The 57,671-nt window shown below is 64.7% G+C and carries 49 protein-coding genes (1 of these 49 only partly in view); 20 read left to right on the top strand and 29 right to left on the bottom strand.

The features are described 5' to 3' along the window. Positions 1-2,758: the 5' portion of an acetyl-CoA carboxylase family protein gene (locus GOPIP_RS16815; RefSeq protein WP_006370941.1), read on the bottom strand. Its footprint begins 512 nt before the window's first position; the window shows 2,758 of its 3,270 coding nt (coding positions 1-2,758); its start codon is at positions 2,756-2,758; its stop codon lies beyond the left edge, outside the window. A gap of 253 nt (positions 2,759-3,011) precedes the next feature. Between GOPIP_RS16815 and GOPIP_RS16810 the strand changes: the two genes are divergently transcribed. The 4 genes from GOPIP_RS16810 to GOPIP_RS16795 all read left to right on the top strand — a co-directional run bounded on the left by GOPIP_RS16810 (position 3,012) and on the right by GOPIP_RS16795 (position 6,556). Next, positions 3,012-4,115: a ferredoxin reductase gene (locus tag GOPIP_RS16810; protein WP_006370940.1), complete on the top strand. Its 1,104-nt coding sequence runs from the start codon at positions 3,012-3,014 to the stop codon at positions 4,113-4,115. Positions 4,116-4,120: 5 nt separating this feature from the next. Further along, complete coding sequence (locus tag GOPIP_RS16805; RefSeq protein ID WP_006370939.1) at positions 4,121-5,323, top strand: fatty acid desaturase family protein; 1,203 nt, start codon at positions 4,121-4,123, stop codon at positions 5,321-5,323. Between the two features lie 119 nt (positions 5,324-5,442). Continuing rightward, the gene (locus GOPIP_RS16800; RefSeq protein WP_006370938.1) at positions 5,443-5,901 is read left to right on the top strand and encodes a hypothetical protein; all 459 of its coding nucleotides are present in this window, start codon (positions 5,443-5,445) and stop codon (positions 5,899-5,901) included. 145 nt (positions 5,902-6,046) lie between these two features. Then, a complete protein-coding gene (locus GOPIP_RS16795) occupies positions 6,047-6,556 on the top strand; it encodes a DUF4395 domain-containing protein (protein WP_006370937.1) in 510 nt (169 codons plus the stop codon). 136 nt (positions 6,557-6,692) lie between these two features. Here GOPIP_RS16795 and GOPIP_RS16790 read toward each other — a convergent pair whose 3' ends face one another. From GOPIP_RS16790 to GOPIP_RS16770, 5 genes are all read right to left on the bottom strand, one after another. Continuing rightward, complete coding sequence (locus GOPIP_RS16790; RefSeq protein ID WP_006370936.1) at positions 6,693-7,640, bottom strand: Ppx/GppA phosphatase family protein; 948 nt, start codon at positions 7,638-7,640, stop codon at positions 6,693-6,695. After that, positions 7,637-8,161: a DUF501 domain-containing protein gene (locus tag GOPIP_RS16785; RefSeq protein ID WP_006370935.1), complete on the bottom strand. Its 525-nt coding sequence runs from the start codon at positions 8,159-8,161 to the stop codon at positions 7,637-7,639. The genes GOPIP_RS16790 and GOPIP_RS16785 overlap by 4 nt, the downstream gene beginning before the upstream one ends. 46 nt (positions 8,162-8,207) lie before the next feature. Beyond that, positions 8,208-8,906 (bottom strand): FtsB family cell division protein, encoded by a 699-nt coding sequence (locus tag GOPIP_RS16780; RefSeq protein ID WP_006370934.1) that lies wholly within the window; start codon positions 8,904-8,906, stop codon positions 8,208-8,210. A 13-nt stretch (positions 8,907-8,919) separates the two neighbouring features. Next, on the bottom strand, positions 8,920-10,203 hold the full coding sequence (gene eno / locus GOPIP_RS16775) for a phosphopyruvate hydratase (RefSeq protein ID WP_006370933.1): 1,284 nt from the start codon (positions 10,201-10,203) through the stop codon (positions 8,920-8,922). Between the two features lie 210 nt (positions 10,204-10,413). After that, positions 10,414-11,103 (bottom strand): lytic transglycosylase domain-containing protein, encoded by a 690-nt coding sequence (locus tag GOPIP_RS16770; protein ID WP_231387039.1) that lies wholly within the window; start codon positions 11,101-11,103, stop codon positions 10,414-10,416. A 483-nt stretch (positions 11,104-11,586) separates the two neighbouring features. On the opposite strand from GOPIP_RS16770, the gene efeU reads away from it, so the two are divergent. The 4 genes from efeU (at position 11,587) to GOPIP_RS16750 (ending at position 17,387) form a co-directional block, all read left to right on the top strand. Next, entirely contained in the window at positions 11,587-13,332 is a 1,746-nt protein-coding gene (efeU, locus tag GOPIP_RS16765; protein WP_006370931.1) for an iron uptake transporter permease EfeU, read from the top strand. Continuing rightward, positions 13,329-14,519, top strand: a complete 1,191-nt coding sequence (gene efeO, locus GOPIP_RS16760; RefSeq protein WP_006370930.1) for an iron uptake system protein EfeO — start codon at positions 13,329-13,331, stop codon at positions 14,517-14,519. The genes efeU and efeO overlap by 4 nt, the downstream gene beginning before the upstream one ends. A 43-nt stretch (positions 14,520-14,562) precedes the next feature. Further along, positions 14,563-15,858 carry an iron uptake transporter deferrochelatase/peroxidase subunit gene (gene efeB, locus GOPIP_RS16755; RefSeq protein WP_006370929.1) on the top strand — a complete coding sequence of 432 codons (1,296 nt, stop codon included), beginning with the start codon at positions 14,563-14,565 and terminating at the stop codon, positions 15,856-15,858. 104 nt (positions 15,859-15,962) lie between these two features. Further along, a complete protein-coding gene (locus tag GOPIP_RS16750) occupies positions 15,963-17,387 on the top strand; it encodes a serine hydrolase domain-containing protein (protein ID WP_006370928.1) in 1,425 nt (474 codons plus the stop codon). Between the two features lie 18 nt (positions 17,388-17,405). Here the strand turns inward: GOPIP_RS16750 and cysC are convergent, their stop codons facing one another. From cysC to GOPIP_RS16700, 10 genes are all read right to left on the bottom strand, one after another. Continuing rightward, positions 17,406-19,295 (bottom strand): adenylyl-sulfate kinase, encoded by a 1,890-nt coding sequence (gene cysC, locus GOPIP_RS16745; protein ID WP_006370927.1) that lies wholly within the window; start codon positions 19,293-19,295, stop codon positions 17,406-17,408. Beyond that, entirely contained in the window at positions 19,295-20,260 is a 966-nt protein-coding gene (gene cysD, locus GOPIP_RS16740) for a sulfate adenylyltransferase subunit CysD (protein WP_006370926.1), read from the bottom strand. The genes cysC and cysD overlap by 1 nt, the downstream gene beginning before the upstream one ends. Continuing rightward, positions 20,257-21,057, bottom strand: a complete 801-nt coding sequence (gene stf0 / locus GOPIP_RS16735) for a trehalose 2-sulfotransferase (RefSeq protein WP_006370925.1) — start codon at positions 21,055-21,057, stop codon at positions 20,257-20,259. Before stf0 ends, cysD begins: the two co-directional genes overlap by 4 nt. A 94-nt stretch (positions 21,058-21,151) precedes the next feature. After that, on the bottom strand, positions 21,152-22,678 hold the full coding sequence (locus GOPIP_RS16730; RefSeq protein WP_006370924.1) for a sulfatase family protein: 1,527 nt from the start codon (positions 22,676-22,678) through the stop codon (positions 21,152-21,154). A 42-nt stretch (positions 22,679-22,720) separates the two neighbouring features. Continuing rightward, positions 22,721-23,794, bottom strand: coding sequence for a quercetin 2,3-dioxygenase (locus GOPIP_RS16725; protein ID WP_006370923.1), 1,074 nt, complete (start codon positions 23,792-23,794; stop codon positions 22,721-22,723). Further along, entirely contained in the window at positions 23,791-24,792 is a 1,002-nt protein-coding gene (locus tag GOPIP_RS16720) for an alpha/beta hydrolase (protein WP_006370922.1), read from the bottom strand. The genes GOPIP_RS16725 and GOPIP_RS16720 overlap by 4 nt, the downstream gene beginning before the upstream one ends. Before the next feature lie 69 nt (positions 24,793-24,861). Further along, complete coding sequence (locus GOPIP_RS16715; protein ID WP_006370921.1) at positions 24,862-25,749, bottom strand: LysR family transcriptional regulator; 888 nt, start codon at positions 25,747-25,749, stop codon at positions 24,862-24,864. 25 nt (positions 25,750-25,774) lie between these two features. Beyond that, a complete protein-coding gene (locus GOPIP_RS16710) occupies positions 25,775-27,019 on the bottom strand; it encodes an MFS transporter (RefSeq protein ID WP_006370920.1) in 1,245 nt (414 codons plus the stop codon). An 8-nt stretch (positions 27,020-27,027) separates the two neighbouring features. Then, positions 27,028-27,666 (bottom strand): GntR family transcriptional regulator, encoded by a 639-nt coding sequence (locus GOPIP_RS16705; RefSeq protein WP_006370919.1) that lies wholly within the window; start codon positions 27,664-27,666, stop codon positions 27,028-27,030. Between the two features lie 102 nt (positions 27,667-27,768). Continuing rightward, on the bottom strand, positions 27,769-28,536 hold the full coding sequence (locus tag GOPIP_RS16700) for an IclR family transcriptional regulator (RefSeq protein ID WP_035728242.1): 768 nt from the start codon (positions 28,534-28,536) through the stop codon (positions 27,769-27,771). 188 nt (positions 28,537-28,724) lie between these two features. Between GOPIP_RS16700 and GOPIP_RS16695 the strand changes: the two genes are divergently transcribed. Next, complete coding sequence (locus tag GOPIP_RS16695; protein ID WP_006370917.1) at positions 28,725-29,489, top strand: CoA transferase subunit A; 765 nt, start codon at positions 28,725-28,727, stop codon at positions 29,487-29,489. Beyond that, on the top strand, positions 29,486-30,145 hold the full coding sequence (locus tag GOPIP_RS16690) for a 3-oxoacid CoA-transferase subunit B (protein WP_006370916.1): 660 nt from the start codon (positions 29,486-29,488) through the stop codon (positions 30,143-30,145). Before GOPIP_RS16695 ends, GOPIP_RS16690 begins: the two co-directional genes overlap by 4 nt. A gap of 55 nt (positions 30,146-30,200) precedes the next feature. Here GOPIP_RS16690 and GOPIP_RS16685 read toward each other — a convergent pair whose 3' ends face one another. Then, a complete protein-coding gene (locus GOPIP_RS16685; protein ID WP_138944134.1) occupies positions 30,201-30,896 on the bottom strand; it encodes a TetR/AcrR family transcriptional regulator in 696 nt (231 codons plus the stop codon). 385 nt (positions 30,897-31,281) lie between these two features. Here GOPIP_RS16685 and GOPIP_RS16680 point away from each other — a divergent pair, with 385 nt between their 5' ends. After that, positions 31,282-31,887: a TetR/AcrR family transcriptional regulator gene (locus GOPIP_RS16680; protein WP_035728240.1), complete on the top strand. Its 606-nt coding sequence runs from the start codon at positions 31,282-31,284 to the stop codon at positions 31,885-31,887. Between the two features lie 47 nt (positions 31,888-31,934). Here GOPIP_RS16680 and GOPIP_RS16675 read toward each other — a convergent pair whose 3' ends face one another. The 7 genes from GOPIP_RS16675 to GOPIP_RS16645 all read right to left on the bottom strand — a co-directional run bounded on the left by GOPIP_RS16675 (position 31,935) and on the right by GOPIP_RS16645 (position 41,604). Continuing rightward, positions 31,935-33,470 (bottom strand): class I adenylate-forming enzyme family protein, encoded by a 1,536-nt coding sequence (locus tag GOPIP_RS16675; RefSeq protein ID WP_006370913.1) that lies wholly within the window; start codon positions 33,468-33,470, stop codon positions 31,935-31,937. Positions 33,471-33,533: 63 nt separating this feature from the next. Continuing rightward, on the bottom strand, positions 33,534-34,313 hold the full coding sequence (locus tag GOPIP_RS16670; RefSeq protein WP_006370912.1) for an enoyl-CoA hydratase-related protein: 780 nt from the start codon (positions 34,311-34,313) through the stop codon (positions 33,534-33,536). A 106-nt stretch (positions 34,314-34,419) separates the two neighbouring features. Beyond that, complete coding sequence (locus GOPIP_RS16665) at positions 34,420-35,376, bottom strand: NADPH:quinone oxidoreductase family protein (RefSeq protein WP_035728238.1); 957 nt, start codon at positions 35,374-35,376, stop codon at positions 34,420-34,422. 78 nt (positions 35,377-35,454) lie between these two features. Beyond that, positions 35,455-36,495: a beta-keto acid cleavage family enzyme gene (locus GOPIP_RS16660; RefSeq protein WP_006370910.1), complete on the bottom strand. Its 1,041-nt coding sequence runs from the start codon at positions 36,493-36,495 to the stop codon at positions 35,455-35,457. A gap of 75 nt (positions 36,496-36,570) precedes the next feature. Further along, positions 36,571-37,719 (bottom strand): saccharopine dehydrogenase NADP-binding domain-containing protein, encoded by a 1,149-nt coding sequence (locus tag GOPIP_RS16655; protein WP_006370909.1) that lies wholly within the window; start codon positions 37,717-37,719, stop codon positions 36,571-36,573. Positions 37,720-37,766: 47 nt separating this feature from the next. Then, positions 37,767-39,524: a hydantoinase B/oxoprolinase family protein gene (locus tag GOPIP_RS16650; protein ID WP_006370907.1), complete on the bottom strand. Its 1,758-nt coding sequence runs from the start codon at positions 39,522-39,524 to the stop codon at positions 37,767-37,769. Position 39,525: 1 nt separating this feature from the next. Then, complete coding sequence (locus tag GOPIP_RS16645) at positions 39,526-41,604, bottom strand: hydantoinase/oxoprolinase family protein (RefSeq protein WP_006370906.1); 2,079 nt, start codon at positions 41,602-41,604, stop codon at positions 39,526-39,528. Between the two features lie 439 nt (positions 41,605-42,043). Here GOPIP_RS16645 and GOPIP_RS16640 point away from each other — a divergent pair, with 439 nt between their 5' ends. The 8 genes from GOPIP_RS16640 to GOPIP_RS16605 all read left to right on the top strand — a co-directional run bounded on the left by GOPIP_RS16640 (position 42,044) and on the right by GOPIP_RS16605 (position 50,787). Then, complete coding sequence (locus tag GOPIP_RS16640) at positions 42,044-43,456, top strand: FAD-dependent oxidoreductase (RefSeq protein ID WP_081482518.1); 1,413 nt, start codon at positions 42,044-42,046, stop codon at positions 43,454-43,456. Next, the gene (locus GOPIP_RS16635) at positions 43,457-43,903 is read left to right on the top strand and encodes a flavodoxin domain-containing protein (protein ID WP_006370903.1); all 447 of its coding nucleotides are present in this window, start codon (positions 43,457-43,459) and stop codon (positions 43,901-43,903) included. A gap of 48 nt (positions 43,904-43,951) precedes the next feature. After that, on the top strand, positions 43,952-45,160 hold the full coding sequence (locus tag GOPIP_RS16630) for a cytochrome P450 (protein WP_006370902.1): 1,209 nt from the start codon (positions 43,952-43,954) through the stop codon (positions 45,158-45,160). A gap of 230 nt (positions 45,161-45,390) precedes the next feature. Continuing rightward, complete coding sequence (locus tag GOPIP_RS16625) at positions 45,391-46,848, top strand: APC family permease (RefSeq protein ID WP_081482517.1); 1,458 nt, start codon at positions 45,391-45,393, stop codon at positions 46,846-46,848. Between the two features lie 124 nt (positions 46,849-46,972). After that, entirely contained in the window at positions 46,973-47,377 is a 405-nt protein-coding gene (locus tag GOPIP_RS16620) for a nuclear transport factor 2 family protein (protein ID WP_006370900.1), read from the top strand. 2 nt (positions 47,378-47,379) lie between these two features. After that, positions 47,380-48,984 (top strand): purine-cytosine permease family protein, encoded by a 1,605-nt coding sequence (locus GOPIP_RS16615; protein ID WP_006370899.1) that lies wholly within the window; start codon positions 47,380-47,382, stop codon positions 48,982-48,984. A gap of 55 nt (positions 48,985-49,039) precedes the next feature. Beyond that, the gene (locus GOPIP_RS16610) at positions 49,040-49,816 is read left to right on the top strand and encodes an SDR family NAD(P)-dependent oxidoreductase (RefSeq protein ID WP_006370898.1); all 777 of its coding nucleotides are present in this window, start codon (positions 49,040-49,042) and stop codon (positions 49,814-49,816) included. A 35-nt stretch (positions 49,817-49,851) separates the two neighbouring features. Further along, positions 49,852-50,787, top strand: a complete 936-nt coding sequence (locus GOPIP_RS16605; RefSeq protein WP_006370897.1) for an alpha/beta hydrolase — start codon at positions 49,852-49,854, stop codon at positions 50,785-50,787. 21 nt (positions 50,788-50,808) lie between these two features. Here the strand turns inward: GOPIP_RS16605 and GOPIP_RS16600 are convergent, their stop codons facing one another. The 5 genes from GOPIP_RS16600 to GOPIP_RS16580 all read right to left on the bottom strand — a co-directional run bounded on the left by GOPIP_RS16600 (position 50,809) and on the right by GOPIP_RS16580 (position 56,049). Beyond that, positions 50,809-51,123 carry a hypothetical protein gene (locus GOPIP_RS16600; RefSeq protein ID WP_006370896.1) on the bottom strand — a complete coding sequence of 105 codons (315 nt, stop codon included), beginning with the start codon at positions 51,121-51,123 and terminating at the stop codon, positions 50,809-50,811. 34 nt (positions 51,124-51,157) lie between these two features. Continuing rightward, on the bottom strand, positions 51,158-52,240 hold the full coding sequence (locus tag GOPIP_RS16595; RefSeq protein WP_050955276.1) for a cytochrome P450: 1,083 nt from the start codon (positions 52,238-52,240) through the stop codon (positions 51,158-51,160). A gap of 158 nt (positions 52,241-52,398) precedes the next feature. Next, positions 52,399-53,223, bottom strand: coding sequence for an SDR family NAD(P)-dependent oxidoreductase (locus tag GOPIP_RS16590; RefSeq protein ID WP_006370894.1), 825 nt, complete (start codon positions 53,221-53,223; stop codon positions 52,399-52,401). 68 nt (positions 53,224-53,291) lie between these two features. Continuing rightward, on the bottom strand, positions 53,292-54,776 hold the full coding sequence (locus GOPIP_RS16585; RefSeq protein ID WP_006370893.1) for an APC family permease: 1,485 nt from the start codon (positions 54,774-54,776) through the stop codon (positions 53,292-53,294). 535 nt (positions 54,777-55,311) lie between these two features. Further along, positions 55,312-56,049 (bottom strand): glucose 1-dehydrogenase, encoded by a 738-nt coding sequence (locus GOPIP_RS16580; protein WP_006370892.1) that lies wholly within the window; start codon positions 56,047-56,049, stop codon positions 55,312-55,314. Between the two features lie 203 nt (positions 56,050-56,252). On the opposite strand from GOPIP_RS16580, the gene GOPIP_RS16575 reads away from it, so the two are divergent. After that, a complete protein-coding gene (locus GOPIP_RS16575) occupies positions 56,253-57,527 on the top strand; it encodes an MFS transporter (RefSeq protein ID WP_081482516.1) in 1,275 nt (424 codons plus the stop codon). The last annotated feature ends 144 nt before the right edge of the window (positions 57,528-57,671 follow it).

The following is a 57,671-nucleotide window of genomic DNA, read 5'->3' as shown; positions in this document are numbered from 1 at the left end:
CCCCGAGGTGCCGGCTGGAATTGGCCAACAGGCCGTAGGCCACACCCTCGACCCGGATCAACGCGGTGACGATGCCGCGGCCGTAGACGGGTCGCAGCTCCAGCACCGATCCGACGTCGGCGATCGACTCGATGGCGGCGTGGATGTCGTAGGCGCGCAAGCGGTTCTCCGGGACGACGTGTCGCGCCGATCGCGGATCGGGTGCTTCCCACCGGTCGTCATCGCCCTGGAAGTAGGACAGGTAGTGCCGTGCGGTGGCCACGGCGTCGGCTTCGTCGCGCGCGAGCACGTCGATGACGCCGTTGCGGGTCTGCACGTCGACCGGTCCGATCTCCTCCGGAGCGAACACCCCGAGACCGCCGCCTTCGATCATCGCCGGTCCACCCATGCCGATGTTGGCGTCGGGAGTGGCAATGAGGACGTCGCATGCGCCGGCGAGTGCGGCGTTGCCGGCGAAGCAGCGGCCGGAGACGACGGCCACTGTCGGCACCACCCCGCGCAGGCCCGCCATCGACCGGAAGGTGTCGAGTTCGAGTCCTGCGGCGCCGAGGGCGTCGGTGTCGCCGGGACGCCCGCCGCCACCCTCGGCGAAGAGTACGAGCGGAATCCGCTTGCGCCGGGCCACCTCCAGCAGTCGGTCGGTCTTCACATGGTTGCGCATGCCCTGCGTGCCCGCGAGGACCGTGTAGTCGTAGGAGATGACGACGGCCTCCGCCGCGGAAGCACCGAACCGGTCGGCGCCGATCGTCGCGACCCCACCCACGAGGCCGTCGGCCGGGGTGTTGGCGATGAGGTCCGCTTCGCTGCGGCGGGTGCGTTGGGCCGCGAGGGCCAGCGCACCGTATTCGGTGAAGGTGTCGGGATCGATGAGGTCGGCGATGTTCTCCCGGGCGGTGCGGCGCGAGCGCCGGTGTCGCTTGGCAACGGCGTCGGGACGCCCCTCGTCGAGCGTGACGGCGTGGCGAGCGATCACCTCGGCCAGATCGGGACGGATGTGGTCGGGGTCCACGACGGTCGCGTTCGCCTCGGCGTCGTCGTGGTCGGCGTCGGCGACCACCAGCAAAGGCGTTCCGGCGCTGATGGATTGGCCCTCGTCGACGAGACTGCGTCGAATCTCGACCGGGTGGGGATCGGCGACGACGTGCTCCATCTTCATCGCCTCGAGGATCACCAGCGTCTCGCCGCCGGCCGCCGTGGTGTCGGCGGCGGGAGTGGAGACGACAACGCCCGCCATCGGGGCGGTGATCACCCGCTCGTCGGTACCGATGCTGATGTCGGCGCGGGCGGTAATGTCGCCCGCCGACGTCACCTCCGCACGCTCACCGGCGAACCGGTCTGCGGCCGAGCTCAATTCGGCCAGATTCTGTTCGACGAAGTCCGTGGTCAGTGCGGCCGTCCCGAATTCCTTGGCCGCCAGTACGGCCCGGAGCAGATCGATGGTGGTCTCGACGCCGCCGATGGCGAAGTCACGTAATGCCGTGTCGAGTTTGCGGGCGGTGACGGCGACGTCGTCGGAGCGGGTGTGGGCGATCACCTTGGCCAGCAAGGAATCGAACCGCGGACTCAGCGTCAGGCCCGGCCGGCCGTGCGTATCGACGCGGATTCCAGGACCGGTCGGCGCCGAAAAGACCTGCAGCGTCCCAGAATCCGGAGTCGTGGCGCCGTCGGCGCCGATCCTCTCGGCGTTGACCCGTGCCTGGATCGCCAGCCCGCGCGGCCGAGCCGCAGTACCGTTCACACCGTCGGCCGTGGCGAGAATACCGGCCGGCAGATCGAGTTCCTCGTACGTGGCGCCGGCGGCGATGTGGAGTGCGGTGGCCACCAGATCGACGTCGGTGACCTCCTCGGTCACCGTGTGCTCGACCTGGATGCGGGGATTGACCTCGAGGAAGACGAATCTTGCGGCAGTGACCAAGAATTCGACGGTCGCCAGGCCACGGAAGTCGTGGGCGGCGCACAGCACGACCGCGGCACGGTGGATGCCGCGCCGGATCGCGTCTTCGAGGTCTGGCGCCGGTGCGATCTCCACCAGTTTCTGCCGTCGGCGTTGCACGCTGCAGTCCCGGTCGCCGAGCGCGAGTGCCCGCACCGTGCCGTCCGCGGCGGGAGCGGCGACGACCTGGACCTCGATGTGGCGTGCACCCGTGAGCAGTTCCTCGGCGAACAACGCGGCAGTGCCGAAGCCCATCTGAGCTTCGGCGGTGCATGCGCGAAACGCAGCGGGGAGATCGGCCGGGATGGTGACCGGGCGCATGCCCCGTCCCCCTCCGCCGGCGACGGCTTTGAGCATGATCCCGGCGGAATGGGCCCGCAGGAACTCGTCAGCTTGGTGTTCGTCGATTCCGGAGGCGGTCGCATCGAGCACCGGAATCGACGCCGATACCGCCGCGTCCCGGGCGGCGGCCTTGTCTCCGAACGTGCGCAGTACGTGCGAATCCGGGCCGACGAATCGGAGCCCGGCGGTACGGCACGCATCGGCGAAATCGGCATCCTCACTGAGGAATCCGTAACCGGGGTGAACCATCGTCGCACCGGCCGAGGACGCGGCCGACACCAGTTCCGCGGCATCGAGATAGGCGGCGGGACCGGTACCGGGAAGCGCGACGGCCGTGGTGGCCGCTCTGACATGCGGAGCGTCCGCGTCGTCGACGGAGTACACGGCGACCGTGCGGAGGCCGAGCTCCGATGCCGTTCGGAGGATCCGCAGCGCGATCTCGCCACGGTTGGCCACGAACAGCGTTGTCGGCGCCTGGCTCACGTCAGTGTTCCTTCCTCCGGGTGTGTTCCTTCCTCCGGGTGTGTCCGACGCTACACCGATACCTGAACCTGACCTCACCCTCATCACCGCCTCGGCCGCTTCTGCGACCACTGTGTCGTCGATCACATCGGGTCGCGGGCTGCGACGCGATCACGAACCGCGCCGACCCCTTGACGGATCGGGCCGGAAACGTGCCACACTGTTCGGAGTACAGATGTTCACTCACCGGAGTGAGACGAACGGAGCCAGCCCCATGAGCATCCGCCTTCCCGAAATGTTCTCCTCGATCATCGAGGCGACCATGTCCCCTCATCCGGTCGACCGCTATCTCGAACTGGTCGACCCGATGCTGACCTGGCGTGACCTACGCGCCCGAGTGATCCGCGTCGAGCGGCCGACCGCCCGAACGGTCCGGCTCACCCTGGCGCCGACGCGCCAGTGGCAGGGACACGAAGCAGGTCAATTCATCCAGCTCAGCGTCGTTGTCGATGGCGTGCGCCAGACCCGTTGCTTCTCTCCCGCCAACGCTGCCGCGGGACCCGAGGGCGCCGTCGAGCTGACCATCACCGCACACGACGACGGCCTGGTCTCGCGGTATCTGCGCAAGACCGCCGCGGTCGGCGACGTCTACGGCCTCTCGCAGGCTGCGGGCGACTTCGTCCTACCCGCCGAGGGGGTACGTGCGCCGGTGTTCATCAGCGGCGGTAGCGGCATTACACCTGCACTCTCAATGCTGCGTACGCTCGTTGCGAACGGCTATGACGAGCCGATCACCTTTGTCCACTACGCCCGGACACCGTCGGACCTCGCCTACCGCGCCGAGCTGACCGCATTGGCCTCGGTCCATCCTCACCTGGACCTGCGACTGCACTACACCCGCGGTACCGACGAGGCCGGGATGGACGCGGGCGTCATCGGACATTTCACCGGCGAGCACCTCGAGGGCATCGCCGACCACGACGATGCGGACGTCTTCGTCTGCGGGCCGGCGACCCTCATGGACGCGGTCTTCGACCACTACGAGACCGCCCACCCGAACGCCCGGGTGCACAGCGAGGCCTTCACCCTCGCCGTGCCGGCGGCCGTCGATCCCAATGAGCCCGTCCACGGCGAACTGAGCTTCACCGCGTCGGGCACCTCCGCGGCCAACGACGGTCGCACGATCCTCGACCAGGCCGAGTCGGCGGGGCTGAGCCCCGAGTCCGGCTGCCGGATGGGGATCTGCTTTTCCTGCACCGCAATCAAGAAGTCGGGATGCACCCGCAACGTGCTGACCGGCGAGACCGATACCGAATCCGACACCCAGATCCAGCTGTGCATCAACGCACCCGTCGGCGACGTCGAAATCGAGGTATGACACCCATGGCAACCAGCATCCTTCCCCCCGCAACCGAAACCCCCGAGACCGAGACCGTCGCGCTGCCCGCGCTGCGCAAGGTTGCAGACCCCAACACCGTGACGCTCTCCTACGAGCAGGTCGAACAACTCGGCCGCGACCTCGACGAGATCAAGGCCCGCGTGGTCGCCGATCTGGGTTCCAAGGATCGCGAGTACCTGTACTCGATCATCCGTACCCAGCGAGGACTCGAATTCGCCGGGCGCGCACTGTTGTTCCTCGGATTCTTCCCACCCGCGTGGGTCGCCGGTGTCGGCGCCCTGTCGGTCTCGAAGATCCTCGACAACATGGAGATCGGCCACAACGTCATGCACGGCCAGTACGACTGGATGCGTGAGGACACCTACAACTCCCGCGAATTCGAGTGGGACAACGTGTGTCCGGCCGATCAGTGGAAGCACAGCCACAACTATCTGCACCACACCTTCACCAACATCCTCGGCGAGGATCGCGACATCGGTTACGGCATCCTGCGGATGGCACGTGATCAGAAGTGGAACCCCTACTATCTCGGCAACCTCGGCTACGCCACCGCGCTGATGCTGCTGTTCGAGTGGGGTGTGATGCTCCACGATCTCGAGGCGGAGAACATCGTCGCCGGCAAGCGCAAGTGGAGCGACATCAAAGGCCTCGTGAAGGGCATGTGGCGCAAGGCAAGTCGACAGGTTCTCAAGGACTACGTCGTCTTCCCCGCACTCAGCGGCCCGATGTTCGTGCCGACCCTTCTGGGCAACGCGACCGCCAATCTGGTGCGCAACGTGTGGGCGTACTCGATCATCTTCTGCGGCCACTTCCCCACCGGTGCACAAACTTTCACCGCAGAGGAGTGCGCAGACGAGACACGCGGCCAGTGGTACCTGCGGCAGATGCTGGGCTCGGCCAACATCACCGGCAGCCAGCTGTTCCACATCATGAGTGGCAACCTGTCACATCAGATCGAGCATCACCTCTTCCCCGACATCCCGGCCAGCCGGTATCCGGCGATGTCGGCCGAGGTACGCGAGGTGTGCGAGCGCTACGGTTTGCCGTACAACACCGGGTCGCTGAGCCATCAGCTCGGATCGACGTGGAAGAAGATCGCCAAGCTGTCGCTGCCGAACTTCATGACCCGCGATGACGACGATCTGACGGTCATCATCGACCGACAGAAGCCGGCCGAGGTCGCCTGAGCAGCCATCGCGTCGCCCCGAGACGGGCGGTATCGTCGGAATCACACCGTCGATGCCGCCCGTTCGGCTTTGCCGTCCGCGCGTCACCATCCCGTACGACCCACCGAGGAGAATCCACCGTGGTCGATCGCATCGAACGCAACAAGGATCTGATCCAGGAGCTGGTGGAGTCCACCGCCACCCACGTCGGCCAGATCGCCACCATCATCACCAGCGCCGTGGCCGACGTTGCCCGGGAGATCGGTGAGATCGTCACCGACGGCTTCGAGATGCGGGAAGCCGCGCAACGCGCCAAGGCGGACGAGGCGCACCACGTCATCGACGCCGAACTCGCCGACGACCACGACGAGGGTGCTCTCGATGCCGAGGACTCTCTCGACGCTCCCGCGATCGAGGAGTCGGCAACGCCGGACCGAGAGCCGCTCAACCTCGAAGGGTCGTTCGAGGCGCCGGTGGTGCCGCAGGATCTCGACGAGTCCGATCCGGACTCCGGTGCCGATGACCGTCACGCCGACGACACCGATGGCGCGACCCTTGAGGGCACCATGGAGGCACCGGTCGCACCCGTCGAGGAGTGACCGACAGCGAGGAGTGACCGACAGCGCCCGGCAGGACGCCGACAGCGCCCGCACGCCTCGGTTTCATTCGTCATGAGCCCAACCCGTGACCCCGAGCAGTCCGTCGCGTAGCTTCGTCCTGTTGAGGATGTCAGAGGAGGATCTTGTGTCGGTGCGTTCGGTGTTCACCTTCCCCAATCCGGTGAATGATTACGCGGCGCGATCCACCGCGGGCCTGGTGGTGGCTCTCGCAATCGTGGCGATCGTCGTCGATCACTGGGCGCTCTACGCGCTGCTGGCGATCGGGTTCGCCCTGCGCGTCGCGTCCGGGCCCAAGCTGTCGCCGTTCGGTCAGCTCTCGGTGCGGGTCATCGCCCCCAAGCTCTGGCGCAAGACCAAGCTCGTTCCCGGACCCCCGAAGCGGTTCGCCCAGGGCATCGGACTGGCCTTCAGCACCACCGCGCTCGTGCTGAGCCTCCTCGGTTACGGTCTCGCGGCCCAGATCGTGGTCGGCGTCCTGATCGTCGCTGCCACACTGGAATTCGCGCTCGGCTTCTGCCTGGGTTGCGTGGTCTTCGGCTTCTTGCAGCGCAACGGGATCATTCCCGACACCGTCTGCGAGGCCTGCAACAACATCTCTTTGCGCAACCCGGATCTGGCGAACACCTCCCGCTGATCTGACCCAGCGCCGTCGGCGACATAGCGGGCGCCGTCGACGACATAGCGGGCGCTGTCGGCACAGTAGCGAGCGCTGTCGGCGAACTGACGGGCGCTGTCGGCGGAACAGCGGGCGCCGTCAGCGAGGTGCCGGGCTAGTCGAGCAAACCCAGCGCGATGCCGTCGAGGATGTCGTGCTCGCTGACGACGAGTTCGGTGATCCCGGCACGCTGCGCCAATTGGTGGGCCAGTTCCATCGTCACCAGTGATCCGCCGCCGATGACGTCGACGCGACCCGGGTGCATCGGACCGAGCGCCGCACGCTCGGCACGCGTCATGTCGACCAGTTCTCGGCACACGGAGTCGAGATCGTCGCGCCCCACCCGGGACAGGTGAATGGCGTCGGAATCGTATTCTGCGAGACCGAGATGCAGTGCCGACAGCGTCGTCAGGGTTCCTGCCACCCCGACCCAGGTGTGCGCGGAAGTGACGTCGACGGCAACGAACGCCTCGGCGAGTCGCTCCGCGATGAACCCCTGTGCGGCGGCGATCTCCTCGGCGGTGGGCGGGTCGGAAGGCAGGGCACGTTCGGTGACGCGCACGCAGCCGACGTCGGCGGAGAAGCTCGCGGTGACGCCGTCGGCATCCCCGACGACAACCTCCGTCGAGCCGCCACCGAGATCGGTCACCACGAACGGCCCCTGATCGGCGGGCAGTTCTCCCACGGCCCCGCGGAATGACAGTTGCGCTTCTTCGTCGCCGGTGATGACCTCGGCGATCGCCCCGGGTACCACCGCACCGAGCAACTCCGCGGTCATCGCGAAGAACCGATCCCGGTTGGCGGCGTCACGGGTCGCCGACGTCGCGACCATCCGCACCTTCTCCACGCCGGCTCCGACCATCACCTCGACGTAGTCGGCGAGAGCCACGCGGGTGCGCTCGATGGCCTCGTCGGCGAACTGCCCCGTCGCGTCCACGCCCTGACCGAGACGAACCACCCGCATCTCCCGGTGGATGTCGGTCAGCGGTGTCGTCTCCCCGGGCTTCGCGACCAGCAGACGAATCGAGTTCGTACCGCAGTCGACCGCGGCGACCACACTCATCCGACATCTCCGTTCTCGTCGATGGACGCCGACGGCCAGTCGGCCGGAATGGCGGTCCCACGCAACCCGGCCTGCGCGGCCAGTGCCACCGACTCATCGCCGAGCGGGTTCACCCCCGGCCCCTTGGCCAACGAATGCGCGATCAGCACATGCAGACACTTGACCCGGTCGGGCATGCCGCCGCCGGTGAAATCCGTTCCGAGAGACTCGATCTCGTTGCGCTCGGACAGATAGGACTCGTGCGCGGCGCGATAGGCGGCAGCCAGCTGTTCGTCGGTCGCCAGCCGCGCGGTCATGTCCTTCATGACGCCGGCCGATTCCTGCCGACTCGCCTCCGACGTGAGGCGCGGATCGGTCAGGTAGTACAGCGTGGGGAACGGTGTGCCGTCGGGCAGTCGCGGCCGGGTCTTGATGACGGCCGGAACACCGTCGGGAGTGCGGTAGCTGACCTCGATCACACCGCGTGGCTCGCGGCCGAGTTGGGCGGTGACAACCGCGAGATCGTCGGAGGAGATGCTCACGAGTGGTCACAGTAGCCGCCGAGGGGCGGCCGGGAGAAAACGCCGGTCACCGACCGTCGGGAGGCGTGGCCACCGATTCCCAGAGGTTGCTGTACCAGGGGTTGGCTGCATGCTTCTGCGCGGCCTGTTCGGCGGCCTGCTTGTCGGCGTCACCCGGGTACATCATCACCAGTCCGGTCTCACCCGGGCGGACCATGCCCAACCGCTCGCGCGCCTGAGCCTCCTTGTATGCCGGGTCGCCCTGCTCGTTGACCTTCTTCTGGTAGTAGGTCTCCTGGTTGCGCAGCTGCTCGTTGGAGGCGACGACCTGGTTGTACTCCGAGCGGCCCTGGTAGTAGTTGCGCAGCGACGGCGCCAGGGCGATGGCGACGACACCGATCACCAGCGCCATGATCACCGCACGTTTGGCGTCGAGACCGCGCACGCGCGCCGTGACGGAGTCGGCGATGGTGGGGCGACGACGCGGCGTACGACTCCCCCGCGACGACGCCCGTCGGGGCGCGTCGTCGGAGGCTGCGTCGACGGGACTTGCGTCGGCGCCGATCTCGTCGACCAGATCGACGTCGTCGCGATGGATCTCCTGTTCCCCGGTCTCGATCACCGAGACCGGGGTACGACGCGACGACGACGCGGAGCGACGAGGGGCACGGCGGGCGCGTTCGGCAGAACGCGGATCCCTGGTGGATCGCTTCGCCCGCCGACGCCCGTCGCGCTCGGAGTTGAAACGCCCATCGGCATCGGCCATGGGCCCTAGCTAATCACGAACCGAACGAGAACCGTGGGAAGGCAAGGTCTCCGGCGTAGCGTGCCGCGTCGCCGAGGCCCTCTTCGATACGCAGCAGCTGGTTGTACTTGGCGACACGCTCGCTACGGGCCGGTGCACCGGTCTTGATCTGGCCGCAGCCGCAGGCGACGGCGAGGTCGGCGATGGTGGTGTCCTCGGTCTCACCGGACCGGTGGCTCATCATCGTCTTGTAGCTGTTGTTGTGCGCCAGCGTGACGGCATCGAGGGTTTCGGTGAGGCTGCCGATCTGGTTCACCTTGACCAGTAGTGCGTTGGCGATGCCCTTGGAGATGCCCTCTTCGAGCCGCTCGGGGTTGGTGACGAACAGATCGTCGCCGACGAGCTGCACGCGGTCGCCGATGGCCTCGGTGAGCTTGGCCCAACCGTCCCAGTCGTCCTCGGCCAGACCGTCCTCGATGGAGACGATCGGGAAGTCGGTGATGAGCTTCTCGTAGAACGGCACCATCTCGTCGGACGAGAAGTCCTTGCCCTCGAGCTTGTACACACCGTTCGAGAAGAACTCGGTCGACGCGGCGTCGAGCGCGATCACCACATCACGGCCGAAACCGTAGCCGGCCTTCTCGACGGCCTCGCCGATGACCGCGATCGCGGCCTCGGTGTTGGGCAGATCGGGAGCGAAACCACCCTCGTCGCCGAGCGCGGTGTTCAAACCCTGCTTGTGCAGGACCGACTTGAGCGCGTGGTACACCTCGGCGCCGCAGCGCAGCGCCTCCTTGAAGGTCGGGGCACCGACCGGCGCGATCATGAATTCCTGGAAATCGATGCCGTTGTCGGCGTGCTCACCGCCGTTGATGATGTTCATCATCGGCACGGGCAGGATGTGCGCGTTGGGACCGCCGACGTAGCGGAACAGCGGCAGCCCGGCCGATTCGGCAGCGCCCTTGGCCACCGCGAGCGAGACACCGAGGATGGCGTTGGCCCCGAGCCGGCCCTTGTCCGGAGTGCCGTCGCAGTCGAGGAGCGCCTGGTCGACGAGGCGCTGTTCCTCGGCGTCGATACCAATGACCGCGGGGGCCAACTCACCGAGAACGCTCTCGACGGCCTTGGTGACGCCCTTGCCGTTGTAGCGATCGCCACCGTCGCGCAGCTCCACCGCCTCGTGTTCGCCGGTCGATGCACCCGACGGAACCGCGGCCCGGGTGAAGGTGCCGTCGTCGAGCAGCACCTCGACCTCGACAGTGGGATTACCGCGCGAGTCGAGAATTTCACGAGCGCCCACCTGTTCGATGATTGCCACGCTGCGCCCCTTTCGATGGACGGGTCGGCGTCTTCTTGAGCGCCGACGGGTACGCGACAAAGCCTAGGGCATGTCTCCCGATTCTTCTGCGATGGCTTTGCGGAGGCGATGGTTTCCTGGCAAGGCGGAGGAGGCGCCGATAGCGGAGCTATCGGCGCCGACGACGACGCAGCCAGGGAGCCATCGAGCCGCAAAGACGCGCAAAGGGAATCAGTAGCGGACGTTGACGGAGTAGGCGTTGGCGTGATCGCGGACATCGATGACGTAGGCCATCGAGTTGTTGTAGACCTTGACCGCCTTCTCCCAGCCGGCCGCTGTGGTCATGTCCCCGCCGGAGGACACACACAGATAGCGGGCCGCCGAGAGCGCCGCATCGTCGATGTTGTCCGGGTCGGCCTTGCCGTCACCGTTGGCGTCGACGCCGTAGCGCTCCCAGGTCTGCGGGATGAATTGGAAGGGCCCCATCGCACGGTCGTGGGTGGGGTCACCGTCGAGCCGGCCGTGGTCGGTGTCGGGGATCTCCATGTTGCCGCGGGTGCCGTCGAGCGGCACTCCCCGAATCGGCGGCGACACATCACCATTGGCGGCGACATGCGCTCCCCGGTAGGTGCCGTGTTTGCTTTCCACACCGGCGATGCCGGCGAGGGTCGTCCACGCGAGCCCGCACTCGGGATGCTGTTGGCGTTGGATCTCGGCGGCGTTGCCGTACGCCTCGAGAGAGATCAACGGAATGCCGGTGCCCTCGGCGATGGGACGAGCCCAGCCGGCCATGGCGTCGGCGGTCCGGCCCGGCTGGTCGATGTCGATGTAGGGCTGCTGAGCGCCGGGCGCGGGCGGAATGCCCTCGGGAATGTCGGGTCGGTTCAGTGAACCGATGTCGAGACAACTCGTCAGGGTCATCGATCCGACGACCGCAGCGATCGCGACAACGATCAGCGCGCGATACCGACGCACGCCCCTACCCGCTAGCACCCTGACTACCTCTCCTGCGTGTGGACCACGCGTGTTGCCCTTCGTCGTCGGCCCCTCGATGACCACACGAACAGCGATGACCGCACGAACGACACAGGGTTGCACATCATCGACGCCGGACTCCACTCGTCGACGCGTCGGAGCCCGACATTGTTCTCAACTCCACCCAAGCGTGTCCGGTTCCCGAGGAAAGGGCATACTATCGTCGGTTAGCCTCACCAACACTGCGTCGCACGGCGCGGAACCCGGTGTGCACTGGAGAAGAAAGCCGCATATGGAGCTGGTGGCGGGCACGGCGCCCTCGCAGTTCACGGTCGACGACCGTGATGTCGCCACCCGCCCAGAGGCCACGGAATCGGGCATTCCCGGCTTTGCGCCGGGTCGTCCGCATCGCCCGAAGCGGGGGCAACAATGCTCGCAACCCTGATCATCGGCCTGCGCGAAGGCCTCGAAGCGGCCCTGATCGTCGGCATCATCGCCGCATTCCTGCGCCGCCAGCAGCGCAGCGACGCCCTGCGCTGGATGTGGATCGGCGTGATCGTGGCGGTCCTCATCTGCGTCGGTGTGGCGATCGGGTTGGAGGTGCTTTCCCGCGATCTGCCCCAACAGCAGCAGGAAGCGTTGGAGACGGTGATCGGCGCCATCGCGGTCGCGATGGTCACCTACATGATCGTCTGGATGCGTGAGCATTCCCGAGACCTCAAGGGGGACTTGGAATCCGCCGCATCCGATGCGATGGCCAACGGGTCGGCGTTCGCCTTCGTGCTGATGGCGTTCCTGGCGGTGTTGCGCGAAGGGCTCGAGACCGCCGTCTTCCTCGTGGCGGCGTTCAATGCCAGCGGCAACGCGGTGCCCTCGGCGGCCGGCGCGATCCTCGGTATCGCCATCGCGGTGGCACTGGGATACGGCATCTACCGCGGTGGGGTCCACATCAACCTCGCCCGCTTCTTCAAGATCACCGGTTTGTTGTTGGTGCTCGTCGCCGCCGGACTGGTGATGACGGCCCTGCACACCGCCCACGAAGCCGGATGGCTCGACGTCGGACAACAGCAGGTCGTCGACCTGAGCTGGCTGGTGCGGCCCGGCTCGGTGCAGTCCTCGCTGCTGACCGGCGTGCTCGGGCTACAACCCAAACCGGTCCTCATCGAGGTCCTCGGCTGGCTGATCTACGTGCTGGTGGTGGGCACGATCGTCCTGTGGCCGGCCGGGCGCGCGTTCCCGCGGCGACTCGCCGCGATCGTCGCGGGCGCCTGCGCCGCGATGCTGGCGATCGCCGCGCTCGTGGTGTTGCTCACCGCACCGGCCACGCCCGCCCTGCCGTCGTCGACGCTGGCGACACGAGCCACCGGGGCCCCGACCACCAGCGGCATCCTGTCCGGCACGACGGTGCAGGTACCCGCGGACGTCTCGGTGTCGGTGTCGAAGGCCGGCGCCGACTCCGCGACCGGTGTGCTGTCCAGCGGCGCCGTCACGACCCCCCTCGAACGACTGTCCGGGGGTGAGACGACCACCTTCGGCAGCCTGACCGCGCCGACCTTCGACCAGGTCGTCACCCCGAACCTGCCGATCACCGCCTTGGTACCGGGCGCTCCGACGCGGGTGAGCGTCGCCCAGATCGTTGCCGGCAACGGCGGACGTCTGCCGGTGGGTCTGGACACCCGACGGTTCGGCGAGTCGGCACCGGTGGTCTACGTCGTCAGCGCCACGGTGACCGTCTCGGTCGATCCGTATTTCGACCGTCCGCTCGCCGCCGATGTGCGCTACGCGATCACCGCGACGGCCACCCCGGAACAGGGTTCTGCGGTCGTGCTCGGCAAGGTCGCCACGTTCGAGACCGGGCATCAGCCCACCGCCGCCGACCTCACCGCACTCGGGGCCGCGAATGATCAGCGCAATCGCCATCATTCGCGCGGTGTGACGGTTCCGCTGACCCTCGCCGTCATCGCCGCGGTACTGGTGGTGGTCGCAGCATTACTCGCGATGGCGTCACGCCGTCGACCGACCCCATCGACCCGACCAACCCCATCGACACCGCCGGCCCCGGTGTCCGGTGGCGGTGACCCGGCCACATCGGAGCCCTCGGGACCCGACGTGACCCCGGATGTGGACCCGGCCGCCGTGGTGGCGCCGCCCGAGAAAAAGGAGAGAACCCGATGAGGGCTTCCAGACTGGTCGCCGTGTCGGCGACCGCCGTGGCCATCGTAGGTGTGGCCGCCTGCAGCAGCAGCGACGACGGCGATTCGTCGAGTGCGACGAAGACAGTCACCGTCGAGATGACCAACGACGGCTGCAAGGTCACCCCCGACAAGGTCGACGCCGGGCCGATCACCTTCGAGATCAAGAACACCAACGCGGCAGCGGTCAGCGAGGTGGAGCTGTTGCAGGACGGCAAGATCCTCGCCGAACGCGAGAACATCGCGCCGGGTATGGCGGCAACGTCGTTCTCGCACAAGCTCGATGGTGGCACCTATGAGCTGTACTGCCCGGGCGCGACCAACGAGAAGACCACCTTCACCGTCACCGGTACGGCCACCAAGGCCACCGGTAGCGTCGCCGACCAGCTCAACGCGGCCGCGGCCGAGTACAAGCAGTACGTCATCACCCAGGTGAACAGTCTGACCACGGCGACCCAAACCCTCGTCGACGCGGTCAACGCCGGTGATGTCGCCGCCGCCAAGGACGCCTACATCAAGGCCCGCCCGTACTACGAGCGCATCGAGCCGATCGCCGGATCCTTCTGTGCCAACGGCGCTTCGGACTGCTCAACCGACAACGCGGTGAACCTCGACGTCGCCATCGACGCCCGCCCGGACGCCCTGGGGCCCGGTGACACCTGGCAGGGCTTCCACGTCATCGAGAAGCAACTGTGGGAAGCCGGCAACCTCGACGGGATGAAGCCGGTGGCGGCCACCCTCCTGACGAACGTCAAGGATCTGCAGCGCCTGGTCAACGAGCCCTCATTCACCGTCAAGCCCGCCGACATCATCAACGGTGCCGGTGACCTCCTCGACGAGGTGTCCACCAGCAAGCTGACCGGCGAGGAAGAGGCCTACTCGCATATCGACTTCGTCGACATGCAGGCCAACATCGAGGGCAGCCAGCAGGCGTTCGCCATCGTCAAGCCCGCCCTCAACGAGATCGATCCGCAGTTGACGACGACGATCCAGCAGGCCTTCGACCGAGTCGACTCGCTGATCGACAGCTTCCGGGATCCGAACGGGCCCGGCGGATTCAAGCCGTTCAACGACGTGACCGAACAGCAGAAGCGGGACATGGCCGCGGCCATCATCGCGGTCAAGGACCCGCTGTCGCAGGCCGGCGGAAAGATCGCCGCCGCCAGCTGACGGCACCGTCCTCGCACCGCATCACAGGAGAATTCGACACCCCATGAGCACCACCGACACGCCAGAACCCACACCGCAGAAACGGGGCCGGGTGAACCGACGAGGGTTCCTCACCGGCGCCGGTATCGCCGGTGCCGGACTGGCTGTCGGTGGTGCCGCGGGCGCGGGGATCACCTACGCCGCCACCGGCGACGAGCGCAGCGATCCGGCCACCGAGACCGTGGAGTTCTACGGCGAGCACCAGGCCGGAATCACCACACGCCAACAGAATTCACTCGTGTTCGCCGCCTTCGATCTCAAGCCGACGACGGTCGCGCAGGTCGAGACGATGATGGCGCGCTGGGCTGCGGCGGCCAGCCTGCTCGCCGAGGGCAAACCGGTCGGCCCGGTCGAGTCGCGCCCGATGGCACCTCCTGCCGACACCGGAGAGGCGTTCGACCTGGGCCCCAACCGTCTCACCATCACCGTGGGATTCGGGCCGAGTTTCTTCGACGACCGGCTCGGCCTGGCCGCCAAGATGCCCGAGGCCCTCCGGCCGCTGGGCCAATTGGCCGTCGACACCACCATCGACCCGTCCATCAGCGGCGGCGACATCTGCGTGCAGGCCTGCTCCGAGGACCCACAGGTCGCCTTCCACGCCGTGCGCAACCTCGCCCGCATCGGGCGCAGCGTGGTAACCCTCCGGTGGCTGCAGGAAGGGTTCGGGCGCGCATCGGCGACCAGCACCGACCAGGTGACGCCACGAAACCTGTTGGGCTTCAAGGACGGAACGGCCAACATCAAGGCCGAGGAGCCGGCCGTCGCCGACAAGTGGGTGTGGGTCGGCGACGAGACCGACCAGCCGTGGATGAAGGGCGGCAGTTACCTCGTCACCCGCAAGATCCGCATGCACATCGAGGCCTGGGATTCCGACGACATCTCCGATCAGGAGCGGATCTTCGGGCGCACCAAGGATTCCGGCGCACCGCTGTCGGGCGGCGATGAGTTCACCGATCTGAACTTCACGGTCAAGGGAACCAACGGCCGCACCAAGATCGACCGTTTCTCCCACGTGCGCCTGGCCCACCCCGACAACAACGGCGGCGCCCAACTCCTGCGCCGCGGATACAACTTCACCGACGGAATCGACATCCGCACCGGCACCCTGTCGGCCGGTCTGTTCTTCATCGCCTACCAGAAGAACGCCCACGAGCAGTTCGCCCGCATCCAGAACAACCTGGCCCAGGACGCCCTCAACGAGTACATCTCCCCGATCTCCAGTTCGCTGTTCGCGATCCCGCCGGGACTCACCGAGATCGGTGACTGGTACGGCAAGAAGATGTTCGGGTATCAGGGCTGAGCCCGCGCCTTCTTCCCCTACCACCTCGCCTTGCCTGTTCGGCCACGGTCGGCGCATACCCTGTGCCAGACTGCGGTATCGGTGCAGTCGGGTTCAGGGGTGAGATGGTGTCCGAAACGCGGGTCTCGGGACAGTTCTTCGTGAGTGCGCTTGTCGTGGTGCTCACGGTGGTGGCCTCGGTGGCCGCAGCGGTGGGCATCGGTTCTCCGGCAGCGGCAGAACCACCACCATTGGCCTCGTGTGCGCAGCCCGCCGGAGCACAACCGACCGTGATGGCACCCGAGCGTCTCGGAGTGGACAAGGCCGGTCTCGACGACGCCATCGCCTTCGCCGCGTCCCGGATGCGCACGCACATCCAGGTCTTCCGCAACGACTGTCTCATCGGTGCTGGACCGTTGAATGCGACCACCGGCGATGTGCCGTGGAATCTGTTCAGTTCCACCAAGAGTGTGATCTCGATGCTCGCCGGGATCGCCTACACACAGCACAGACTTGACCTGAATGCATCGATCGCGCGGTATCTCCCGCCGGGCGAGGCCGATGCCGCGCATGCACGGATCACCGTCGCCGATCTCCTCACCCAGACCTCCGGCCTGTCGCAGTCGATCCTCAGTGAGGCGGTCACCGCAGGCCTCGATGTGGATCCGAACATCGCGAAACAGGCTCTTGCGCTGCCGGTCACCCACCGCCCGGGGACCTTCTTCGAGTACACCCAGCACGGTCCGGATCTTCTCGCCTACGTCGTGCAACGAGCCGTCGGCGAAGACCTTCAGCAATTCGCTCAGCGAAATCTGTTCGATCCGTTGGGGATCGATGCCCACGACTATTACTGGGCACGTGATCGGTCCGGGAACACCTACGGTTACGCGTTTCTGTTCATGCCACCGGCCGACTATGCCAGGCTCGGACTGTTGATGGCCGGTGACGGGGTATGGCGATCCCGGCGCATCATCGATTCCGACTACATCACGCGGTTGCGGACGCCCTCGCCGACGAATCACTGTTACGGGTATCTGTTCTGGGTCAACAGTTCTCCGTGTACCGGGCCGTCCTTCCCGTCCCGTCAGACGGTCGATCAGGCCCCATTGGCCGGGTTGCCTTCCGATGCCTACGCGATGGTCGGGTTCCTGCAGCAGAATAATTTCATCGTCCCCAGTCTGGGACTGATGGTGAGCTGGAACGGGTTCCTCGGCGACGTATCCCCCGATCCGGCCACCGATCTCAGCGCCAGCCCGATCAGCGAGCTTTATCACACCTTCTTCCGGAAGCTGGTCGCCGCCTTCCGCTCTCCGCGCCTGCCCGACCCCGGTCCCTACCGACCCGCGATGAACCTGAATCTCGACCCGATGCAGTTCGCCGACCCCGACATCACCCTCGGCGCACTCGGTGTCGGCCCGGACGCCCCGCGCGACTGCACCGTACTGTCGTGCGGCAACACCCCGCTGCGTGCGCCGCTGTCGGGCAATCCGGGTTGCTTCGCAATCACCTGCCTGCCGCTCACCGCACAGGCACCGCACCGGGTGGGCTGAGCGCGATCTCGGTCGACGTCACTCGTCGATGATGCCGCGTTCGACCAGCAGTGCGAGCACCCGACCGGCGAGTTCCTCGATGTCGGCACCGGTGGTGTCGAAACGCAGGTCCGGCGATCGCGGCTTCTCATAGGGAGCGTCGATCCCGGTGAGGCCCTTGAGTTCACCGCGCCGCGCCCGGGCGTAGAGACCCTTGGGGTCGCGTCGTTCGCACTCGGTGACCGGCGTCGATACGTGTACCTCGATGAAGTCGAGCTCGGCGGCGCGATGCAATTCGCGGGCGATCTCCCGATCGGAGTGCAGCGGCGAGACCATCGACGCGATCGCGATGACCCCGGCGTCGGCGAACAGACGCGCGAGATGCCCGACACGCCTGATGTTCTCGGCACGGTCGCCGGGTGAGAAACCGAGGTCGTCGGAGATGCCGTGCCGGATGTTGTCGCCGTCGACGAGATAGGCCACTCGCGCCCGGTTCACCAGTTCGCGTTCGAGCGCCACCGCCACCGTCGACTTGCCCGAGGCGGGTAATCCGGTCAGCCACACCGTCGCCCCGCGTTGTCCGGTCTTGGTCCACCGTTCGGATCGCTGCAGCGAACTCGGGTGCCACTTGATGTCATTGCGCGTCGCCTTGCCCGGAATGACCTCCCGTGCCTCGAGGATCGTGCCGGCCGCCACGGTGTCGTTGGAGGCCTCGTCGATGAGGATGAACGCGCCGGTGTCGCGGTTCTGGGCGTAGGTGTCGGCCACGACGACCGATGAGGTCCGTAGCGTCACGGTACCGATGTCGTTGAGCCCCAACTCCGTTGGTCCGACGACCTCGAGCAGCGACTCGGGGTCGAGGCGTCGTTCCAGTGACTGCACGGTGGCGCGCACCGTGGTGGTCCCCTGTTTGAGAGCGACGCGATCCCCGGCGTGCAGTGGCGCCGACGACAGCCAGCACAGTGTCGCCGACAGTTCCCGGGCCGAGACCGGTAGGTGCGCGTCGGGCGCGCCGCTGATGATGACATCGCCACGGCCGACGTCGATCTCGTCGGCCAGCTGCACCGACACCGACAGCCCCGCGACCGCGACGGGCCGCTGGGGGTCGAGGGTGTCCACCGACGTCACGGTGCTGACCGACCCGGACGGCAGCACGGTGATGGGATCACCGGGCGCAAGGGTGCCCGCAGCCACGCGGCCGGTGTAGGTGCGCTTTCCGTCGGGCCCGGGGCGCGACACCCACTGCACCGGCAACCGGAGTTCCCGCGGCTGCGGCGACGGTGCCGCCAGCTCCACCGCCTCGAGATACTCCAGCAGCGTGGGTCCGGCGTACCACGGCGTGTTGGCCGACCGGTGCACGACATTGTCGCCGAGGGTGGCGGCCACCGGGATCGCCGTGATCTCACCGATCCCCAATTGCACTGCGAGTTCGGTTAATTCGTCCTGCAGCTCGCCGAAGCGCTGCTGTGAGTAATCGACCAGGTCGATCTTGTTCACCGCGGCGATCACATGCGGTACCCCGACCAGGGTCGCGATCCGGGCATGACGACGGGTCTGGCGTTGCACACCGTGACGGGCGTCGACGAGTAGCACGGCCACGTGGGCATTGGACGCCCCGGTGAAGGTGTTGCGGGTGTAGCGCTCGTGGCCGGGGGTGTCGGCGAGGACATAACTGCGTGTGTCGCTGGCGAAGAACCGGTAGGCGACGTCGATGGTGATGCCCTGTTCCCGTTCGGCGCGCAGACCGTCGGACAATGCGGCCAGGTCGACGTCGCCGTCGGAGGAGGTGACCCCCGCCAGATGATCGGTGGGCAGGCTGCCGGTGTCGTGCAGCAACCGTCCGATCAATGTGGACTTGCCGTCGTCGACGCTGCCCGCGGTCGCCAGCCGCAGGATCTGGCGGCGCGCAGCGGAGATCGCGGTGCTCATCAGAAGTATCCCTCTCGCTTGCGGTCCTCCATCGCCGCCGACGACGTCCGGTCGTCGGCACGGGTCTCACCCCGCTCGGAGACGGTCGCCTCGCTGATCTCGGCGATGATCTCGGGAATGGTGGTGGCCCTCGACCGCACCGCACCGGTGATGGTGAGGTCACCGACGGTGCGGTATCGCACCCATTCGGTCCGCACGTCGTCGGCTGTGGGCGGCTGCGAAAACGGCGACACCGCAAGCAGAATGCCGTCCCGGTCGAAGACCTCGCGCTGCGCTGCGTAGTAGATCGACGGCAGGTCGAGCCCCTCGAGTTCGATGTAGCGCCAGATGTCGGTCTCGGTCCAGTTCGACAACGGGAACACCCGGACCGATTCGCCCCGCCGGATGCGACCGTTGTACAGCGACCAGGGTTCGGGACGCTGGGCCCGCGGATCCCATTGTCCGAACTCGTCGCGGAAGCTGAACACCCGTTCCTTGGCACGGGCGCGGTCCTCGTCGCGGCGGGCACCGCCGAACGCCGCGTCGAATCCCCCTTCTTCCAAGGCGTCCAGCAGGACCCGGGTCTGCAGCCGGTTGCGTGATCCCGACGGGTCGGTCGATTCGGCGATGCGCCCGGCGGCGATCGCGTCGGGTACCGACGCCACGATGAGTTTGATGCCTGCGGGGTTGTCGGCGCTCGCGGCCACGCGCCGATCCCGGAACTCGATGACCTCGTCGAAGTTGTGGCCGGTGTCGACGTGCAGGATCGGGAACGGCAAAGGGTGCGGCCGAAAAGCCTTCTCGGCCAGCCGAAGGAGTACGATCGAATCCTTGCCGCCGGAGAACAGCAGTACCGGCCGCTCGAGTTCGGCGACCACCTCGCGGATGATGTGCACCGCCTCGGACTCCAGGATGCGCAGTGCGGCAACATGATCGAATTCGGCGGTGGCCACGTTCTCGGGGGTAGCGTTATCGGGAGAAGTCATAGCGGATATCCGTTCCTTTCCGCATCACGGCGGTAGCGCTGCGCCCATTCCTTGGACCTCGCGTTGGACTGCGGTGCGATCGGAGGGGGCGGAGCCAGATCGGGATCGAGACCCAGCGCAGCGAGCACGGCGGCGGTCGTGCCCTGGGGATCCTTGACCAGCTCGCCGAATTCGATGTCGATCGGCGTGATGCCCTCGTCGGCGAACCAGCGGCGCCACTGCCGCTCCTGATCGGCGAGGATCGCCGCGAGATGCGCGATCCCCTCGGCGTTGTACTGTGCGCGTTCATCACGCGCGGGGTCGAAGTGCGGACCGTGCCCGTCGCGCCAGACGCGCGTCTGTACCGCCCGCCACATCGACACCGCTTGCGGCACAACGTCATCGCGGAACACGTGGACGAACAGCGGATCGGCCCCGAGGAGTTCGCGCAGAGCGGTCCGCAACGATCCCGAGCCGACCCGGGTCCGCGCGATGAGCAGCGGTGTCTGATTCCACATCAGTTTGCCGCCCCAGACCCCGTTGGCGCTGCGACCAGCGGCCAGGACATCGGCCTGCCACCGGGTGAAGTCGCGGGTGTCCACGGTGCCGCCGTCGACCTCGTCGAGCAGATCGAGTATCGCCGAATCCCGCACTCCGGCAAACCATTCACGGGGTTGTGGCGATTCCGAGGACGAGGCGAAGTACTGGAAGAACTCCTCGGGCGTTCCGGCCACCCCGGTGGCCGCGAGTGACTCGACGAGCAAGGTGCTACCGCTACGCTGGCTCGCACACACCAGGTAGCTCTGCGGGTGGGGCATCGGCTCAGTCTAACCACGCCGAAACCGAGCGCAACCTGGGCTTTTTACCTCAATACGCGGGTAATTGTTGACTTTTCGCGATCAGGGTGAAAGCTCAGCGGGGTGTGCGGTCGGCAGCGGACGCGCGCACCGCATCGCCCTCACCGGAGGTGATGTCGCCGTCGAGCTCACGGCGCGCACCGAGCGGACGCCGCGAGGGCAAGGCCTCTTCCTCCGGTGCGGTGTCGAGGGCTTTCGCGTGGAAGGCCGCCATGAATCGCTCGGCGATGGCGGTGCCCTCGGGTTCGGTGGGGAGCTCGTCACCGGTACTCGTGCGCCACCGGGCAAGACGGTCGGCGAGATCGGCGCGGATCTGCGCGTAGGCGGGATCCTCGGCGACGTTGTTGCGCTCATCCGGATCGGAATCGAGGTCGTAGAGCTCGACACGGGGCCGGTCGCGTTCGGTCACCGCCGGATCGATCGAGCGCGCCGAGGCGCTGTCGGCGATGTCGAGGGGCAACAGCAGCTCGGGTCGGTGCGCGTAGTTCTCGATGTAGCTGTGGTGCTTGGTGCGGACGGCGCGGATCGGATCGAACGCGTCGTGATAGGTCTTTTCGGTGTAGACCTCGTCGCGGCAGACCTCGTCGCGGCAGACCTCGTCGCGGACCGACCGACCCGCTCGGACGAGTTGCGCGGCGTGCGAGTCACCGTCGACATCGGCGGGCACGCCGAGTCCGAGCAGATCGAGGATCGTCGGGGTGAGGTCGACCCCGGAGAACAGGCCGTCGTAGACCTGCGGTGACATCACACGCGCCGCCGGCGGCCGGATGATCAGCGCGATCCCGGTGCCCTGGGCGTAGAGCGTCGACTTCGCGCGGGGAAACGCCAGGCCGTGGTCGGCGACGAAGACGATCCACGTGTTCTCGGTGAGCCCGAGATCGGCGACCGTCTCGAGCAACCGGCCGACCGCGGCGTCGGCCTTGGTGATGCTGCCGTGCAGTCCTGCCAGGTCCTCACGCACATCGGTGGTGTCGGGAAGGAATCCGGGGACGTCGATGCCGGAGGTGTCGGCGGGCGGATACTCGTCCTCGGGGTAGGGGCGATGGGTCTCGAAGAACCCCGCGGTCAGCAGGAACGGCTGCTGCGGTGCGGTACGGACGTGGTGGCCCAACCACCACTGCGACTCGGCGACGACGTAATCGCAACGCGAGTCGGACACGTCGACCGAGTCGAAGCCGATGCTCGTCGGGTCGGTGCTCTCGTGTTGCATGCCGAACAGGACCGTCCGGTAGCCCGCCTCACCCAGGATCTGCGGCAGCGTGCGCACCCCCTCGCGGTAGGCGAACCCGTGATGGGCCAACCCGACGAGCCCGTTGCGGTGCGGATATTGCCCGGTGAACAGCGATCCGCGTGCCGGTGAGCACAGCGGCGCGGTCGCGTGCGCATCGGCGAAGCGAATACCCGAGGCCGCCAGCCGATCCAGATGCGGGCTCTCGACGCCGTCGGCGCCGTAACAGCTCAGGTGACGGCCGAGATCGTGCCAATGCACCAGGATCACGTTCTCGCGGGCCGGTTCTCCTACTGTCCGATCCGGCGCGCTCCGATCCGGTTCCGCGCTGTCGTGCACATCGTCAATGGGCATCGTCCCATGATGCACGCAGCGCTGTTCTGCTGTCGCAAACGGTCAGAGGTCGAGTCCATGTGTCCGCGTCGGCGGCGGACCGACGAACTCGAGGTCGAGGTCGGCCATGGCCGCGCCGAGCTTGCCCATCATGTGCTCCGGGTTGATCAGACCCTCGGTGTAGACGAGGTCGTCGGTGGCCTCGCCGGTGACGTCGAAGAAGTTCTCGAACACATCAGAGGTCAGGATGCCCAGCATCCGGGTGGTGTGCGCGTCGAAGGCGAAGCTGTGGATGGTGCCGGCCGGTGCGTGCAGGTAATCCCCGGCGGTGAGCAGGGTCTCGACGCCGTTGACGTACAGCCATACCCGGCCGGAGAGGACGAAGAAGTTCTCCGTGTGGTGGCGATGGAAGTGCTGCGGGATGTACGGCGACCGGCCGCCGAGGGTGAGCACCGAGAAGTACCGGCCTCCGGTGTTGGCACCGCGCGCCTGATAGGAGTTGAGGGAGTCCGGCCAGGCGCGCCGATCCCCGGTGAGTGCCCGTAGGAAATATCCCTGCGGCCCCGACGGCAGCGCGTCGTCCCACTCGTCGGATGCCGCCGCGAGCGCCTCGTCGTGGGCACGTACACCGATCGCCGAGAAGAGTTCTGTCAGTGGGGTTTTCACACCTGCGTGCGCATCGGCGGAGTAGATGTGTGAGTCCACCCCCGCGCCACTGCCGGCGAGTGCGTCCAACGCACCACCCGGAGCGGAAAAGAACAGGATGCGCGAGCAGTGACCGAGCATGCGGTAGGCGACCGGTGTTCCCGGCGGTACGTGGATGGAGTCACCGGGCGCGAGAACACGGCTGCGCCCCGGGAGCCAGAACTGCACCGAGCCCTCGAAGACGTGATACGAGCGTTGATGGTTCGGCAGGACGTGGAATGCGGCGCCCGCGCCTCGCGGGCCGAGAATGAATGCGGCGTCGAACAATCCGCCGGTATCGGCCGTTCGCGCGATGACCGTCCAGAGCTGGTTGTCGATCTCGTAGCGCAGCCCCTCCCCACTCGCGAGGCGATACGGGACGGCTTCACCGGGGAGGGCATCGATGATCGGGGCACGATCATGCATGGCTTCCGGGTCGATGGTGGTGGTCATGACTTCTCTCCTGAGGTGTGGGCGGGTCGGGACAGGGCCGACGACGGCGAGACCGACGCGTCGGGGTGCAGATGGCGGACGAAGAATCCCGCGACGTTATCGAAGCCGAAGTCGGTGCGGCACTGCGACTCCCGGCCGTTGCGGGCGGAATACAGCAGAGCGGCAGCGGCACCCTCCGCGGCGAGCCGGCCCTCGTCCATCGCCGGCGGACCCGGGACGTCGGATCGTCGGGGCGGGTTCAGGAAGCCGTGCCGGTAGCCGTCGACAAGGTAGAGGTCGGCCTCCACCCCGGCGTCGGCGAGCGCGCGGAACAACAGGCGGCTGTGGTCGTCGCCGACGAGGACGTCGGCGGTACCGTGCGAGATCTGGAAGGGCGGGGCGTCGCGGTGGACGTGATACAGCGGACTCGCCGCGCGGGCGGCCTCGGGGAGGTCGGCGGGGTCGCCACCGAGGAGCCGCCCTTCGGGAGTCAGAGCCGGTGTGGAGCCGCCGGGCAGTGGCTGTCCGGGTGCCACATCACCGGCGACCAGCGTTGCCGGACCATAGGATTCGGCAACGGCGGACACCCGGGCATCGACGTCGGCGTCCTCGCCGGGCAGTCGCGCGCGATGCGCGTGGAGTCCCACGAGCGCGGCGAGGTGACCGCCGGCCGAGGCACCCCACACCCCGATGCGTTCGGGGTCGATGCCGTATTCGTCTGCGCGAGTGCGCAGATGGTCGATCGCAGCACGGACGTCGTGGAGTTGCGCCGGGAATCGGGCGTCACCACTGAGTCGATAGTCAATGCTTGCCATCACGAATCCGGCTGCGGCGAAATGACGGTGCAGATCCGGGCAGAGCGTGCGGTCGCCGGTGAACCATCCGCCACCGTGCACGAAGACGATGGCCGGATGGGGTCCGGGGGCCGAGGGGCCGACGAGATCGAGGAGCAGGTCACCGGAGGGCCGGGATCGGTAGACGACGTCGCGCTGCACGGCGCCGGACGGGGAGGAACTCACCGTGCCAGTGTCACCGCGGGGATGTGATCTGGTCCACATGGAATCGCCTCACGATCATGAGGCCCGGCCTCATGATCGAGTGTCGGCGGCGATCGGTTCGGCGATGGCGGCGAAAGCGTCGACGAGGGCGTTCGGCTTGGCACGCAGGTGACACAGGTAGGTCGTGACCGGCGCCAGGTCGATGATCGGGACGTACCGCAGACCCGGTCGCGCATGGGTCACCGTGGCCGACGATCCGCAGATGTTGACTCCCACCCCGGCGCTGCACAGCTGTAGGACCTCGTCGAAATGCGTTGCCAGCGGCAGTATCTCGAGATGTCGACCGCTCGGACGCGGATCGACGAACCAACTCTGCGATTCGCCGCCACCACGCATCCCGATGAAGGTCTCATCGTCGGTTTCGGCCAGCGTCACCGAATCCCGCCCGGCGAGACGATGCCCCTCGTTGACGACGAGCACCCGATCCTCGGACCACAGGGGTCGCACCACGACCCCTGCCGGCTCGACCGGCGGCTGATCGGCGATCATCAACGAGACGTCGACCTCTCCCGAACGCAGCGCGGTGAGTGCATCGGTGAGTGGCAGGCCGTGGATCTGCCAGGTCGTGTCCGGGTGGCGCTCGACGGCCGTCGCGAGCAGCCGGTTGCTCATCTCGCTCGACGCCGCGATCCCGATGCGCAGCACCGACGCGGTGCCCGAACTGTCGGCCCAGGCGATCACGGTGTCCATCGCGGCGACGGCGTCACGGGCGAGCCGGACGAGGGCGGCGCCGTCGGCTGTGAGCTCAACCTGCCGCGAGGTGCGGCGGAACAGTGTGACGCCGGTCCGGCGTTCGAGTTGCTGGATCTGCTGGCTCAGCGAAGGTGCCGAGATGTGCAGGCGCTGCGCGGCGCGCGTGAAGTGCAGTTCCTCGGCCACCGCAAGGAAGTAACGCAGGTGCACGATGGTGAGATCCACTTCCCGATGTCCTCCTCGCCGCGGCTCACCCCAGTGTGGCAGGCAGATGCTTGCGTGATCCGCCGATCACCACCAACAGCGACACGAGGAGCAGCGCGGCGAGGATGAGCAGCAACTCGACGGTGGTGAACGGCGGTGTCAGCGCGGCCAACAGGGTCGGGACCGCGAAACCGGTGTAGGCGACCGCATAGAAGACACCGGTGAGTTTGGCGAGTTCGTGTGCGGGCGCGATCCGTTGGACCTCCAACAACCCCGACACCAGGCCGATGCCGAAGCCGCAGCCGAGCACCACACTCGCGGCCACCCCGATGAGCAGATCATCGGTGGTCACCGCGACCAGCATGACCGCCATCCCGACGACGAGGATCACCAGTGCGACGATGAGGCCGCGGGCACTCGACTGCGAGTCGATGCGGCGCGCCAGCGGTTGGATGGCAGCACCGGCACCGAGTGCGATGACGCTGAGCAGCGTGGCGTACGCCAGCCCGAGGCCACCCGCGGCGTCGGCCAGCAGCACCGGCTGGTAGCCGTAGGAGAGCCCGCAGGCGACGAAAAGCCAGGGGCCACAGATCATCACGACACGCACGAAGCGCCGGTGACGCGCCGAGGTGACCCGCAGCCGGGCCGAGATCGGTGCCGGCGCCTGGGGTCGCACCGTCTCCGGTGCGCGGCCGATCAGCACCAGGAACGGCGCCGACACCGCGATGTGCAGGATGAACGGCAGGATCTGCGGAATCGGCCCCCATTGGGCGATACACCCGGCGATCAACGCACCCGAGGCCGAGCCCAGGGTGAACGCCAGTGACGCCCGACGAGCGCCGGCGCCGCGGTCGGCGGCCGGATCGAACGGCGCCGTCGACAATTCCTTGAGCCAACTCGTGCCCACCGACATCGCGGTCCCGACCGACATGCCGGCCAACAGCCGACCCGCGATGATCGGGAACTGGCCGAGTTCGTCGAACGCCAGCAGCACGCTGCCCGCCACACCGAAGGCGACGCCCGCGATCATCGGCAACCGGCGGCCCAGGTGATCCGACACCGCTCCGGCGATGATCAGTGCGGGAGCCAGTCCCGCGACGTAGACCCCGAGGAACAGGGTCACCGTCGCCGACGAGTAGTGCTCGACATCGCGATACATCAGCAGCAGCGGGCTGAACTGGTTGCCCGACCAGGCGCAGACGAACAGCGCGCCGAACACCAGGACCCATGGCCGACGATCCGGACCGCGCTGGTCACGCGGCGACACGGTGGCGCCGGCGCGGATGGGCATCGACGAACTCATATCGCGCCCTGATAGCGCGCGAGATGCGCTTCGAGGAGGCGCTCGTACTCCTCCCGCTCTCCGGCGAACAGGCAGGCCGCCAGCCGTTGGTGATCGTCGTGCGAGGCCGGGAGGGTGGCCGGATCGATCCGCAGCAGCACATTGCGCAGACGCTGTTGCCGCCCGCGCAGGAGCTCGTAGAAGTGCGCGGCGATCGGGTTGTTCGACGCGCGTACCGCCAGGAGGTGGAACTCGTCGTCGGCCTCGACGAAGCCGTCGACGTCGGCGTCCGCGGCGAGACCGGCCTGCCGGGCGAGGTTGCGCTCGATCAACTCACGAAACTCCGCAGACGGACCGCCTGCTGCGAAAACCTGCCGTGCAGAGGCAGTTTCGATGGCCTGACGCATGGCGAGCACGTCGGCGGCCTCGGTCGCGGTGACCGGACTGACCACCGCTCCGCGGCGCGGGATGAGAGTGAGGAACTGCTCGGCGGCCAGTCGTAGGAACGCCTCGTGCACCGGCGTTCTGCTCAGGCCGAGGTCGGCGCCGACCTCGACCTCGCTGAGCAGTGTGCCACCGGCGAGCGCGCCGGAGATGATGCGCTCGCGAGTTGAGGCGTACGCCTCGTCTGCGGCGTTGGACCACTGTGCAGGCATGCGGCGACCCTACACCTTGCATGCAAGTATGCATACAAGGTGGCTCCGGTTCGGATACCCCCTCGGTCGCAGCCCGACCGGCTGCGGTGAGTCGGGCTCGCGTCAGCGTTTCAGTCGTTGCGACAGGATGTGGGCGTGTTTGAGGAGTAGTGCGCCCATGGCTTTTTGGCGGGCGTCGCCGAATCTGGTTTCCACGCCGGTCACGCTCAAGGCCCAGCAGGGTGTGCCGGTGTGGTCGAAGACTGCGGCGCCGATGCCCCAGCTGCCCTCGACCAAGAGGGCGGGGTTCACCGCGTAGCCGGTGTTTCTGGTGGCGGCGATGCGTGCACGCAGGGCCGGTGCGGAGTGTGCCGGCCCCCAGGTGTCGGTCAGGTCTGTTCGACGCAGGTAGTCATCGATGTCGTGGTCGGGCAGGTGACTGAGGATCGCCAAACCGGCCGAAGCGACCCCGAGCGGGAAGCGGATACCTTCATGCAGGACATGGGAGCGCAGCGGAAAACTGCCCTCTCTGCTCGCGATGCACACGGTTTCCTCACCGCGCCGCGCAGACAGGAACGCGCTCTCGCCGGACTCACGTGCGAGTGCGTCGAGGAGATCCGCGGAGTCGGCGGTGATGTCGTAGCGGGTGGCCGCGCTGGCACCGAGTAGATAGATTTCCGGGCCGAGCGTCCACCGACCGGCACGGTCGCGATCGAGCAACCCTTCGGTCTGCAACGCACACAGCAGCCGGTGCGCGGTGGGTCGCGCGGTCGATGCGTGGCGGGCCGCGACCGTCGTGGTCACCCCGTCGGGTTCATGCGCGCCGATCACCCGCAACAACGCCGCCGCCCGCCCGACCACCCCGGAACGCTCCTCGGTCATGCCGGCCATCCTATCTCCCACGCGTTCACTGAATGGACGACTTTGCCGACGATGTTCACGAAACGAGCAGAATCCGGGGATCATTGCGTCCGTCGGCGCAGGCCACGCACACTCACACCACACCGGTCTGGTGTCAGCTCACCGAACACCACACCCACACCACCCGGAGCGCTCGCTTCGGACGGAAGGAGATGTCGATGTCAGCGACACAACTCATGTCGGCGGCCGAGGCCGTCGCCGACATCGGCAACCGAGCGAGTCTCGCGGTCGGCGGTTTCGGGCTGTGCGGTATCCCCGACATCCTCATCGCCGCGCTCGCCGACACCGACGTCACTGACCTGGAAGTGTTCTCCAACAACTGCGGCGTCGACGACCACGGCCTCGGAATCCTGCTGTGCGCCAGACGTATCCGGCGAGTCACCGCCTCCTACGTCGGGGAGAACAAGGAATTCGCCCGCCAGTACCTCGCCGGTGAGCTCGACGTCGAACTCACCCCCCAGGGCACCCTCGCCGAACGCCTCCGCGCCGGTGGCGCCGGAATACCGGCGTTCTTCACCCCCGCCGGGGTCGGTACGCCCGTCGCCGACGGCGGAATGCCCTGGCGCTACCACCCCGACGGAACAGTCGCGGTGAGTTCCCCACCCAAACAGACCCAACAGTTCGGCGACAAACGCTACGTCCTCGAACACGCCATCACCACCGACTACGCACTTGTCCACGCACGCCTCGGTGATCGCAACGGAAACCTGGTCTTCGACAAAACCGCCCGCAACTTCAACCCCCTGGCCGCCATGGCCGGCCGCATCACCATCGCCCAAGTCGAAGAACTCGTCGACCCCGGGGACCTCGACCCCGACCACATCCACCTCCCCGGCGTGTTCGTCCAACGAATCGTGCACACCGGCCCCCAAGCCACCCGCATCGAAAAACGCACCGTCACCACCCCGGAGAACCGCTCATGACCACCACCCCGCTACTGGCCGGCTGGACCCGCCAACAAATGGCCGCACGCGCCGCCGCCGACATGATCGACGGCGAATACGTCAACCTCGGCATCGGACTACCCACACTCATCCCCGACCACCTACCCGCCGGAATCCACGTCACCCTGCACTCCGAAAACGGCATCCTCGGCACAGGCGGCTACCCCACCGACGACACCGTCGACGCCAACCTCATCAACGCCGGCAAAGAAACCGTCACCATCACCCCAGGAGCCTCCTTCTTCGACTCCGCACAGTCCTTCGGAATGATCCGCGGCGGCCACATCGACACCGCCGTCCTCGGCGGCATGCAAGTCTCGCGTGACGGCGACCTCGCCAACTGGATGGTCCCCGGAAAAATGGTCAAAGGCATGGGCGGCGCCATGGACCTCGTCCACGGAGCCGCCCGCGTCATCGTCCTCATGGAACACACCGACCGCAGCGGCCACCCCAAAATCCTCGACCACTGCACCCTGCCCCTCACCGGAGCACACGTCGTCAACCGCATCATCACCAATCTCGCCGTCATCGACATCACCCCCAACGGCCCCACCCTCCGCGAAACCGCACCCGGCATCACCACCGACGACGTCATCACCGCCACCGACACCGCGCTCACCATCGACCTCCGCTGAGGTCAACACCGACCGCCCGCGGGTGTGGCGCCGCCGCGATCGTGGCGGCGCCGCCTCAGGGAGTTCCGATGTCCACGTGGAGGAGTGCGCGACTCAGGGTTATCGCCTGGCGTGTGCACCGCTGCAGATCCTTTTTCGTTCCGTCCCATCGGCACCATTCGTTCGAGGTGTCGAGGATCTTGACCACCACCTTGACGAACTTGTCGATCTCGCCGAACTCGTAGCCCAATTCGACCGCGGCCGCGGCATACATGTCCTCGTACAGACCGCACCACTCGTAATATTCTGCGCGAGTTTCCGGTGGCAGAAATCCAGCAATCCGATCGCTGGCCATGAGGATGTCCCACATATCGTTCTCGGGACTTTCCAATTGACGATGTAAGTGAACCCGAACGAGGGCGTTCCAATACTCGTAAACGTCGTTGGTCGCCTCAACGCCATCGAGGACGGCGGACGCAAATCGATAGAAATGCCAACGGAATGCCTCGGTGACGATCTCATCTCGGCCCTGCGGGAAGTGGCGATAAATGCTGGGCGCCTTGACTCCCACTTGTTCGCCGAGATCGCGCATCGATACCGCCTGGTAACCGTGCGAGCACGCCAACGACACGAAGGCCTCCAGGATCTGACGTCGACGGTAGGACAGTCCACTCCAGTCCACCTTGTCCAGGTAGCGCCGTAACTTGTCGGCGGCGGCGCCTCGCGGCGTTTGTTCGTCGTCTGCTGGGTCGTTGCTCTCCGTGGTCACCATCGACACCACCGTGGGGTCAGTCACGCCCACTGTCTCCTCTCCCCGTCTCTGCCGCAGGCGCTCAGGTTCCGGCCCCTCCGCCTGCCGACTTGTCCGCAGGTCGACACATCTCTCTACGATTCACACGAGCGAAACCTACACGTGCCCACGTGTGGATTCATATTACCTGGTAGAACTATGTGGTACACATCTTATGTACATTAAGGAAGAGCGAGGCGCGGGTGGGGTCATACCCAGGCCACGCTGACGAATACGGCGCCTGGTCTCGGCTGGCCAGCGCTGGGACAGGGGTGAGGGCCAGATGGCTGCCAAGAGCGGGACACCGGCGAAGTCCGGGGGTAGACCTGCCCGCAACGCCAGAGAGTCAGTCGGCCGGGAACGCGTCATGCAGGTCGCACTGCAGCTGTTCGTGGCCAACGGGTACGCAGGCACGAGCGTCAAGGCCGTTGCCGACGAACTCGGGATTTCGCCGCCGGCGCTGTACTGGTACTTCCCCTCGAAAGAGGAACTCTACGTTTCGGTCATCGAGCAGGCTATGCGCGATTTCGTCGAGTATGTCGGCCAATCGCTGACCGACGACGATCCGGTTTTCCGATTGAGTCAACTCGTCCGCGCACATGTCACTTGGCAATTACAACAGGCCGATGTGGCGCTGGCCTTTGATATGACGGTCGGACTCCGGAGTCTGAGCTCCGAGATTCCGAAGGAACGCCTCGATCCGATCTTCAAGATGGAACTCCAGTATGTCGAGGAGGTCCGCTCAATTCTTCGATCCGGGGTCGAGGCCGAACTTTTTCGGGTCGACGATGTGAAGACGACGGCGTTCGCCATCATCACCCTGTGTGAATATGTCACGTCCTGGTACAAGCACGGCGGTGAGCTATCGATCCCTGCAGTCGCGAATCGATACGAGGGCCTCGTCCGTCGGATGGTGGGTGCGGCCGGACTCCACCGCACCGCGCCACCCGAGGAGTCCGTAGCTCGCGGCTGAACTCGAGAGTCCTCCGTCGATACTGTCGTAAATCCGCCGACGAGAAGTCATCTCCGAACAGACAACTCGCCCTTCTCGATCAATTCCGCGAAGTGGCGCGCCGTCGCCCGGCGGTCGACCTTCCCACTCGCACCACGAGAAAGTGACTGGAGGACACAGATTCGCTCGGGGACTGCGTAGTCGGGGAGCTTCGACAGTAGCGCCTTGCGAGCGGCGGCTTCGTCGAGCACATGCCCTTGCCGCTCTTCCACAGCAGCCCACACCCGGTTTTGGAGTACTGAGTCCGGAACGCCGAACACACAACTGTCTGCGACGGGCTCGAGTTCGGAAAGCATGCTCTCGACGTGCGCCGGCAGGATCTTCTCGCCGCCCCTGTTGATGACGTCATCCACTCGGCCTTCGATGTAATAGAAGCCCGCGTCGCAGCGCGCGAGGTCACCCGTGCGGAGCCAGCCCTCGCGGATCTTGTCCGCGGACAGATCGGGTTGCCGCCAGTAACCCTGCATGCGCGTGGGTCCACGCACCCACATCTCACCGGTCTCGCCTTCCGTGACGTCCGAACCCGTGTCATCCACGATTCTGATCGAGGTACCTGGGACAGCGAACCCGACTGATTCACCACGCTCCGTGGCGAATTCGGACGGCAGGAACGAGACCGCAGAACCATATTCGGTCATGCCGTAGCCATGGAAGAGTTTCATGCGCGGCCACTTCGCGAGTAGTTCGTCGATCCACGGTGCGGGCATTGGTGAACCGCCATATAGGAGCGTCCGAACAGACGACAAGGCCTCGTCGGCGCCATCGGCCAGCATGATCAATCGGTGGATGCTCGGCACTGCCGCAAGGTAGGTGACCGGGCGCTCGGTCAGTGCCGCGACGGCATCCTTGGTCCGGAACTTGTGCAGGAGATCGGTTCGGCCGCCGAGCAACAACATGTGACCGAACTGATCCACGAATCCCGTGTTGTGGAACATCGGCACCACGACCAACGTCGAGTCGCCGCCACCGGTGCCCATCACTTGGGCGAAAGGCCAGGAAGCCTGTGCGAGTGCACTCTGGGTCAGCATGGCGCCCTTGGGCTTTCCCGTTGTGCCGGAAGTGAAGCTGATTAGTGCGAGCGCATCTGCATCCAGCGCCGGAAAGCTACCTGCGTCGTTGTTCAGGTAGGTCTGATCCATTGGCCTGACCTTGGCCGATTGCACCTCGGAAGCTATATCACGATGCAGTTCATCGGTGAGCACCAACGAGGCATCGAGAAGCGCCACCTGGTCGGCGAACTGTGACGGGTTGAGGCGATTGTTGGCCGGAGCGATGACCGCACCCATCGAAAGGGTGGCCAGATAGTGGACCACCCACTCGATGCGGTTGAAACCGACGATCACCACCCGATCACCCCGGACCACACCGCGGTCGGTCAACCAACCGACGCACCGAGCGACATGGTCGTAAAGGTCGGCGTAGGTCAGCTCTGTGCCGCCTGCTGTGAGGGCCAAGGCATCGGGAGTCTCGACGGACCAGTGCTGCAACGCTTCTGGAAGCGTGGTGAACGGACGCGGTCGGTCGTCATGGTGTTTGTGGTTCATGTCAGTCCCTGGAGGTCTGTGTGGCGAGTGTCGTGAGTGCTGCTCGGTGCCGTCCACGGTTGGTTACCGCCCTTGCCAACGGGGGGAGCGCTTGGCCGCATATGCCGCCGCACCTTCGACGGCGTCGGCGGAGCGTGCCACCGCTCTCACCCTCGGCAGGGCACGCGATACACCGAAGGCGTCGCTCAATTCGGTCCCCGCGGTGTGCTCGACGATGTCGAGAATGGCGGCTACCGCGAGTGGTGCTGCGCCACAAAGGGATTTGGCGAGATCGATGGCAACCTGGCGAACCTCTCCGACCGGTACCACCCGGTTCACGATGCCCCACGTCCGTGCTTCTGCGGAGGTGAATCGTCGGCCGGTGAGGAGGAGCTCGAGCGCAAGGGGGCGTGGAAGCAGCCGTGACAGTCTGATCACGCCACCCGCATCGGGGAGAATACCCAAACGTGCTTCGGGAAAGGCGAATACGGCATCTTCCGACGCGACGGCGAGATCTGCGGCGAGCATCATCTCGACGCCTCCCCCGTACGCCGAACCGTTGACGGCGGCCACTATCGGCTTGCCGATGCCGAAGAGCTCGGTGATACCGGCGAATCCGCCCGGTCCGTGGTCCGCGTCGTGAGCTTCGCCATCGTCGGCGGATTTCAGATCCCAACCAGCACTGAAGAACCGGTCGCCGGCTGCAGTGAGTACGGCTGCTCGCAGGGAGTCATCCGTGCGTAAGCGGTCGATGGCGGCATGGATGGCGACGCTCGTGGCGGCGTTGATTGCGTTTGCTTTCGGACGGTCGAGCGTGACGATGAGAATCTGCTCGTCGACCTCGACATGAACGTCGGTTGTCACGATAACTCCGATCTGGATCCGGGCTGAAGAAGAGGGCGGGGTGCCGGGGCGACCGGGGTGCCGGCAACCCGCCCCCTCGGTTGACCGAGTGAGTCGAGGAGGTGGATCACACCGTCAGCACGATTCTTCCGATCACACTGCGGGCGGACAGGTTCTCCAATGCCGCACCGTAGTTGTCCAGGTTTCCGCCGCTGCGAACGACTGGTGTGATGAAGCCACGGCCGCTGAGATCGAGGAGGTCATCCCATGCTTGACGGCTAGTGCCCTGTGTCCAGAGGTAGTCCGACTCGACGCCGCGCACGTCGGTGTTGGTCAGTAGCAGGCGATTGACCTTGACGGTCGGGATTTCTCCCGAGGCGAATCCAACCGCCATCACCCGGCCGAACGGAGCGAGACATCTCAACGCATTTCGGATGTCTCCACCGACCACATCGACGACGATGTCGACACCTGCGCCGTCGGTGAGTTGGCGGACCCTGTCCGGTACCTCCTCACGGAGGACCGAGTGATGAGCGCCTGCTTCGCGTGCCACGGCGGCACGTTCCTCGCTGGAGACGACCGCGATCACCTCCGCGCCCAGACCTGCGGCCACCTGGATGGCGGCAGACCCGACCCCGCCCGATGCCCCGAGGACCATGACCGTATCGCCCTTGACGAGTCCTCCTCGGGTGACGAGCGCGAAGTGGGCGGTGAGGTAATTCATCGGCAGAGCAGCGGCGTCCTCGAACGACATCTCATCGGGTATCGGATAGATGCGATCCTCGGTGACTGCGAGCTTCTCCGCCGCGGCACCGTAACTCAGGCAGCCGGCGATACGGGCACCTGGGCGGAACTCGGAGTCGGCGGGGCCGTCGAGAACAACCCCGGCGAAGTCCGAACCCGGGCTGAAGGGGAGTTCTGGCTTGACCTGGTACTCGCCTTTGGACATCAACAGGTCCGGGAATGCGGGCGCCACTGCCTTCACCTCGACGAGGACCTCGCCGGCGGCCCGTACTGGGTCATCGACATCATGGATCTGTAGTGCTGCAGGACCGTTGAGTCCGGTGATCATGACTGCTCGCACGGGGGTTTCTCCAGTTCTGTGACGAGCTGATGGTGCCGGGGCTTGCACGCCCCGGCACCATCAGGAGGGGACGTTCGGCTAGGCGCCGACCCCAGCGGTGGCCGGGATCTGTGCGTTGGTCTCGGGGAGACCGAGCATCGCTCGATACTCTTCCGGGGTCGCGACCGGTCGGCCGACAACCTGGGAAATCAGCTGACCCATGTGCAGCGCTTGGACATTGCTTTCGATCTTGTCCTCGCGGTGCGGCCACAGCCAGTAGGTATCTTCCATGCCAACCCGGATGTGCAGACCCATCAAGGCGGCCAGGGCGGCGACGTGAGTGGACGCGCGGCCCGCGGCGCAGACCATGATGAAGGCGTCCGGGTCTATGTCGCGGATCGCAGACGCGGTCCGGGTCAGACCGTCGATCATCTGTCGTGGGTTCTCCATCGGGCTGCAGCCCGGCAGCGCCGGGAGGATCAACCATGCCGCCGGGGTCTCGATGAGTCCGGGCTTGATCAAGAAGCGGTCGGCATTGGAGACGTCGGCGTCTGTGTAGACCGCGATCTCCGGCTTTGCGCCGGATTCGTTGATGAGTCGAACCTTGTCGATCATGATCGGTGCCGGCTTCACGAACAACGAGTCGCCGATGTAGGTCGCCGTGGTGTTGATCGGTGCAGCATCGAGCACACCACCCTCGAGGACATTCTTCATCAGCTCCCACTCACCACCGAGCGCGGGCACGAGGCAGCCATCGACGACGAGCGAGGGAAATTCTTCGCGCAGCGGGCTGATGACCTCCCGAAAACGCTCCGGCGACAACACGTTGTAGCCCTCGTCGTCGCGGACGTGGATGTGGACGGTGCTGGCACCGGCTTTGGTCACCTCTCGGGCCGACTCCAAGATCTCGCCGGGGGTGATGGGCTGGTTGGGGTTCTGGTCCTTGCGAAAGAAGGCGCCGGTGATGGCCACCGAGACCACCAGCTTCTCTGGAATGTCCCAGGGGGTGGAGATGGGAGCGTCGTGAAACGCCGACTTCTCCAGGTCGAGGACGGTCGGGATCCCATAGGGGCGCCAGATCATCTTCTCTTGCTCTCGAGCCACGCCCTTGCTGACGCGCTCCCAATCAACGTTTGCCATGTCGGCAATTCCTTTCTTAGAGTGCACGCGCGGTCGCGCGGCACCGGGTTGTCTCGCTCGGACGACAGTGGCCGGTCAGCCGACCGCCACCGGGGGCGAGATGAGGTCACGGATACGAACGTGTTCGACGATCTCTCCGTTGACGGTTCGATATGCGGTCATGCCGCCACCACCGGCGGAGACCACACGCAGGGCCGCGAAGAACTCGGCAGGCACGAGCACCTCCGCGGAAACGACACCGGGACCGGGAACCTGGTCCCGGAGGAAGGCGATCGCCCCGGCGGCGGCGGGGGTTCCGGTGGCGTCGTCCTGGCTCATCGCGCCGCCCGACCGGAAGCAGATCCCGTCGGCACCGACGCGGACGTCCACGATCAGACCGGACCCGACGGGTTCCCGTTCGGAGTGGGAGGCTCGAGCGGCCTCGAAAATCGTGTGCATTGCTGCGGTCCGGCTTTCACTCTCCGGCAAACGTGAAGCAACCCAACCGAGATGAGTGAAATCCTCGGGGATGAGGCCACCCTTGTTGTGAGCGTCGGTGACGCGGGTGAAGCGAGGCAGTGTCAGCACCTCGGGATGGCTCAGTGTCACCACGAGTTGCTCCCCGATGGGATCCGGGAAGCTGACGCGCTCCGGAGCGAGGCCGTCCCACGACGGTGTCCCTCCGAGTTCGGGGATCGCCGTCGCGAACGAGTGGGCGAAATGAGGTACGACCGCACCGACCATGTCGGCAGCGTCAACGCACCAGGTGATCGATGCCGAGGCCTCACCGTCGGGGAGAGCATCGAGCGCGAGTTTGACGAGCACGTTGGTCGTGCCCGGTGCTGAGCCCATACCGATGAGTGCTGTCACCCCAGCCACTTTCGCCGCGTCGTCACGTGCGAGGAGCAGTTCGGTGGCGTCGGCATCATCGCAGATGTCGAGATAGTTCGTGCCTGCAGCGATCGCCGCATCGAGGACGATCGGACCGAGCGTGTAGTAAGGCCCGGTGAGATTGATGACCAGATCGGCAGCGGCCAGGACCTGGCTCAGCTTCTCGGGTTCGCCCAGCAAGTCGAACGCCCGGTGTTCGACCACATGGTCGCCCACGCTGTCGGGGAGCCCCGTGGCCGGCGCGCGATCGCAGAGGACGAGCTTGAGTTCGGTGTCGGTACGCGCGAAGCCGCGGAGAAGTCCAGAGGCCTGCGCGCCAGCTGCGCCGAGTACGACAACTGTTGGTGTGGTCATGATTTGGCTACTTTCTTTGAATCTTGAAATGGTCGGTCTCAGGTCGCTCATCCACGCCGGCGCGCTGTTGCCTCTTCGTCGACCCGAAGTCCGTCAGCGCTGTCGACGAACTCCACGCCGTAGGTGGCGGTGGCGTGCTCAGCCGACTCCCAACCCTCGATCACGTCGTGTAGAACCAGCTTTGGGTCGCGCGTGTAGGGATCTCCGTAACCGCCGCCGGACGCATCGAGACCATGAATCCACTCACCGGGTTTCAAGGTCAGCGAGACGGCGTTCGGTAGCTTTTCGCGCGTGCCATCGGCTTTCTCCAGCCACGCCGCAGCCAAAGACCCATCGTGTCCACCGCTGACGCCCTTCGATGGTGTGATCTGCCCGTCGCACGGATAGATCAATGAGATCGGATCGGACTTGGGTGTGTACGCGAACTCGAAGGATGGTCCGCCACGGAATTGCCCAGCGCCACCGGTGTCAGGCACCATCCGGAGATGCTTGTAAAGGATCGGCATCTTGATCTCGTCGATCTCGACGGAGTCGCGGTACATGAGCCCACTGGTGCATGGCACGCCGTAGGTCACCCATCCATCGGCGTAGGCGCTGCCGGGTCCCCCGTTGGCGGTGATGCACAACTGGTTCACGAACTCTTCGTCAGATCGACGGTCGTGACCGGACAGCACGGCGTATCCCGCACCGACACCGACCGCACCCTCGGCCACTCCGTAGGGATCGCCGAGCTGAGCGAATGCCGAACCGACGCAATTGATCAGGCGATCGGTCACGTTGGTTGTCGCAACCGAGCAGCTGTGCGGGAACCGCGGTTTACCCACCGCCGACCCCTCGTTCATCTCGATCGACACTCGGCGAAAAGCGCCGCTGTTCTTCGGTACCGACACCGGGATCGCGTTGAAGATGCCGGCGAACACGGCGGCGCGGGTAGTGGCCTCGGTGAGATTGAGACCGCAGTCCACGTTGGGCCCATTGTCTGTCAGATCGACCTCGATGCACCCGTCCTGCGGCTTGATTTCGACAGTGACCCGGAAGTCCAGTCCCTCAGGGAGATACGGGTCAAACGGATCGTGGCGGCCGGCGTTGGACAATGTTGCGGCCGGAAGGTCGGCAACAGCCTTGGCCATGACCTTCTCGCTGTAGTCCAGCCAATCGCGGGTGAAACTGCGAATCGTGTCGATGCCGTACTTGGTAACGAGTTCCTTCAGACGCCGCTCGGCCACACGCGCCGCACCGATGGAAGCGAGATAGTCGCCATACCACTGAGAGGGCACGCGAATCCGGGTACGACAGATACGAATGATGTCGTCGATGTCCTCATAATCCGACTGCACCTTGACCGTCGGGAAGATCACCGCACCTTCCTCGTATACGTCCCTGGCCGATGCGTGGTAGGTCGTGGGCACGGAGTTGCCGACATCGGCTTGATGTGCTTTCGCGATGGCGGTGAACAGATGGTGCCCGTCAACGAAAACGGGGACCAGAATGGTGTGGTCGGCAGCATGGGAGTTGCCCACGTACGGATTGTTGTCCAGGTAAGCATCACCTTCACGCATCTCGGGATGGGCGTCGCGTAACGCTGCGGCCTGCAGTTGCGCCCCGAAGACGTGCACTGGCACTGCTTCTGCCGCGGCAAGCAATTCGTCGTCCGCAGTCAGGATCGCGCAGGAGAAGTCCCTTGCGCTGTTGATGACCGCGGACCGTGCGGACCTGAGAAGCGTGTTGGTCATCTCGCGGACGATGCCGTCCACCTTGTTGGCGATGATCGCCGTACGCACACCGTCGAACCGGCTGTCAGTCATCTCATTCCTCGTTTCCGATGTGGAGCAGGTAGTTGCCCGAATCTGCCACTCGCGCAGACATTCCGGGGAACACAACCAAGGTCGTCGTGGGTTCCTCGATGATCGCCGGACCACTGACCATGGTTCCCGGCTCCAGGTCTGCGGGCTTGTAGACCGGAGTATCGACGTCGCCGAGTGTGCCGAAGTAGCAAGGTCGGGAGGCCCCAGTCGCAGCTGCACGCTTCACAGCCCGTGGGTAATCGAGCTTCACTCGTGGGAGGTTCACCGTGACACGGCCCGACCAGTTGAGGAATTCGATGGCGCTACCGGGATCGCGAACGGCGAAGATGCGTTCGTGGAGGTCGTGGAATGCCTCGAACAGCTGCTTGTGATCGTCGTCGGTGAGGATGCGCGGCGACGGCAAGTCGAGGTCGATGGTCCAGACCTGCGACTTGTATCGGGCCTCGACGCCGAAGGACACGCTGTAGTCCGGATGTTCGCCGCCGAACTGTTTCGCGAACTCGTCGAGTTTGAATTCCAGGGCGTCGAGGACTTTGTTGACGGCTGCCGCGGCGAAGTCGTCCGAGGTGGAGATGAGCGCCGTGGACTCCTCTTTCACGATGTCGGCAAAGTGCATGCCTGATGCCGACAGCGCCGAGGCCACCTTCGGGAGGACGATGCGTTGTGAATTGAGCTCGGCGGCAATCATCATGATGTTGATGCCGGCCGCACCACCGCCGGCGACCAGCGTGCTGTCCTGTGGGTTGAGCCCCTGGGCGATGGTGATCTCGTGGACTGCCTTCACCATGGCCTCGCTGGCGAGCGACAGGATTCCCCATGCCGTGTGCTGTGTGCTCATTCCCAGTTGTTCGGCGAGCGTTCCGATCGCTGCGGTCGCAGCGTCCACATCGAGCGTCATTCGGCCGCCGAGAAAGTAGTCCGGGTCGAAATAGCCGAGGACGCAGGCGGCGTCGGACAAGGTTGGCAGGGTTCCCCCGTTGCCGTAACACGCCGGTCCGGGCTCGGAACCCGCCGACTGGGGGCCGACGCGCAGCAGACCGCCTTCGTCCATCCAGGCGATCGAGCCACCACCGGCGCCGATCGAACGGATGTCGACCGATGAGATTCCGAGGAGGTCACCCTCCCACTCCGGCCCGAGCCACGTGTCTCGGGAGTGCACGACCGATCCATCGCGAGAGATGCCGACATCGAAGGTCGTGCCACCGGTGTCGCACACCACCATGTCGCCGCCGAGCCCTTCGAGCTGCGAGTAGTTGAGGCCTGCAAGGGGAGCCATGGATGGCCCGCTTCGCGCGGTGTGAATGGGCGATGCGATGACCTCGTCGATGTTCATGACGCCGCCCATACTCGTGGAGACCAAGATGGTGCCGGCGTATCCGAAGTCACGGATATCCTGCTCGAGCTCACGAAAGTGCTTCTGCATCAACGGTTTCAGAGAAGCATCGATGGCTGCGGCCGACGTACGCCGATATTCACGGATGATCGGTGCGATCTGGTGAGAGAGCGTCACGGGCAATTCGGGACTGATCTCTGCGATCTTCTTCTCCACGAGAAGCTCGTGCTCAGGATTGACGATCGACCACAGCAGCGAGACCGCAACGGCTTCGAATCCGCCGTCACGGATCCGGGTCAAGACCCCGGCCAGCTGGTCCTCGTCCAAGTCGACGACAACCTCACCCTCGGAATTGACCCGCTCCCGCACACCAAAGGTGCGGCTTCGCGGTATGTAGGGCTCGGGGTACTGCCTGGTGAAATCGTATCCGTCCTGCTTACCGCCCTCCTTCAGCAGCAACACATCTTCGAACCCCTCCGTGGTGAGCAATGCGGTCCTTGCGACATTCCGCGTGATGATCGCGTTCGTCGCACGCGTGGTGCCGTAGATGAACAAGTCGGTGTCGTCGAGCACCTGCGCTGCTGTCAACCCGAGGTTGGACGCTGCCGCGTCGAGTGCGCGGGCCAAACCGGTGAAGACGCGATCGTGCGTGGTCAGCGACTTGCCGATCACCTGCTCGGAACCTGCGTCCTGAACTACGACATCGATGAACGTTCCGCCCGTGTCGGCGGAGACCTTGAAACCCATCGAATACTCCTGAGGTCTGTGACTGATTGGTGGTCGCCTATCGGCGTCATACGAGGTGGTGGGGTGCATCCTGTGGCGGCGAGCGACCAGTTGCGCTGTGAACGTGTGCTGGGTCACGTTCGATTCACCTGAACGTCATTTAACGTGCGTTAAGGCCCCTTGTCAAGTGCCGACCATCGACATCGAGTCAGCCCGAGGCGGCGTGGCCCTCGACATCCACAGGCGCGGTCCAGTCGCCAAGGAAATTGCTTTTCACCAGATAGAGCAGCTTTAGCGCCGCTTGCAAGCCACCCGATCCCAGCCTCCAGACGCCGTGACGCCGGGTGACCCACACGAGCAGGTCGAACTCGATCCGATGTGAGACCAGGGGTAGCGCGTAGCACCAACTAAAGCTAACATTCGTTCGCAAGTGAGGTACACATCACGTTTTATTTCGTACATGTTTCATCCACCTCACCCGCTGATGACGTCTCGCGTTCATGCGAATCGCAGCAGTCCATGTCGACACCACACCCAAGGAGATGCGATGACCGCGGAATCGAGTCCCGCCCTCGCACCGAAGATCGCTGTGATCGGGAGCGGGCCATCCGGGTGCTACACCGCCCAGTTCCTACGCAAGGAAATGCCCGATGCCGAGATCACGATCTTCGAGGCGTTGCCGGTCCCCTACGGTCTCGTCCGCTACGGCGTGGCCGCAGATCACCAGGGGACCAAGGCGGTCACGCGGCAGTTCGACCGCATGTTCGAGCGCAGCGGCATTACGTTCGTGGGTAACACACGCGTCGGTGACGACATCGACCACGCAACGATGGCGAGAGCTTTCGACGTGGTCGTACTGGCGACCGGACTCACAGCAGACCGCTCACTCGCCATTCCCTGTGCCGACCAGGCACGAGTCGTGGGAGCCGGCGCGTTGTTGCGTCTGCTCAATGCGTACCCGGGCCGATATTTGCCCGCCACGGATGCCCTCCGATCAAACCTGGGGCGCAGCGTGGCAGTCGTCGGCCACGGCAACGTGGGCATCGACGTCGTCCGGTTGCTGACGAAAACAACCGACCAACTCGTCGGATCGGACATCCACGATGAGGCCCTCGAAGTCTTGCGGCCCTCTCCGGCCGGCGACGTCCACGTCGTTGGGCGATCGTCGGCCGCCGATGCCAAGTTCGATCTCGCGATGGTGCGAGAGATCTGCGCACTGGACACCGTGACAATCTCGGTTCACGGTCTCGAGGACACCGACACCGGTGCTACCGCACAATTGCTGCGCTCATCGGCGCACGGCGCCGATCGCCACGTGACCGATGGGTCACCGACCAGCCGGGTTCACTTCCATTTCCGCGCTGTGCCCACCGCCATCCGCACCGAGGGAGACAAGACCATTCTCGATGTCACGCGCGGCGGGAACAACACAGGGACGACGCCCATCGCGGTCGACACAGTCGTGACAGCTGTCGGATTCTGCCCCGAAGACACATCGTCAGATGACCAGGCGTGGAACGGAACTCGCCTGTACCGGGTTGGCTGGCTCGACCGCGGAGGACGCGGAAACATCGCCGAGAATCGCAAACATTCTCTCGCAGTGGTCAATTCGATTGTTTCCGACTTGCGCAACAGGACGCCATCAGATATCCATAAGGGCGGACTGGCGGCCGTGGCATCCAAATTGCCGAGCGCTGCAGTAGATTTCTCCGGCTGGCTTTGCATCAACGAAGCCGAGCGCGATCGCGCCGACGACAGCCGGTGTCGTCGCAAGATCACCGAAGTCGACCATATGGTCACCGTCGCAGGCCCTGCCGAATCCATCAGGCGCGCGATCACCGCGTCAACTACCCCCGAGGGAGCACAGTTCTAAATGTCTGCCATCAACGTCTTGTTCGGAACGGAGTCCGGCAACGCCGAACTCGTCGCGGACGACATCTCCGACACTCTCAACGAAGCGGGCGTGAAGGCCGAGGTGGTCGCGATGGAGAATTTCGCAGTCACCGATCTCGTCCACGCCAACACGATCATCGTCATCACCTCGACCTACGGAGAAGGCGAGCTCCCCGAGACGACGGCGCCGTTTCGTCAAGCCCTGCTCGACGAGAATCCCGACCTGTCGCACCTACGGTTTGCGGCATTTGGGTTGGGCGACAGCTCTTACGACACCTACAACAACGCGATCAGCATCCTTGCGGGCTGTCTGTCCGATCTCGGCGCCTCCCGCATCGGCGAGATCGGACGTCACGACGCCGTCAGCGGCGACTCGTTCACCGACATAGCGGTCGAGTGGACCAAGTCGATCATCCCCGCTCTCTGAACGTTTCGATCCCGCCACCCCCACTCCCCAGCCCGAAGGACCACGACCATGACAACCACTGACACACTGTCCGACCGCCCCTCCATCGTCGAGTACCTGCCGTTCGATGATCCGGAGTTCTGCCGCGCGCCGTGGCCGTGGTTCGACCGCCTGCTCGCCGAGCACCCGATCCTGATCACCGACGATGGCAGCGTGATCGTCAGCAGGTACGCCGACGTCGTGAAGTTCGCCAAGCACCCTTCTCTGGTGTCGGTATCCCCTGACGGGATCGGAGATAGCCCCTGGGCGGCGAACCAGAATTCGGTACTCCTCACCGAGGGAGAGCGCCACAAGCGAATTCGCCGAACCTTCGCAGGGTGGCTGACGCCCAAGGCCGTACAGAAGTGGGCACAGACTGCGGCTCAGTCGGCGAGCCGGGCATTGGACGCACTCGGGCCCGACGGAATCATCAACGGACACCTCGACCTCGGCGTCCAACCTGCCCAGGACGCGATGGCCCACGCACTCGGCGTCGAACCAGCGGGTGGATTCCCTCTCATCCACGCAACCAACCTGACCATGGACGCCATGGGATGGAGTCCAACCGCCGATCAGATCACGCGCGCCCATGAAGGATTCGGCTACATGATGTTCGAGGCCGACCGCCTCATAGAAGAAAAGCGACGACATCCCGGGGATGGCATGCTGCTCGAGGAAATGATCAAGGCGGCCGATGAGGGGCGCCTGACCGAACGAGAACTCAAGGAGTCCATCCAGATTCTCTGGGGATCCGCGGCACACAACCCGGGCCAGGTCATGGCCAGTGCACTGGCTGATCTCGCGGCCAACCCGCACGTCTTCGCCGCATACAAGAACGACGAGGCAACACGAGACCCGATCATCAACGAGATCATCCGGCGATCGCTGCCGGAGGTCGCATTGGACCGATTCGCCACCGAACCATTCCACATTCATGATGTGCAGATCGACGCGGGGACCCAGGTGCGGTTCATCCTCGGTGCCGCACTTCGTGATCCTGCGGTGTTTCCCAACCCTGACGTGTTCGATTACCAGCGACCGAAGGAAGCCAGCATGGCGATCGCCTTCGGTGTCGGGACCCACAACTGCGCCGGACAAGCACTCGGACGCGCGATCGCGCGCGCCGTTCTCGACGTGGTCACCGATCGATTCCACCGCGTCGAGGTCATCGGCGAACCGATCTGGATCAACTCCGATCGCCACCGGAACTGTGAGGGCCTTACTGTCCGCCTGTCATGAAAAGGGGTGGCGCACGACGGCAACCATCGGAACCCAGCTGACGATTTGTTCAACATCATCCCGCAGCCGCCGCCGACTCAAGAAGTGCTGCACAACTGCATGTAACTCCGCCTGAGCGAGTCACCGCACCTCAACAAAATCAAGTGTTGACGGTCACTTAATAAACGTTCAATATAGACCTCGGCGGTACCGTCCGCTGTCCTGGCCCCTGGGAAGGGTGAACAATCGCAATGTCAACTACTCCGCACAACCTGGAATTGCCCGTGGCGACTCCTACCGCGTCCGACCGCCTGTCAGGTCGGATGACCACCACACAGCTGGTGCTCTCCGTCCTGGCGTTTTCCTCTCCGCTGACCTGCTTGGCGGGATACTTCTCACTCACGATCATGTCGACAGGCAGCACCGCGCCCGTCGCCTTCGTCATCGTCACCGTGGTCTTGCTGATCTTCTCGGTCGGGTACATGGCCATGACCAAGCACATGCCGCGTCCGGGCGCCTTCTACGCGTATATCTCCGAGGGACTCGGCAGGCGCATGGGTCTGGCGGCGGCCTTTCTGGCAACGTTGTCGTACACCGTTATCGGTATGGGGGTGTACTGCTTCGCCGGACTCACCGTCACAGACCTCGTATCCAAGTACGGCGGGCCGGACATCCCTTGGTGGACCGGAACTCTGGTGGTGTGGCTGATCATCAGCACACTCGGCTACTTCAATGTGGAGGTGTCGGCCAAGGTCCTCATGTGGGTCATGTTCGTCGAAGTCTCCATCGTGATGATCTTCAACGTCGCCGTGATCGGCCAGGGCGGTAAGGACGGGCTATCACTGGCACCATTCGACGTGCCACAGTTCTTCTCGAATGGCGATGTCGCCGTGGGGCTGCTGTTCGCGATGCTGGTATTCATCGGCTTCGAGGCCACGGCCCTCTACCGCGACGAGGTGCGCGAACCCAACAAGACCATTCCACGCGCTACCTACATCGCCGTCTTCTTCATCGGTATCCTCTATACGCTCACTGTCTGGGTGATGGTGATGGCTTTCGGTAGCGACGCCCAGCAGGTCGCGACCTCCGACACCGCCGGGATGTTCGGGCTCGCCGCCGACAACTACATCGGTGTCTGGTTCAGCAACATCGCGACCGCACTGGTCGTCACCGCAGTGCTCGCGTCCCTGCTGTCGATTCACAATGCTTCGACCCGTTACCTTTTCAACTTGAGCGCCGACGGAGCGCTTCCGAAAGCATTCGGCGCCGTGCACGGTCGTCACCGCTCGCCCTACCGCGCCTCGCTGGCGATCTCCGCCCTGGGCTTTGCCGGTGTCGCGCTGTTCGCCCTCGCCCACAGCGACCCGGCGAAGGCATACGGTCAACTCGCCGGTCTCGGCAACGCCGGGGTTTTCATCTTGATGGCGCTGGTCAGCGTCGCGGTGGTCGTCTGGTTCCGTCGGCATGGTCGCGAGAAGGGCGAGCGCCTATGGGCGACGACAATCGCTCCATCAATCTCGGCAATCGCAATGATCAGCTTGGTGGGATTCGCACTCTTCAACTTCGATCTCGTCGCCGGCGAATCGAGCAGCAACTGGATTCTGTTACTGGTGCTGGCCGGATCGTTCGTCGCCGGGCTGATAGTCGCGACCGTCGTGAAGATCCGACGCCCTGAACAGTTCTTGCGTCTCGGCGGCATCGACCGCTGACGTCCCCAGCTCGAGTAGAGCGGGGCTCGATCCACGACGCGGCGGCGTCCACAGATCGCCCCGCTCTACTCACTCCACTCTGTCCGATCGGGTCTCAAAGACCCACAACTCAAAGGAGCATCACATGACTGTCGAGAACACCGAGCGAATCATCCACGCTTATCACGACGCATGGGAGCGAGGCGACCAGGAAGCCGGCGTGAGCTACTTCGCCGACGACCTGGTCGTCACCATGGGTGGCAACGGGCCGCTCGCAGGCGTGTACAAGAGCCGTGAGGATTTCGTGACGAACTGGATCGGTCGGGTCGCCGAGTACACCGACACCTGGGATGTCGTCAGTAGCGACACCCTGCTTGTCGGCGACGACGGCATCCTGCTGCTCGTCCACGAGAAGTGGTCGCGTGGCGAGGCGTCGGTGACGACCGAACGCGTCGGTCACTATCGGGTCGTCGGCGACAAGATCGTTGAATGCCGCTTTGCCGACATGAACCAGCCCGAGGTCGAAGCTTTCTTCGGCGAGCTCACCTGACCATGGGTTCGGTATACGAGCAGAGCGACGGAGTCGGTGACATCCCACCACCGGCCCCGTCGGCGCCGGTCCCGGCAGGGTGGGTCGTCAACGACAGCGACGACCCCCGAGTGGTCGCGCAGCAGGAGACCGAGGACTACACGAACCACGTGGTTCCTCTCACTGCAAGACAACCGAGGATCGCAGTACTGGGAAGCTGGTGGTCGATCGCCAGCGCAATGGCCTTTCTCTACTACGGGGCGCTCGCAGCCAGTCTCGCAGGCACTCGGCAAGCCCTCATCGGCCTCCTGGTGGTGGTGGTCGTCTGCTCGGTGCTGGGCGCATTCATCGCCCGAGCGTCGATTGGACGTGGCCTCAACTCAACCTTGTTGACCCGCGCGATGTTCGGTGTGAAGGGGGCTGCCCTGACCCCGCTCATCTGCGGACTCGGCGCGCTCTACTATGCCGTCTTCGAGTCCAGCGTGATGGCCGCGGCTCTCCAGGCATATTTTCAGGTCTTCGACATCCGGGTCTGGTACGCCATCGTGATCATCGGGATGCTTCCGTTGATGCTCGGCGGGATGCAAACGTGGTTCACCAAACTCAATACCTGGTCCCTGCCGATCTATCTGATCGGTGTGGCCGCCGCCGTCCTCGTAGCCGGCATCCGATTCGGTTGGGGCGGCGACTGGTTCACCACCACACCCGAAATCACCGGGCACAGTTCCATCCCGGGATGGCTGGTCACATTCGTCCTGTTCATGGGTAACTGGCTCCTCTTCCCCGACACTCCGGAGTTCGCCCGCTTCGGTCGTCCTTCCGACACGCGCTTCCACGCCAACATCACGTTCGGGTGGGCCTTCTATCTGGTGGCCTACGGCTTCAACGGGTTGGCCGGAATCCTCATCGTGGCTTTGGCGGCCCCCGGCTCCACCGTCGCCGAATCAGCCGTGACCACCGGCATCGTGACATCTCTGGGTGTCATCGGACTCGTCGTCGTGCTCGTGAGTCAGGTCCGCATCAACTCCGCGAACTTCTATGTCGCCAGTCTGTGCTTCGACCGGGTGGTATGCCACTTCTCTCGAAGTAGCCTACCGCGCAAGGTCTGGGTCGTGCTGATCGCGATCGTGACGTTCTTACTGATGTTGACCAACGTATTCTCCTACATCGCAACCGCTCTCGCCTGGCAAGGAATCGTCACCGTGTCGTGGGTCGGAATCGTGGTGACACATCTGTTGGTGGTGTCGCGCAGACCCGAGATCCGCGCGCTACGCCTTCCCACGGTCACACGCGGTTTCGCGGTATGGGCGGTATCGGCGGCCATCGGTCTCGTCGCGCTCGAGAGCGGTCACAGCGTTGCCTCTCAAGTCGCACCACTCATCTCGCTGGGAGCGAGCGTCGTGCTGTACCTACTGAATGTCCTCCTGCTCGACCGATTGTTCACAACGACCCGCGTTACCGATGACCCCGGCACAGTGCGCGACGACGACAGAGATCAGTGGTTGACACGCACACAGTGCTCAAGTTGCGAATTGAGCTATACCACCTACGAAGTGGACGCAGCAGCGGATCACCCAGCCGAGCCCCTATGTCTGCAGTGCCAGATGCGACCACTCGCACATCAATGACAAGGGCGCGAATCCCCGGACCTTCTCATCGCCACTCGAAACAAGGAGAAATGATATGAGCAACAAATTCGACGGTAAGGTCGTCGTCGTCACGGGCGCCGCGTCCGGCATGGGCAAATCGATGGTCGAGGAGTTCTCCGCGGCCGGAGCCCGTGTAGCCGCACTCGACATCAACGAGGCAAAGGCCAAGGAAGTCGCAGCGCAGGCAGACGATTCGGCGCGAGTATTGGCCGTGGGGGTAGATGTCTCGGCGGAAGAGTCGGTCAACGCTGCAGTCGAACAGGTCCGCCGATGGGCCGGCCGAGTCGACATCCTGTGCAACAACGCCGGAATCATCGACAGCTTTCGCCCCGCCCATGAGATCGCACTGGAAGAATGGCACCGGAACATCGCAGTGAATCTGACCGGACCGTTCCTCATGGCGCGCGCGGTGATTCCCACCATGCTCGAGCAGCGCAAGGGTGCGATCATCAATACTGCTTCCATCTCGTCGCTGAGTGCAGCAGGAGGCGGAACCGCCTACACCGCCGCCAAGCACGGCGTGCTCGGCCTCACCCGTCAGCTCACCTTCGATTACGGCAAGCTGGGCATACGTGTGAATGCAATCTGCCCGGGAGCCACGCTCACCGGACTGACCATGCCAGAAGGCGGTTCGGAAACCCTTCCCGATTCGGACAGCGAGATCCTCCGAACACCTGCGCAACGATGGTGCCGCCCGGAGGAGATCGCCCGGCTCGCCGTATACCTTGCCGGAGACGACGCCGACTTCATCCACGGCGCGGCCATGGTGATCGACGGAGGTTGGCTTACCGCAGCCCGAAATCCCATCTGAGAACACCGGTATCAAGCCAAGGAGCGGCACCTACGATGACGGTCTCCCCAGAACACTGTGGCAACGATGATGGCCTCGACCACGAACCGATCGAGTTCTCGGTGTTCGGGACCGTCGTCCGCGGCACCAAGTTCCGTCCCTCCAATTCAGTTGGGCCACTTCCGGCCATCGTCGTCACCCACGGCTGGTCCATGGTCACCGGGGGCACATTGACCGACTACGCGCGCACTTTCGCACGCGGCGGCTACGTCGTGCTCGCCATCGACTTCCGGAGACTCGGTGTCAGCGATGGCCTGCCCCGGCAGGAGATCGACCCGTGGGATCAGATCGAGGACATTCGCGAGGCAGTGACCTTTGCCGGTTCTCAGCAAGACGTCGATTCCGATCGAATCGCCGTGTGGGGCACCAGCTATAGCGGCGGACATGCGATCGTGGTCGGTGCCGTCGACAACCGTGTCAGATGCGTCGTGGCTCAGGTCCCGACCATCAGCGGCTACGAAGCCGCCCTCCGGCGAACCTCCGACGACGCCGCGCACATCCTTGAGAGCTCCTTCGCTGCGGATCGTCAGGTCCGCTTCGATGGACTACCTCCGCGCATGATCACGACCGTCAGCGCTGCTCCGGACGATCAGGTTGCCTACCCACAACGCGATTCGTTCGAGTACATGTCCGGCGAAGGCCGGCGTTGCCCGAGCTGGCGCAACGAGGTCACCCTTCGTTCGATCGAGAAGGCACGTCAGTACGAGCCCGGCACCTTCATCGAACGCATCGCTCCGACACCGCTGCTGATGGTGATCGCGGATCAAGATCCCCTGACACCCACCGATCTTCAGGAAGCCGCTTTCGCGCGTGCGCGGGAACCCAAGAAGCTGGTGACGGTCGCAGGCGGTCACTACTCGGTCTACACGGAGCATTTCACCGTCACAGCCGAGGCCGCACTCGCTTGGTTCGGTGAGCATCTCGGCGATTGAACAGGGCTCGACGGGATGGGATCACGCCGTCATGGTTTGCCGCGGCGAACCATGACGGCGCTTTGTCGGAACTCTCACATACAGACCGTCAAACCGGTTACGGCTGGCTGCAAACGACAGTAGTTCGTCGAGTTGCGCATGCCAGTTGAGACCAGAGGCTTGACGTCTCAACCACAAAGCGTTGATGTAGCAGTGGGTGCCGTCGGCGTAACCAACACCCACTGCTCGCAGTGAGGTGGCGAGTGCCGAGTTCTCCAGATCGGTCGTCACTTCGAGGTGTTCCAGATCGTTGCGAGCCATCAGGTCGATTCGCGTACTCCGGACGACGATGTACATCGAGAATTCGCTCCGTACAGTGGTCTATGAATGATCAGGGAATCAGGCGTAGAGGGAGAGATGTGAAGTGCCGGGAAAAGTCGGTGTTGTCCATCTCCACAGCCCCCGCGAATTCGATCCCACTGAAGTGGTCGGCAAGGACATCGAACACCACTCGCGCCTGTGCGCGTGAGATGTGTTGCCCTACACAGCTATGCGATCCCACCCCGAAGGAGAGGTTGCGGCTCTCTCGAGACGGGCGGTCCGGAGTGAACTCTTGTGGATCAGAGAAGACATCAGGATCGCGATTCGCAGCGCCGATCATGAAGCGAACCTTCGAACCGGCCGGGATCTCGACCGATCGGATGGCGATGTCGGATTTCGCCACCCGGTAGAAACACAGTTCTGGTGGATCGTATCGCGCAATTTCGTTGATCACGGCGTCGCGAACTTCGCCATCATATCGATATCGCGCATAGATGTCGGGTCGCGCGGCGAAGATGTTCAACCCTGCTGCGATCAGGTACCCGACGTCCATGTGCCCGAGGCTGTAAAGCATCAGCGCTGTCGCACGCGCTTCGCGGTCGCTGATCTCCCCGTTCGCCGCTGCGGACAGGAGGGTCGACAGGAGCCCGGCGTCAGGGTTTTGTCGCTTCTCTTCGATGAGTTCGTCCAGTCGCGCGGTCAGTTCGTCGAATCCCTTCTCTGCGCGCCCGAGGGTGCCGCGTTCGGGGATCGCGGCCAGCATCGGCATGGTCTCGAACATCGACTCTTGGACGTCCCCGGCTCCCGCCTCGGTTACTCCGAGGACGCGGCACATGGTCTGGTGCGTGGGAAGAACCGATAGGTCGTGCCATCCGTCGAGAAGGTTGTCGGGACGCGCGGCGAGGAGTTCATCCGTCACGGCTTTCGTCGTCATCGTCCACTTGTCGACGACCTTCGGGCCGAACCATTTGTTCGTCTGTCGCCGTAGGCGGGTATGGTCGGGCAGGTCCTTGCCGATGACCGTGTCTCGCACGACAGCCCAAGGGCCGGCCTGGTCCCAGCCCGGCTCGACGGACATGCTCGGATGCTTCCCGAATTCCATGACGTCCTCGTACCGGGAGACAATGTAGAAGCCCAGGTCGTCGTAGATCACTGGTGCTTCCCGGAGGGCCCGCGCGTACCAGGGATAGGGGTCAAGGGTGAATTCTGGTTTGTCCCAGGGGAAGTGCTGATATGTGGGACTGGTTGACGTTGCTTCGAGGGGTCGAGTTGTCACATTGATCTCCTGATTGATGGCAGCTTGTATGTCGCTCACTCGCCGGTTCCGAGCGGAATCATGTCGTCGGGCAGGGTCTCCATCGCGTAGAGGTTCGACGTCAATCCACCGTCGACAACCAGATCGATTCCGCTGATCGCCGAAGCCTCGTCCGAGACCAGGAACGACACCGCGGCTGCAACTTCTGCCGGCTCGACCAGACGTCGGAGCGGAACGCGTGTGAAATCTGTGGTCATGTGCTCGATGACAGCCGGTGTCGATGTCTTGAGCAGCATGTCGGCATTGATAAAGCCCGGCGCCACGGTGTTGACGCGAATCCCCAACGGCGCCAGTTCCATCGTCATCGTTCGCGCAAGGCTCGATACGGCAGCTTTCGTCGCTGTGTACGCGCTGACCGGGCCGTCGGCCCCATAGATGTCGATTGATGAGATGTGCACGATCGACCCTTTGCCGGCACCGATCATCTCTTTGGCAGCGCGCTGCGACATCATGTATGTGCCAACAACATTGACGTCGAAGGTGGTACGGAAGGCGTCGGGTGAGACTTCCATGAACGGTGGCTCGTCGTAGACCGCAGCGTTATTGACGAGCACATCGACTCGACCCCACGTCTTCACCGCGTGGTTGACCACCGCGTCGACGTCGCTCTCGACCGAGATGTCGCCTGTGGCAATATCCGCGGTACCGCCTGCGTCGATGATCGCAGTCTTGGTCTCTTCCAGGGGAGGACGTCGGCGGCCAACGAGTAGGACGTGAGCGCCGTCGTTCGCCAAGCGTCGGGCGATCGCAGCTCCGATGCCACGTCCGGCTCCGGTGACGATGGCGACTCGTTCTGCCAGGCATCCGTTGTTGTTCGTCATGTTCGACCTTTCACAAGAATGCACCGTGATCAGGGTGCGGGGGTAGAGGTGATCGACGATCGGGACAGTCAGTCCGTCCGACCCAGATGGACGTACTTCTCCGGACGGGCACGCCGGAAGTACAGAGCGACCAACACTCCGGTCGCAAAGATTGCCGCGAGTATGGCGATCAGCCATGTGTACTGGCCGGGCTCGCCGCCGACCAGGAGTTCGAGATGCAGCACCGCGAGTATGACGGTAACCGTGAGCGCGACTGCAGCAATGCCGGGAGCGACGTAACATTTCAGCGCGCTCTCGGAGATCATGCCGCGTTTGCGTGCGAACCAGACGACCACGGAGATACTGACAACCGCCATCAGGGCCAGGACGCCGAGCGAACCGAGACCGACCAACTGTGCGTACAGCACATTTTCGTCGAATGGTAGTGTGGCCATTCCCAGAACTACGAGTCCTGCCGCCGCGGCAACGAGATTCGATGCACGAGCGGGCGACCCATGTCGCGCGTGGACCTGTGAGAAGTAGCGAGGCAGGGCCCCGTCAGTGGAAAGGTTGTACGCATACCTCGCGATGACGTTGTGAATGGAGAGCATCGCAGCAAGCACCGAGGTGATGACGAGCGTCAATGCGATATTCACGAAGACTGGGTTCACGAAGTCTCCGATCGCCTTGTTGAACATCTGCGCCGGAGCAGCGGTTGCCGTATCGACGGCCCTGGAGCCGAAAGCAACGACCAGCGCGTAGCAAGAAGCCGTGTACAGCACGCCCACGAAGATGACTGCGCCGTAAGTCGCACGCGGGATGGTCTTTTCGGGATCCCGCACCTCCTCCCGGAAGATTGCGGTGGCCTCGAAGCCCATGAAGACCATCATTGCGAAGAGCATCGTCACGCCGATATCGCCGTGTAGGAACGTGATTGGAGAAAACGGGTTGGCTGACAACCCTTCGGAGCCGCCCTGGCCGACGACGAACGCATCGAAGATGACGACGAGAGTCACCTCCAGCACCATTGCGATCGACAAGACCTTCGCCGACAACTCGATGTTGAAGTACCCGAGAACCGACACGAGCAGCCAGGCAAGCGTCGACCACAACCACCACGGCGTGTGCGAGCCGCCGAAGTTCTCGATGAGGGCGGTTGCGCTGATACCCAGGAACGCACACGTCCCGGTCAGCACAAGCAGGTAGGAGATCCAGGCGAGATAGGCCGCCCCCAGCCCGGTCGCCTTGCCCAGTCCTGTACTGATGAATGCGTAGAAGGCACCCGGACGCGGGAGCCACTTGGCCATCGTCACGTAGCCAACACTGAAGAGCAGCAGGATGGCCGTGGCGAGCACGAAGGCGAATGGCGCCCCCATGCCGTTGAAGACGATGGTGAACGGGATGTAACCGCTGACCACCGATAGCGGCGCCGAAAAGGCCAGCACGGTGAGCGCCAGCGAGACGCCCCCCATCCTGCCTTCGAGTCGCCCTTGTCGCCCGCTGCCGATGATCGTTGGGGGGTGTGCCTGGCCGGGGGCGACAATTGCCGGTCCGACTCCGTCGTGTGTGGTCATCTACTGGTCCCTTTCGGTTGAACCGTTCAAGGATTGGAGGAAGCCGCCACGTCGATGTGATGGCCGCACAGCGATGAGATGTCTGCGGCTCACGTTCGCTGACATCGGGTATCGAAGCCTCAGCCCACTGGACATATCGGCCTCGAATCGAGAGTGTGGCACAGACCACAGCCACTCGAATGAACGTTAATTTAAGTTAGTCTGTCGCAGCTGTCAACAGGAAGGAGCACACCGACACCCCGCCGTTCTCGACCAAAGGGAAACATCGACGAGGGGCGAGTCGTTATGGCAGCAGTCCCCCACTGAATCCCAACGACGCAGCTTCTCGGCTCTTCTCGCATATCGGGGCGCCCCCGGCGTGCGCCGTGGGGACAGTCCGGCTCCACCAGGAAGACCGCGCAAGTCCGATCCTGTGGACAGCTACGTTAAATAACGGCGTATTAAATCATCGACGACCAGGGGCCCGACCACCCGCGAGGCGCCGGTGTGGTGGCCGAAATTCGGACAGGAGCCGTCCGCGAGATGTAGGAACGTCTCAGGGAACGCTGTACCCACCGTCGATGACGTGATCGGCACCTGTGGTGTAGGCGGATTCATCGGATGCCAGATAGAGCGCGAGCAGAGCGATCTCGCGGGGGTCACCGAATCTGTGCAACGGGGTGTCGGAGACATCGAGGTCAAGGTCGGCGATCATCCGGGTATGGACCTCACCCGGCAGTATCGCGTTGACGCGTATCCGGTGTGGTGCGAGATCGACAGCTGCCGCTTTCGTCATCCCGCGGACCGCCCACTTCGTGGCCGAATAGGCAAAATTCTCGGCGATGCCCACTATTCCCGCAGTCGAGGACACGTTGATGATCGAACCCGATCCGGCAGCCTTCATCCCCGGTATCACCGCCTGCATTCCGAGGTATGGTCCAATCTGATTGACCTCGACCGTCTTTCGATAATCCTGCTCGCTCACCGACTCGACGGAGTCGGTGAGCAGAATCCCGGCATTGTTGATCAGCACAGTCACCGGTCCGAACGCCTCGCCTGCGGTTGCCACCACCGATCGCCATTGTTCTGCGTCGGTGACATCGAGGTGGGCAAAAAGTGCCGCGCCACCGAGTTCACTTGCCAGAGCATTGCCGCGGTCGTCAGCCAGATCGGCGATGACGACCTTCGCGCCATGCTCCACGAGCACACGGGCATGCGCCGCACCCATTCCGTTCGCTCCACCCGTGACGATGGCGACCTTGCCGGCAACCCGGCCGGGGGCGTTTGCGGGCATGTCTGCTCCGATCAGTGGAGGATTGGCGGTCACTGATAGTGACTGCGCGAATTATCGTTACCTTAATTTAGGTTAGCGAGCAGAGCAACATGCTAGCGTGTTGGCGATCCGAACGCGGACTATATTAGCTGCTCAAAGTGGCCCTGGAACGATCGGACAACGTTCCGTCCCCTAATGAACGACCATAAAGTATCCTTCGAGCCATGCCTGGATTCGCCGTAATACGACAGGGGCGCTCGGAGCACACGGGAGACGCCCCTCTCACCGCTGGTACCCGGCACCGGTTCTCACTGTTCCTTCTCTTCCTGGTGCAGGGAATCGCGCTGTCCTCGTGGGTCACGCGAACGCCGGATGTTCGGGATGCGGTTCACGCGTCAACAGCACAAATGGGCCTGATCCTGTTCGGGTTGTCTATCGGCTCGATGGTCAGTGTCCTGTCCGCAGGTCCGCTGGTTGCTCGATTCGGCACACGCTCCGTGGCGGTCAACGGGACCTGCTGCATCGCCGTGAGCATGCCCGTCGTTGCCCTTGGCACCGCAGTACACCTCGGCGCGCTCGTCGCGTTGGGGCTCTGCTTCTACGGACTGGGCATCGGTAGCGTGGAGGTCGCGCTCAATGTCGACGGAGCCCAGGTCGAGAAGGACACCGGCAAACCTGTTCTCGCCGCGCTACATGGGTTCTTCAGTCTGGGTACCGTCCTGGGCGCCAGCGTCGGAATCGCCTTCACGAGTTGGCGCTTCCCCGTCACCTGGCATCTGCTGCTCGTCGGGTTGCTCGTTGGAGCGGGACTGCTGGTGGCAGCACGATTCATACCCGGCGGAACAGGCATTCGCCGGCGAGCCGCCCAGCAAAGCGACTCGCAGACAAGCGAATCACTTTCGAGCATGACCCGAGACGTCCGACTTGTACTGATCGGAGTCATCGTGCTGGCAATGGCACTTGCCGAAGGAACAGCCAACGATTGGCTACCCCTCATCATGGTCGATGAACACGGATTTGACGCCAGCTGGGGATCCGCGAGCTACGCGGTCTTCGCTGCGGGAATGACTGTCGGGAGATTCGCCGGCAATCGGGTACTCGCGTACGCAACGCGGGCAATAGTGCTCGCCATCAGTGCGGTATTCGGCGGGTTGGGCCTATTGGTCGTGATGGTTGCAGACAACCAGACCATGGTGGTCGTCGCGATCATCTTGTGGGGGCTCGGCGCGTCGCTGGGGTTTCCTGTCACACTCTCGGCAGCAGGAGCGTCCGGGCGCGACAGCACCGCTCGTGTCAGCGTCGTCTCGACGATCGGTTACATTGCATTCTTGGCCGGACCACCGGTAATCGGTGTTCTGGGCGAGCATTTCGGGCTCCGGACAGCGCTCGCTCTACCGCTTGTGCTCGTCATGATCGCGTTGGTCCTGACGCCGAGTGTTCGTGACAGACGCGAGCTTCCAGCGCATTCCGACGACCAGCGGACCGTCGTCACGAACTGAAACGCTGGCCGCCCCCGACGACACCATCGCCGTCGACGCCATCCCCTACCCGGACCGGTAAGAAGCTGAAGGTCCCCGTCAAACGGCTCATCCAGGGTCGGCCGCTCGCGCAGATCATCGGCACCGACACCGTCGACGACCCCG

This window comes from Gordonia polyisoprenivorans NBRC 16320 = JCM 10675 (assembly GCF_000241325.1).
Classification (GTDB): domain Bacteria; phylum Actinomycetota; class Actinomycetes; order Mycobacteriales; family Mycobacteriaceae; genus Gordonia; species Gordonia polyisoprenivorans.
The sequence above is the reverse complement of the archived record's forward strand: the minus strand, read 5'-3'. Positions and strand labels throughout refer to the sequence as shown.

What these genes read in the sequence shown, in the direction of transcription:
- GOPIP_RS16690 (WP_006370916.1), top strand. Translation starts at nt 29,486, where the DNA reads ATGACCACCACCCCGCTACTGGCCGGCTGGACCCGCCAACAAATGGCC.
- GOPIP_RS16695 (WP_006370917.1), top strand. Translation starts at nt 28,725, where the DNA reads ATGTCAGCGACACAACTCATGTCGGCGGCCGAGGCCGTCGCCGACATC.
- GOPIP_RS16600 (WP_006370896.1), bottom strand. Translation starts at nt 51,123, where the DNA reads ATGTACATCGTCGTCCGGAGTACGCGAATCGACCTGATGGCTCGCAAC.
- GOPIP_RS16810 (WP_006370940.1), top strand. Translation starts at nt 3,012, where the DNA reads ATGAGCATCCGCCTTCCCGAAATGTTCTCCTCGATCATCGAGGCGACC.
- cysC (WP_006370927.1), bottom strand. Translation starts at nt 19,295, where the DNA reads ATGAGCACCGCGATCTCCGCTGCGCGCCGCCAGATCCTGCGGCTGGCG.
- GOPIP_RS16730 (WP_006370924.1), bottom strand. Translation starts at nt 22,678, where the DNA reads ATGCCCATTGACGATGTGCACGACAGCGCGGAACCGGATCGGAGCGCG.
- GOPIP_RS16585 (WP_006370893.1), bottom strand. Translation starts at nt 54,776, where the DNA reads ATGACCACACACGACGGAGTCGGACCGGCAATTGTCGCCCCCGGCCAG.
- GOPIP_RS16725 (WP_006370923.1), bottom strand. Translation starts at nt 23,794, where the DNA reads ATGACCACCACCATCGACCCGGAAGCCATGCATGATCGTGCCCCGATC.
- efeU (WP_006370931.1), top strand. Translation starts at nt 11,587, where the DNA reads ATGCTCGCAACCCTGATCATCGGCCTGCGCGAAGGCCTCGAAGCGGCC.
- GOPIP_RS16675 (WP_006370913.1), bottom strand. Translation starts at nt 33,470, where the DNA reads ATGAACCACAAACACCATGACGACCGACCGCGTCCGTTCACCACGCTT.
- GOPIP_RS16620 (WP_006370900.1), top strand. Translation starts at nt 46,973, where the DNA reads ATGACTGTCGAGAACACCGAGCGAATCATCCACGCTTATCACGACGCA.
- GOPIP_RS16700 (WP_035728242.1), bottom strand. Translation starts at nt 28,536, where the DNA reads ATGGCCGGCATGACCGAGGAGCGTTCCGGGGTGGTCGGGCGGGCGGCG.
- GOPIP_RS16750 (WP_006370928.1), top strand. Translation starts at nt 15,963, where the DNA reads ATGGTGTCCGAAACGCGGGTCTCGGGACAGTTCTTCGTGAGTGCGCTT.
- GOPIP_RS16610 (WP_006370898.1), top strand. Translation starts at nt 49,040, where the DNA reads ATGAGCAACAAATTCGACGGTAAGGTCGTCGTCGTCACGGGCGCCGCG.
- GOPIP_RS16705 (WP_006370919.1), bottom strand. Translation starts at nt 27,666, where the DNA reads ATGCCTGCACAGTGGTCCAACGCCGCAGACGAGGCGTACGCCTCAACT.
- GOPIP_RS16680 (WP_035728240.1), top strand. Translation starts at nt 31,282, where the DNA reads ATGCAGGTCGCACTGCAGCTGTTCGTGGCCAACGGGTACGCAGGCACG.
- GOPIP_RS16625 (WP_081482517.1), top strand. Translation starts at nt 45,391, where the DNA reads ATGTCAACTACTCCGCACAACCTGGAATTGCCCGTGGCGACTCCTACC.
- efeO (WP_006370930.1), top strand. Translation starts at nt 13,329, where the DNA reads ATGAGGGCTTCCAGACTGGTCGCCGTGTCGGCGACCGCCGTGGCCATC.
- GOPIP_RS16650 (WP_006370907.1), bottom strand. Translation starts at nt 39,524, where the DNA reads ATGACTGACAGCCGGTTCGACGGTGTGCGTACGGCGATCATCGCCAAC.
- GOPIP_RS16645 (WP_006370906.1), bottom strand. Translation starts at nt 41,604, where the DNA reads ATGGGTTTCAAGGTCTCCGCCGACACGGGCGGAACGTTCATCGATGTC.
- GOPIP_RS16685 (WP_138944134.1), bottom strand. Translation starts at nt 30,896, where the DNA reads ATGGTGACCACGGAGAGCAACGACCCAGCAGACGACGAACAAACGCCG.
- efeB (WP_006370929.1), top strand. Translation starts at nt 14,563, where the DNA reads ATGAGCACCACCGACACGCCAGAACCCACACCGCAGAAACGGGGCCGG.
- GOPIP_RS16640 (WP_081482518.1), top strand. Translation starts at nt 42,044, where the DNA reads ATGTTTCATCCACCTCACCCGCTGATGACGTCTCGCGTTCATGCGAAT.
- GOPIP_RS16770 (WP_231387039.1), bottom strand. Translation starts at nt 11,103, where the DNA reads ATGACCCTGACGAGTTGTCTCGACATCGGTTCACTGAACCGACCCGAC.
- GOPIP_RS16655 (WP_006370909.1), bottom strand. Translation starts at nt 37,719, where the DNA reads ATGACCACACCAACAGTTGTCGTACTCGGCGCAGCTGGCGCGCAGGCC.
- GOPIP_RS16660 (WP_006370910.1), bottom strand. Translation starts at nt 36,495, where the DNA reads ATGGCAAACGTTGATTGGGAGCGCGTCAGCAAGGGCGTGGCTCGAGAG.
- GOPIP_RS16590 (WP_006370894.1), bottom strand. Translation starts at nt 53,223, where the DNA reads ATGACGAACAACAACGGATGCCTGGCAGAACGAGTCGCCATCGTCACC.
- GOPIP_RS16615 (WP_006370899.1), top strand. Translation starts at nt 47,380, where the DNA reads ATGGGTTCGGTATACGAGCAGAGCGACGGAGTCGGTGACATCCCACCA.
- GOPIP_RS16575 (WP_081482516.1), top strand. Translation starts at nt 56,253, where the DNA reads ATGCCTGGATTCGCCGTAATACGACAGGGGCGCTCGGAGCACACGGGA.
- GOPIP_RS16630 (WP_006370902.1), top strand. Translation starts at nt 43,952, where the DNA reads ATGACAACCACTGACACACTGTCCGACCGCCCCTCCATCGTCGAGTAC.
- GOPIP_RS16580 (WP_006370892.1), bottom strand. Translation starts at nt 56,049, where the DNA reads ATGCCCGCAAACGCCCCCGGCCGGGTTGCCGGCAAGGTCGCCATCGTC.
- GOPIP_RS16635 (WP_006370903.1), top strand. Translation starts at nt 43,457, where the DNA reads ATGTCTGCCATCAACGTCTTGTTCGGAACGGAGTCCGGCAACGCCGAA.
- GOPIP_RS16710 (WP_006370920.1), bottom strand. Translation starts at nt 27,019, where the DNA reads ATGCCCATCCGCGCCGGCGCCACCGTGTCGCCGCGTGACCAGCGCGGT.
- cysD (WP_006370926.1), bottom strand. Translation starts at nt 20,260, where the DNA reads ATGACTTCTCCCGATAACGCTACCCCCGAGAACGTGGCCACCGCCGAA.
- GOPIP_RS16790 (WP_006370936.1), bottom strand. Translation starts at nt 7,640, where the DNA reads ATGAGTGTGGTCGCCGCGGTCGACTGCGGTACGAACTCGATTCGTCTG.
- GOPIP_RS16805 (WP_006370939.1), top strand. Translation starts at nt 4,121, where the DNA reads ATGGCAACCAGCATCCTTCCCCCCGCAACCGAAACCCCCGAGACCGAG.
- GOPIP_RS16605 (WP_006370897.1), top strand. Translation starts at nt 49,852, where the DNA reads ATGACGGTCTCCCCAGAACACTGTGGCAACGATGATGGCCTCGACCAC.
- stf0 (WP_006370925.1), bottom strand. Translation starts at nt 21,057, where the DNA reads ATGCCCCACCCGCAGAGCTACCTGGTGTGTGCGAGCCAGCGTAGCGGT.
- GOPIP_RS16780 (WP_006370934.1), bottom strand. Translation starts at nt 8,906, where the DNA reads ATGGCCGATGCCGATGGGCGTTTCAACTCCGAGCGCGACGGGCGTCGG.